Below are 56,061 nucleotides of genomic sequence, written 5' to 3' on the forward strand. Positions count from 1 at the left end.
CGTTGCCCGTCCGGCCCACCCGCCCGAGCAGCTGGCCCGCCTTGACCGGGACGCCCGGCCGGACGCCGTCGGCGATCGTGTCGAGGTGACCGCCGAGGTAACGCACGCCGTCCTCGCCGATGATCGTGACGAACCTGCCCTCGCGGGCGGCCCCCGCGTCGGTGGACGGGCTCCACTTGTCCTGGAGGTTCACCTCGTCCACGACGCCGCCGATCGGGGCCACGAACGCGCACCCCTGCGGCGCCCAGATCGTCGTCTTGGGCAGCACGAGGAGCTGGCGCTGGTAGGTCGTCTTGCAGCCCTTGACCGGGAAGGTGTACTCGTACTTCGACATCTTCGGCGGCGGCACCTTCACCGGGTCGTCGCCCTTGGGCGGCTGCTCGGCCGCCTGGTGCTCGGCCTCCGGCTCCGCCGATTCGCCGGGCTGCGCGGCGGCCGGCGGGCTCGTGGCCGGCGGGGTCGACGGCGAGGTCGCGTTGACCCCCGCCAGGCCGGTGGCCTGGGAGCAGGCGCCGGTCAGCAACAGGGCGGCCGTGACGGCCGCCCATCGTCCGAGATGCCCCGTACGCATGATCTCCACCCGTGTCACCGTTTCCACCGACAACCTTTACCTTTGTAGCCGACCGGGAGCTCCCGCAGAGCCGGTTTCCCTCTTTAGCAACCGACAGGTAATGCGCGCCTACCCGTACCGGGCCCGGAGGGGCGGAACCGTCGGTGGGGCGGAATAGACTCACCGGCGTGGCTGGCCGGATCCGTGATGTCGACATCGCGCTCGTACGTGAGCGTTCACCCATCGCCGACGTGATCGGCGAACACATCCAGTTGCGCAACGCAGGGGGCGGCAACCTCAAGGGCCTGTGCCCCTTCCACGACGAGAAGAGCCCGTCCTTCAACGTCACCCCCGAGCGCGGGATGTACTTCTGCTTCGGCTGCTCCGAGGGCGGCGACGTGATCACGTTCGTCGAGAAGATCGAGCACCTGTCGTTCGGCGAGGCGGTCGAGCGGCTGGCGCAGCGGGCCGGGATCACGCTGCAGTACGAGCAGGGTGGCTACGTCCCCAGGCGTGACCACGGCGAGCGGGCCCGGCTGATCGAGGCGCACAAGGCGGCGGCGGAGTTCTACGCGGACAAGCTGCTCGTGCCCGACGCGGCGCCCGGGCGGCGGTTCCTGTCGGAGCGGGGCTTCGAGCGGGCCGACGCCGAGCTGTTCGGGGTGGGCTACGCGCCGGCCGAATGGGAGGCGCTGACGCGGCATCTGCTGGGGCGCGGGTTCACCGCCGAGGAGATCGTCAAGGGCGGGCTGGCCAAGGAGGGCCGGCGGGGGCCCATCGACCGCTTCAGGGGGCGGCTGATCTGGCCTATCAGGGACGCCACGGGCGATGTGATCGGATTCGGCGCGCGGAAGTTGCTCGATTCCGATGATGGTCCGAAATATCTGAATACGCCTGACTCGCCGCTTTACAAGAAGAGCCAGGTGCTTTATGGGATTGATCTCGCCAAACGGGAGATCTCCAAGCGGGCCCAGGCGGTGATCGTCGAAGGCTATACCGATGTGATGGCCTGCCATCTGGCCGGAGTGCCGACGGCGGTGGCCACCTGCGGCACGTCGTTCGGCGAGGAGCACATCAAGATCCTGCGCAGATTCCTGCTCGACCAGGCCGAATTCCGGGGCGAGGTGATCTTCACCTTCGACGGCGACGCGGCCGGGCAGAAGGCGGCGCTGCGGGCGTTCGCCGACGAGCAGAAGTTCGTCACCCAGACCTACGTCGCGGTGCAGCCCGACGGGCTCGACCCGTGCGACCTGCGGGTCAAGCAGGGCGACGCGGCCGTGCGGGACCTCATCGCGAGCCGGGAGCCGCTCTTCCAGTTCGCGATCAGGAGCACGATCTCCCGCTACGACCTGCGCAGCAACGAAGGCAAGATCGCCGCGCTCGACGCCGCCGCGCCGATCGTGGCCGGGATCAAGGACGTCGGGCTGCGCAAGCGCTACGCCATCGACCTCGACCGGTGGCTGGGGTTCATGGACGAGCGGTTCGTGATGCAGCGCATCGCCGAGGTGGGCGGGGCGCAGCAGGGCCGCCCGAGGCGCGCGCCCCAGGCGGCGCCCGTCGACCCGAGCGTGCGGGTGGAGGGGGAGCTGCTCAAGCTCGCCGTGCAGCGCCCGGCGCTGCTCGGGCCCCGCTTCGACGCGCTCGACCCGCAGGCGTTCACGGCTCCCGACCACGTGACGCTGCACAAGGTCATCCTCGCCGCGGGCGGCGTGGCCGCCGGCTCCTACGGCGGGCGCGAGTGGGTCGACCGGCTGCTGGAGCACGCGCACGAGGAGGGGGCGCGGGGGCTGGTGACCCGCTTCGCGGTGGAGCCGTTTGACGCGGATGCTGAGATCGAGCAACGGTATGCTGCGGCGATGCTTGCACGGGTTGAGGGGATGGCGGTTGACAGGGCCATCGCTCAGGTCAAAGGTCGGATGCAGCGTATCAATCCGGTCGAGGAGCCTAATGAGCACCGAAAGCTGTTGGGTGAGCTGATCGGGCTTGAGCAACAGCGAAAGGTGCTCCTGGATCGTCTTGCGGGCAGCCAGTGACCCGCTGGCCCCGCTCCGTCCTGCGGTGCTGACCCTGGGCCGCTTCCTTGGTGGGCCCGGGGCATCTGCGCCATGCTGGACGGCGGCGGAGCTGTGCGGCTCGGTGCCGTTGGGCGGTGAGGGGGCGGGCCTTGCGCGGAGTCGTCTTCCAAGAGCGGCGCGAGGGCCAAGACCACATCGGCCCTCAGAGTTCTGGCGGCGGTGGCGCTGACAGCGGCCGGGGCAGGCCCAGCGGGTCACTGAGGGAGAAGACTGACACCGGTCGCGGTGAGCGCCGATGGGGCCCGAATGGCCTCAGAGCACTCGTCACCTACCGTTCCTAGGGGCTGGGCAGGAGTTGCTCAGCCGTGTGCCCCGAACGGTGGTGGGCACACTGGTCGCCCGCGTTCTCGCCTCGGTCCGGTGGCATGCATCGTGTGCATGATCCGGTGTCCGGGGGGCGGGTTTCCTCACGCCCGCGGGCGTCCGGTCGGGCCTGGGCGGTCCGATGCCCCTGCTCATCGCTCCGGTGAGCAGGGGGCGGTGCCGTCCGTCGCCGGATCGGATGCCCGAGGGCGCGTCGTCCGATCGCCACGGCGGCGGCGTCGTGACGGGTGGTCGCGCGCGTCTTGCCGGTCAGCGGGGCCTGCCAGTGCTGGGCGCCCCACTTGGAGGTGTAGGCCGGGTCCACCGCGACGATCGTGATGTCGGCCGCGTTGGCCATCGAGATCAGGCGGGCCCGCAAGCGGCCAGTGGGCAGGCCGGAGATGAGCTTCCGGAACTGCTTGCGGCGGCCGTGTTTCTCCCGGGTCTTCTCTGCCTGAAAGTCCAGGTCCTCGATGGCGATGGCTTTCACGCCGCAGGACTTTGCCCAGGTCAGGAGTCGTGTCAGCGCGTGGCGGACTTGGGCGTCGCGGTGCTCGGAGCTGCCGGACAACTCATAACTGAAGCGACGGGGGCTACCGATCGGGTTGCCGTGGGTGTCGAGCCGCCAGGCGGCCAGGTGGTCGGCGTTGGTGTCGACCCCGATCACGCCCTGGGTGAGCGCGGCCTGGAGCGGGACGATCGGTGCGGTTGGAGCTTGCCAGGAGGCAGTCAGGTACCAGCGGCCGCGCTCCTCGTCCAGATGGATGCGGTAGGCCACTGCCCGATCGGCATGCACGCGATCGGCCCACTCCGTGCCGCGATGCGCGAACCGTACCCGGGCCGACAGCACGTACCGGCCATGCGGGGCGTTGGCCAGGTGCGCCAGCGGGCCGGGCAGCCTGATCGACACCTCCCCGTCCGGACTGACGCGGATCGTCTCGTTGCCGTACCGCTTGCCGGACTCGCCGTCGGCTTGCAGGAACCAGCGCGCCGCCTGCCACCGCGCCCGCCATTGGGCCTCGTCCAGATGGGCGGCTTCGAGGTGGTGCCGCATCCCGGCCAGCCGTTTGCCGCCCCGCACGATCCGCACCCGCCCGCCCTGCCAATCGGCCCGCAGAGCGGCCAGCCGATTGGCCAGCACCCGCAGACGGCGGGACTTGACGAACCACTCCCGCTGGGACCCGTATCCGCCCGGCCCGCCCTTGGTGCCCTTGTGGCCCACGGGCAGCGATAGCCGGTGCGCGATCGTGGCGATCCCGGCCTCAAGAGTGTGGAGGTGGGCCAGTTGGCCGCGCCGGGCCAGCGCCCACTGATCGTGCGACGCTTTGGTGATCGCCCCTGCCCACCGCGCCGACGAGTCCGGGGTCAGCTCCCGCTTACGGGCCGCCCACCGATCAGCACCATGCGCCAGCCCGTCACGGCACCGCACTGCGAGATCTTTCGAAGCCAACGAGCCCAGATACGCCCCAGCCAGCCGCAGCACCGGCTCGTCCTGGCCGCTCAGCCCCTTGAGACGATCGCGAATTGCCACCCCGGATGCTGGGGCGGCGATGTACGGCGCCGCGATCGCTCGCGCCTCAGCCACGCGCACCACCCCGCAACATCAGGTGCACGTGGGCTGGCGCCGGACGGCAGGCGCCCGGCGAGGTCACCACACGCCGGACCTCGGCACACCGGTACGCCCGCATCACGCCCTGCCCACTTCCCGGACTTCACTGAACGTGACTACGAGACTACCCATATTTGACTATGTCGGGTAGAACATTCGAGCGATAGGCAAGCCCTCGCCCGTCCGTGCGGGCCGTGACATCACGCTGACCGGCTCCACCCCGGACGGCGGCGGCCGGACACGGCTGGTCCGGATCGACGTGGACAGCGGCGCGAGCCAGGTCGCGGACGACTACCGAACCCCTGTGAAGCGGGCATACCACGCGGGCGGTTGATAACAGTTCGGCCGCGATGACAAGCGGGATACCAGGGCGGTTGACCAGGGAACCTGGCGCGGTCCAATAAGTGGTGAAGAGGATGGGTGACGACTTCCGGGCAGCGAAAGAGTTGCGTCCGCCGGGGGGTGTCGCCGGGCGCCGGGAATCCAGACCGCGTAATTGACTTTACTTTCCTGATCAAACTCCGGCTAAACCTTTAAGTGATCTCAATTCGGTAAGGACGTTAGTCTTACCTTCGGTGACAAAAATGGGTCTGCCATTTGATGGAACCAATACTGCAGACTGTCTCCCGTGGGTGCATCGGTGCTGCCAAGCAGTCCGCCATCGGTAGATCAGGTGGCGGACCTCGTCGCGAAGGGAAGAGAGCGCGGGAGCGTAACCGTCGATGACGTCGCAGCCGCGCTTGACCGATCCGAGTTGCCGTCCGACGCGCTGGAACGCGTCGTGCGCATGCTCGCCGAGAACGGCGTGGAGGTCCTCGAGCCCCAGGGCGACGAGGAGGCCACCCGCGCCGATGAGGAAGACGTTGGCAAGCGGGCGCCGACCAGCGATCTGGTCCGTATTTATCTACGGGAGATCGGCCGTGTGCCTTTGCTGACCGCAGAGGAGGAGGTGGAGCTCGCCAAGTCGATCGAAGCCGGTCTGTTCGCCGAGGACAAGCTGGGCAGCGGGGTCTCGCGCCTGGCCTTCCCGGAGTTCAGGGAGCTCGTCTGGCAGGGCACCCGGGCCAAGCAGCGGCTCATCGAGGCCAACCTCAGGCTCGTGGTGTCGATCGCCAAGCGGTACGTGGGCCGCGGCATGCTGTTCCTGGACCTGATCCAGGAGGGCAACCTCGGGCTCATCCGGGCGGTCGAGAAGTTCGACTACACGAAGGGCTACAAGTTCTCCACCTACGCCACCTGGTGGATCAGGCAGGCGATCACGAGGGCCATCGCCGACCAGGCGCGGACGATCCGCATTCCCGTGCACATGGTGGAGACCATCAACAAGCTCGTGCGCGTGCAGCGCCAGCTCCACCAGGACCTCGGCCGCGAGCCGATTCCCGAGGAGATCGCCAAGGAGATGGACCTCCCTGTCGATCGCGTGGTGGAGATCCAGCGCATCGCCCAGGAGCCGGTGTCACTGCAGTCGCCGATCGGTGAGGAGGACTCCGACCTCGGAGACTTCATCGAGGACGCCGACGCCGTCGTGCCCATGGAGGCCGCGGCCTTCATCATGCTGCAGGACCAGCTCGACGACATCCTGGCCACGCTGTCCGACCGCGAGCAGCGCATCATCCAGCTCCGCTTCGGCCTCGCCGACGGTCATCCGCGCACGCTGGAGGAGGTGGGCAGGGAGTTCGGGGTCACGCGGGAGCGCATCCGGCAGATCGAGTCGAAGACCCTGGCCAAGCTCCGGCACCCGACGCGGGCGCAGATGCTGAGGGACTATCTGGACTGATCCGGAGGGATCCCAAGGGAACGGGCCCGGGCCTCGCCGCCCGGGCCCTTCCCCTGTCCGAAGCATGTCCGCGGCCGTCAGGAGCAGCCCTCGAACTGCGGCACCGCGACCGTCGACAGGTCCAGCCCCGACTTGCCGAACCACCGGTGCAGCAGCCGCGCGGTCGTCCCGTCCTGGTACATGTCGGTGATCGCCCGGTTGACCGCCTCGCACCCGGCCACGTCGCTCCTGCGCATGCCCACCCCGGTACGCTGCTCGTTGAACTGCGCGTTGGCCAGCTTCAGCCCCGTCCCGTCCTGGTTGGCCAGCCCCGCCAGGATGACGTCATTGGTGGTGACCGCGTCGACCTGCTTGCTCTTCAGCGCCGTCAGGCACGCCTTGTAGTCGTCGAACGGCACCAGCTGCGCCGGCACCTCGCGCTCCTCCACGACCCGCTGGGCCGCGTTCGAGCCCTTGACCGCGCAGATCCTGCGGCCCTTGAGCTCGCGCACGTTCTTGATCGTCTCGTCGGGCCGCTGCAGGATGTCCTGGTAGGAGACGTGGTACGGCCCCGCGAACAGCACGTCCTTCTTGCGCTCCTGGTCGATCGTGAACGTGGCCAGCACCAGGTCGGCCTTGCCGTCCGTCAGCACCTTCGCCCGGTCGGCGGCCAGCACGGGGATGTAGGAGGCCTGCTTGTGCAGCTTGCGCGCGATGTAGGCGGCCACGTCCACGTCGAAGCCCTCGAACCCGCCGTCCGGGCGGCGGAACCCGACCGACGGCAGGTCGGGCCGTACCGCGATGACGATCTGGTCCTTGTCCAGGACCGATTCCTGCCCGTCCGTCCCGCAGCCCGCGACGACCGTCGCGAACAGGGCCAGCACCGCTGCCAACGCCCGCTTCACCGGTACTCCTTGAGTCGTGGCCACACCCCTGCGATCACCAGCAGGCCGATCGCGCCGATGGCGAACGGCAGCAGCCGCCACAGGTTGTCCAGCGAGCCTTCGCCGGTCGCGATCGCCCGCGTGAACACGGCCTGGTGCCCGGCGGACAGCGACACCAGCGCGCGGTCATAGGCGTCGAACGCCTGGCTCACCGGCCCGAGCCGCTCGGCGACCGCCTCGTTGGTCCTGCCGCCCGCCACCAGCTCGCGGAACTTCCCGTCGGCGGCCTGGAAACTCCGGTACGCCTCCATCGCCTGTTCGCCCTGCTTGCCGACGAGCTCGGGCCCCAGCAGGCCGAGGACGTCGTCGTCACCCTTGGCGACCTGGTCGTGGTAGGTCCGCAGGTTGCCCGCCTTGAGGTAGACGACCGACATCGCCTTGTCCAGGAACGTGTGCTCGTAGGTGTCGGCCCACTCCTTGTCGAGCAGGTAGCGGCTCTGGTCGCCCTGCATGCTGTTGCTGATCGAGCGCGCCTTGGCCAGCGTCAGCACCGAGTCGAACCCGGCCGACTTCGCCGTGCGCAACGCGTTCTCGTCCTGCGCGAGCACGGTCAGCCCGGAGATCAGCGCGACCGCGGTCGTCACGGTGGCGACCAGCAGCGCCGGGCCGAACACCCGGCGGAAGCGTCGCGCGAGGAAGACCTGCAGCCAGATCAGGCAGCCCAGCGCGAGCAGCCCGGCCACCACCACGGCGGCCCGCAGCAGGGGCACCATGACGGCCTTCTCGTCATAGGTGGCGCGCACGATCGTGCCGCTCTCCAAGGTCAGGTTGTACGCCTGGGGCAGCAGCTCGACCCGCATCAGCTTGGTGGCCTCGCGGTAGGTGAGCACCACGTCCTGGGGAGGCGGCCCCGGCGCGTGCTTGGACCGCTCGTCCAGCAGCAGCGCCTGGCCGGTCAGCCGTTCGTAGCGGCCCAGCCGGTCGAGCACCGCGTGGACCGTCGCCTGCTCCGCCTTGGTGTCGGCCAGCGACAGCGCCTGCATCAGCGCCTCGTTGGCCCTGGACCGCGCCGCCTCGTAGCGGTCGAGCGCCTGCGCGCGCTGCGGCGCGTACTGGTCGCCCATGACCAGCACGTTGGCCACCTGCGCGTCCATGTCGCTCAGCGCCAGGTAGAGATCGGCGGTGGCGACCACCTGCGGGCCCGCGTCGCGCCCGATGACCTGCAGGCCATCGCGGGCGGTCATGCTGCCGACCGCGAGCGCCCCGAAGAGCAGCGCCAGCGAGGCGACGGTGATGCCGGTGATGACCCGGATCCTGCCGGGCACGCTCCGGCGCGCCGGCGGCGGGCCGCCCGCCGCCGGCACCGCGGGGGCCTGGGGCGCCTGGGGCTGTGCGAGGGTCACGGCGTGCCCTCCCTGATGGTGATGACGGTCCACGCGCCCAGGTGGATCCGGTCGCCCGCGCCGACCCTGACCGGCACGTTGACCTTGACGGGCTTGCCGTTCACCTGGGTGCCGTTGGAGGAGCCCGGGTCGACCAGCAGCCACGAGCCGTCCGGCTGCGCCAGCAGCACGGCGTGCAGGTGGGAGACGCCCGGGTCCTCGGGCGGCCCGGTCAGGTCGATCTCGGGGGCCACGTTCCTGGCCCTGCTGCGCCGCCCGATGCGTACCTGCTCGCCCATCAGCGCGAACGAGCGCTCGGGGCAGTACGGCGGGAACGCCATCGCCGCCGCGTCGGGCCCGCCCTCGGCGACGACCTTCTCGTAGTAGGTCCGGTCGGCCGCCGTGACGGCCTCGAACCGCACCCCGCTCACGGGGACCGCGACGGGCGCGCTGCCGCCGGTGAAGTCGTGCCCGCACACCTCGCAGAACTGCCCGGCGCGCGGCGTCTGGCAGACCGGGCACGCCTCCGCCGACGGGCCCGGAGCCTGGGGCTGGGGCGCGGCCGCGGGCGCGCCCCCCATCTGGGCGCCGCAGACGTCGCAGTAGTCGTCGGCGCCTGATGGGTGCCCCTGCGGACAGGTGGCCATCAGTTTCCTTCCTTGCGCAGCCGGCTGGTACGGACGGAGCCGGTGTCGAGCTCGAGCTCGTCGGCCTTGTCCACGTTCCTGCGCAGCCTGGCCGTGCCGGTGGCCGGATCGACCTCGACCACCTTCTCCAGCAGCCTGGCCGTGTCCTCGCGGCCCGACTGGGCGGCCAGCTGCTGGGCCTTGGCCAGGCGGGCGGTCGCGGTGTCGACGTCCCCCATGGCGCGGGCGCTGAGGCCGTCCTGGATGAGCTCGTGCAGCTCGGCCTGGCCGGTGTAGTGGGCGACCTTGCCGTTGATCCGGGTGGACTGCGCCAGGTCGTCGGTCCACTGGGCGAGCACGTTCCCGCTGGCCAGGACCTCCTGGGTGTCGGGGCGTACGAGCTTGACCCAGCCGGCCCTGATCTCGTGCCCGATCTGCCCCGGCGGCACCTCCACGCAGATGTGGTACTCGCGCTCCTCCGTGCCCCAGGAGCCGGTCGGGTAGTCGCCGGTCAGCGGGTTCACGTCGGTGCGCTTGCCGGTCAGGTCGAGCAGCGTGGGGGAGACCTGCTTGACGAACTTCAGCGTCGCGGTCTGCGGCACCCACACCCGCAGCGACAGCTCGGCCACGGTCTTGCTCATCGACGTCTGCGTCAGCCTGCGGAAGAACTCCGACAGATCCCCTTGGTTGCGTACGTAGTCGAACGAGCCGAGCATGGCCTCCGCGACCTTCCGCAGCTCGGCGGGCACCCAGTCCTCGCCGATCCCCAGGGAGTCGCACACGAACTTGCCGCTCCAGCCCGCCAGCACGGAGGCGAACACCTCGGGCCGCTCGTTGTTCTGGCCGTCGGTCATCAGCAGCGCGTGCCGGATCGCCGACGGGTGCGCCGAGAGGAGATGCCCGGCCAGCTTCAGCCACTCGCCCATGGCGGTGCCGCCGTGCGCGCTCAACCGGCTGATCGCCCGCTCTGCCTCGGCCCTGGTGGCCGGGCTCGACCTGACCAGGTTGGCGTTGCCGCCGGGGTAGACGACCTTGGCCCGCTCGGTGCCGGCGACCACCGCGAAATACACCCCGTCGCGCAGGGTGTGGACGGCGGTCGTGGCCGCCTGCCTGGCCTCGCGGATCTTGCTGCCGCTCATCGAGCCGGACGTGTCAATGATGATCACTTCGGCGGCCTCGGCGGCGACGGACTGCGTGGTGACGCCGCCGGTGGAGCTGACCGTGAGGATGGCGTGCACGTCGCGGCCGTCGGTGGAGAGGTACTTGTTCTGGTCGATCGTCAAGGTGAAGGTCGGCTGCTCACCCATGCGTCACTCCTAGGGGGATCAAGGCGATGGTCACGTTGTCCTGGCCGCCGGAGTCGAGCGCGTGGCGCAGCATCTCGCGGGCCATGTCGATGGGGGTTCCGGAGCTGGGGAAGGCGTAGCCGTCCAGATAGCGCCACAGGCCGTCGCTGCAGACGAGCAGCAGGCCGGGCTCCTCCGGGGTGAGGGTGCGTACGTGGAGCGGGACGTCGACGGCGTCGGCGCCCAGCCAGCCGGTGATCTCGCCGGTCTCGATCGCGTCGTCCACGGTCAGCATGACGCCGGGCCGGCCTGCCGGGCCCGGCAGCCAGTAGGCCCTGGTGTCGCCGGCCCAGCCGAGCGTGATCCGGCCCCGCTCGACCACGGCGGCGATGTACGTGCAGGCGGGGGCGTCGTCCACGGACGTGGCGAGCTTGGTCACCGCGCGCCCGGCCAGCTCGAACGCCTCCTCCTGCCCCAGCCCCCTGGCCAGCGCGGCCGAGGCGGTCTCGACGGCCACCGCGGACGCCTCGTCGGCCCTGGGCGAGCTGCCCACGCCGTCGCAGACCACGGTCACGATCGCGTCGCCGGACGTCAGCAGCGCTACCGCGTCCTCGTTGCGGCTGCGGCGCAGGCCCTTGTCGGTCACGGCCGCCGCGCCGCCGTCGATCACGGTCTCCGCGTGGTCCCTGTCGGTGGGCTGGCGCAGGCCGCACCGCTCGCAGTAGCCCTCGGCGTCCACGGCCGCCGCGCCGCACGACGCGCAGGTCGGCGCGCCCAGGGTGTGCCCGCACGCCTCGCAGTAGGTGTCACCCGCGAGCACGGGCGCCTCACACACAGGACAGCTCATGGCGTCCTTTTGCCGAGCTGCGCTCGGGGCGTTCTGATGGATGTCCTCGCTTCGCTGCGGATCCATCAGAACCAGCTCCTCGGGCGCACCGCGTTCGCCTGGTCGATGAGGGCGTGGCGCTCCTGGCGGGACTCGGCCGCGACGGCCAGCTTGCGGAAGATCGACTCCAGCCGCCTGCGCAGCCCCTGCTCGGTGAACGGCGCCTCGGCCAGTCGCGCGCCCTTCGGTGGCGAGCCGCTCTCGAGCCAGGTCAGCGCCGAGGTGAGCAGCTCGGCGGTGAGCACGTCGCGGCGGCGCGGGTCGAGGTCGGCCTGTTTGGCCAGCCGGTCGGCCGAGCCCACCAGGTCGTCCGTGGTGAGCCTGCTCAGGTCGGCCCCCCGTACAACGGAGACGGCCAGCGCCACCTGCGCCCGCGCCCGGTGCACCGAGTGGGTGGGCACCTCGTCGAGCACGCTCATCCGGCCCGACCTGGCCAGCCCGAACACCGCGCTCACGTACGAGTGGTCGGTCCGCCACACGGCCTCGTACCAGCCGGCGGCGGGCTTGCCCGCGCACTCCAGCGCGAACGCCAGCGCCAGCTTCGGCGCCAGCTCGCCGGGCAGCGCCGACAGGCACGCGTCGAACATGGCGACGGCCTCCTCCGGCCGTCCCGTGGTCAGGCACAGCACCCCGCGGTACCAGGTCACCCGCCAGTCGCGGGGCAGCTCGATGTCCAGCTCGTTCAGCGCGACGGGGGCCTCGGGCGCGGCCCCCTCGGCCAGCAGCCTGGCCCGCATCAGCTTCGTCTCGGGCGTCTTCGGCAGCGCGGCGAGCTGGTCCATCAGCTCCTTGCCGTCGCTGCCCAGCAGCCCGGCCAGCGCGCCCGCTGCCGCGTCGGCGGGGTCGACCAGCGGCACCGGCAGCGCCTGCGCGACGGCCACCGGGTCGAGCGGCCCGAACACCACGTCGCTCTCCTCCGCCAGCGCCGTGCCCACGGCGCCGCGCTCGGGCCCGAACATCGGCGAGGGCGCCGGGTACGGGACCTTGTCCTCGATGGCGCTGACCTCCCGCAGCACCCCGACGAGCTGCTCCTCCATCTCCTCCGCGCTCTGGAACCTGTCGGCGGGATTGACGGCGGTGGCCTTGCGCAGCAGCCGGGTGAACGACGGGTGCCCGCAGTCCTCGGGCAGCGGGGTGGCCACGCCGTTCGCGTACGGGGAGAAGCCCGGGATCGCCAGCACCGCCAGCGTCCTGGCCACGGTGTAGAGGTCGGCGGTGGCGGCGGCGGCGTGGGTCTCCACCTCGGGGCCGTGGTAGCCGGGCGTGGCCCAGCCCGAGCCCGGCGGCGCGCCGATGGGCAGCACCGCACCCAGGTCGATGAGCTTGAGCCGCTTGCCGACCCTGATCACGTTGGCCGGCTTGAGGTCGCAGTAGACCATGCCGTGCTCGTGCAGGTAGGCGAACGCCTGCAGGATCTCCCGGCCGTACATGAGGGCCTCGCGCAGCGGCACCGGGCCCTGGCGGCGCAGCTCGTGCAGCGACTGGCCGCCGACGTACTCCATGACGATGTAGCCGAAGCCGCCGGAGCGCTGGAAGTTGAGGATCTTGACGATGTTGGGGTGGTCGACCGTGGTGAGGAACTTCCGCTCGGCCTCCGCCGCCGCCAGCGCCTCGGCGTCGTTGGTGTTGAGCAGGCCCTTGAGCACGACCCACATGCCGTCGAGGTTCTCGTCGGAGGCCAGGTAGATCCAGCCGAGCCCGCCGTGCGCCAGGCAGCCCAGCACGCGGTACTGGTCCGCCACCAGGTCGGCCTTGTCCAGCTTGGGGGTGAACGAGAACTGCGTGCGGCAGTGCGGGCAGAACCCGTCCGTCAGCCCCGGCCGGCCCTCCCTGGAGCGCCCGACCTCCTGCCCGCACGCCGGGTTGGCGCAGAACCGCTTGTTCTCGGGCACCATGGGGTCGGCCATCACGGCGGTGGCCGGGTCGCGGTAGGGCACCGACGGCAGGTCGGCGATGGTGGCCAGCACGCCGGGCCGCGACCTGCCGCTGCTCACCGGAGAGGTGACCGACCGGCTCACCGGCTGTGTCTGCAGGGGGACCGAAACAGGTGCGGAAACGGGCACAGAGGCGGGCGGCGGCGCCGGCGTGCTCGCCGAGTGGCCGCACAGGTCGCAGTAGCCGTCCTCGATCGTGCCCGTGCAGCCCGGCTGCGCGCAGCGGGTCATGGCTTACCTCCGTGGATCGCGCGCTGGTACGTCTCGACGGCCGCCGCCGCCCTCGTCAGGTCGCAGGGCGCGGTCCACAGCAGCACGCGCGCCCGTTCGAACAGCTCGGAGGCCGCCGGGTCCTCCGCCAGGCCCTTGCGCACCGCCATCACCTGGCAGGCGCCGAGCCGCCCGCGCAGCTCGTCACGTCTGCTGACCAGGCCGTAGAGCGCCTTGGCCGTGGTCTGCGACTGCTCGGCGGCCTTGCGGGCCTCTTCCTCCAGCGCCGCCAGCCGCTTGGCCCGCAGCACCCAGGTGTCGGCCGAGGCGTCGAGCGCGTCCAGCTCGGCGGCCAGGGACTCGGCCCGGCCGCGCGGCTGGGCCTGCGGCGGCAGGGCGATCTTCACGACGACCGCGCCGTGGGCCAGCCTGGCCTCGCTCTCGGCCGCCCGTACCCGGTCGAGCGCGGCCACGAGGTCCTCCCGCCGCCTGGCGAACTCGTCCTTGACGGTGAGCGCCAGCTCCAGCTCCGCGCGGGAGCCGGCCAGCAGCCGGGTCAGCCGGTCGAGGTCCGGCTCCGCGGACGGGCCCAGCGGGTCTTCGAGCACCGAGCCGCGCAGCCGCTTCAGCTCGGCCTCCTGCGCGGTCAGGTCGGCGCCCTCGCCCAACTGGCGTTCGAGGTCGCGGATGTGGCGCAGGTCGCTGTCGGCGCCGTCGAGGCGGGGCAGCACGGCGTTCCACACCGCGTCGATGTCGTTGAGCGCGGAGGTGACCTCGCGGAAGGCGGCGTCCATCCGGGTCAGGGTCTGGTCGAGGGTCAGCCGCTCGTCCTTCTGGGGGAGCAGCGAGCGCTGCTCGACGGGCTTGGCGGTGGCCCGCAGCACCACGGACGGGCCCGCCAGCAGCTCCGTGAGCCGGCTCAGCTGTTCGGGGGTCAGCCTGGCGCGCGTGGCCCTGATCTGCTCCGCGTCACGCAGCACCGCCCGGTACGCGTCGTTCAGAGACCACAGCGTGGCCAGCGACTCCTGCGCCGCGGCCCATCTCCGCTGCGTCTCCCCGCGTAAGGAGGCTCCCTTGAGCAGCTGATAGGTGGTGTGGGATTCGAGATCGAGCAGGTCGCCGGAGACGCGGTCGCGTTCGTCGGCTCGAGCGCGCAGTGCGTGCTCGACGCCCTCCCTGCTCATAGGTGGTCCCAGGCTCATCACGCTCCCCGTGAAGCAGGCCTCCCCCGAACCCTTGCTCCTACCGGCACAACGGGGGGATCGGCCGGTTGGTTCCAAGAGTAGGGGTGACCCCTGACTTGTCCCTGATTCAACCCTGCATCGCCTGCAATTCGCTTAAAGGATCTTTTACCGTTGCAGGCATGGGACGAATTCTGCTGATCATCGCGGCTGTCGTGGCCGCACTCGTACTTCTCGGGCCCCTTGTGGGCTTCGCGCTCACGCTGCTCAAGTGGGGACTGATCATCGGTGCCGTGGCGTTCGGCGTCATGCTCCTGTCGAAGTGGGTCAAGAGGACATAGCGTCTTGGGGTTTCCCCAGGCATAGTTGTGTGATGGAGGCGCGGCCGGCGGTCGACGATGCCGCGCTCGGGCGCGAGGCACTGGCCGTGCTCGAGGCGAACTGGACAGGCACGGGCACCGTGCCCGCGCCAGGTCTCTATCCGCACCAATGGAGCTGGGACTCCGCGTTCGTCGTCATCGGTCTGGCCAGGCACCGGCCGGACCGGGCCCGCGACGAGCTGCTCAGCCTGCTGCGGGGGCAGTGGGCGACCGGGATGGTGCCGCACATCGTCTTCCACACGCGCGAGGCGTACTTCCCGGGCCCGTCCGTGTGGCGCTCGCAGGAGCACGAGGCCGCGCCACGCGTGCTCACCTCGGGGCTCACCTCGCCGCCGCTGCACGCGCTGGCGCTGTGGTGGTTCTACCGGCACACCGGCGACGTCGCGTTCGTCAGGAAGGCGTACCCGGCGCTGGTGGCCCAGCACGCCTACCTCGCCTCGGCCCGCGATCTCGGCGGCGCGGGCCTGGCGGCGATCGTGCACCCCTGGGAGTCGGGCATGGACGACAGCCCCTCCTGGGACGAGGCCCTGAACGCGCTGCCCGCGATCAGGTACGGCTACCGCCACGTGGAGCTCGAGCAGCGCCACCCCGACAGCGACCACGACCGCTACGTCTGGCTGGCCATGCGCTACCGGGACGCCGGATACCGGGCCGAATACCTGCGGGACGAGCATCCGTTCGCGATCGAGGACCCGATGTTCAACGGGATCTGGCTGGCCTCCTGCCAGGCCCTGGCCGAGCTGGCGCCGCTGGCGGGCGCCGACCCCGTACCGCACGCCGAGCAGGCCGACCGCATCAGGCAGGCCATGCTCGACCGCCTGTGGGACGGCTGCTTCTACGCCCGCGACCTGCGGACCGACCGGCTGATCCGGGTCTGCACGGTGGGCGGGTTCGGGCCGCTGCTGGATCCCGGGCTGCCCAGCGACCGCCTGCACGCGGCGGTGGAGGTGCTGGAGTCGGCCAGGTTCATGGGGGCCACCGGCTATCCGGTGCCGAGCTGCGAGATCCGGGCCCCTCAGTTCGACCGTACGCGCTACTGGCGCGGCCCCTCCTGGGTGAACACCAACTGGCTGCTGCGCAGGGCCGCGGCCGTGCACTCGCTCGACCAGCTCGGCCAGCAGCTCGCCAACGGCACCCTGCGCCTGGTCCGGCAGGCCGGGTTCCGGGAGTGTTTCGACCCCTTCGACGGCAGCGGGCGCGGGTGCAGGGACTTCTCGTGGAGCGCGGCGCTCACCCTCGATCTGCTCGCCGATAACGTGGAGGAATGAGCATTTTCCGCCGCCTGCCCGCCGACGTGCGCAAGTCCCTGGCCACCGAGTCCGGGGAGCGGGTGCTGACGTTCGCCGCCGGGGCGGTCTCCGGCTATGTGGTGGCCACGAACCTCGCCCTCTACCTGACGGACGGGACGCGGGTGCCGTACGAGATGGTCGACAAGGCGTCGTGGGACGACGACGGGGTGCGGATCCTCACCACGGACGGCACGCGACACGCCGAGCGGATCACCGACCCGCGGATGCTGCCCGAGACCGTGCGGGAGCGCGTCAACTCCACGATCGTGGTCAACAAGCACGTGAAGCTCCCGGGGAGGGGCGGGGTGCGGCTGGTGGCCAGGCGCCGGCCCGGCGGCGAGGTGCGCGGCTGGACCTTCGTCTTCGACGACGGCCTCGACCCCGAGGACCCGGGCCTGCGCGCGCAGGCCGAACAGGCCCTGGAAGGGCTGCGGCGGAGCATGGGCGTGTGACGCCCATGGACGGGCTGCGGCAGAGCATGGGCGTGTGCGCCCGCCCAGCTGTGGACGCCCGTACGGAGCCGTGTGGGGCGCCCACGCCCATGCCCTGCCCTGCTCTACCGGATCAGTAAGGGATGCCGCTCTCGCGGGCCTTCTTGTCCACGATGTCCTCTTCAGGCCAGCCCGTGCCCGTGTCGGGGTGGTGGTTGTCGGCACTGAGGAACGGGATGCGGTGCTGCAACGTCGCCCCCACCTTCGACTTGGCCACCCCGGCCAGCCTCGACGCCTGCGCGCCCACCACCCCGGCGACCTCCTGCACCCTGGGGCTGTCGGCGACGCGCTGGGCCGTCCGCTTGATCTGTTCGTACCGCTCGCGCCCGGCCCGGCTGCCCAGCACGTAGCCGATCGCCAGACCCACAGCGAATGTCACTCGATAACGCATTTTGCACCTCCGCTGTCTCCGGGCCTACCCCGCTTACGATGCGACACGCACTCCAGGAGTGCGCTAATCTATTCCTGCGCACGACGGAGGGGCCGACAGCCCCGAGGAAGTGCGCAGACGCACGATCCCGCGTAGCTCAACGGCAGAGCAGCCGGCTGTTAACCGGCAGGTTATAGGTTCGAGTCCTATCGCGGGAGCTTCGATTGCACAAAGCAGGCCCTCTTCCTTGATCAAGGATGAGGGCCTGAGTCGTTCCGGAAGCCACTTCTGGTCTGGCGTCGATAGACGGTCCACGAGGTCGGCGAGGGCTCCACCGAGCCCTCGCCGTCGCTCAAGATCGAGACGAAGGAGCGTCGATGTTCCCGATGCCGTCCGAGCTCATCGACTGTATTGAGGGCGACCCTGGATCAGGTCAGGTGTCCACTCATAGCTCATACCGGTACCAACGCCGCGGATCCCCGTTCTCGTACAGCCACAGCGTCCCATCTCTGCCGATCTTTCCCCGTGCCCAGCCGGTCGGGTGCCGGTCGTCCGGCAGCAGCAGGCGCTCACGGTCCGTCTTGGTGATGGCCCCGGCCTGTTGGCGGGCCCTGCGGATCTCCCAGCGGAAGCCGCCACCCGCTCGACGCTGATCGAGGAAGCCGAGCTCGGTGCCTGAGACGGCCAAGCCGTGGCCCCGTGTGATGGGGTTCGGTGTGATGTTCCGGACGCCGTCAGCGTCGATCTCGATCAGCGGGAAGTCGGTGTAGGGGCACGCATGGACCAGGTCACGGCCGACGTTCAGCGCATAGCAGTCGCACCAGACAACGTCTGGAGTGTGGGACGGCGCCATCCAGGGCGGTCCGCCGTCGCTGTCCCAGCGTGCCAAACCGATCATGAAACCGTAGGAGCGGGTGCCGTCCGGGTTGGGGAACCAGTAGTTCGACTCGTCGAAGTAGCTGATCCAGATGTTGCCCTGGGCATCCGTCATGAGCTGCTCGATGCCGTCACCGGCGTAGAAGGCCGAGCAGGTCTGCCCGTTTCCGTCGATCACCCGGACGTTGTCGGTGAGGTGAAGTCGGCCCTCGGGAACCGGCTCCCAGTAGTGCTCGCGGTCGATGCCCACAGGCTCACAGCGGGCGGCGGCCAGCGCGATGCCATCGGCGAGGGTGTCGATGTGGGTGAACCACAGGTCGAGATCCGTCAGCGGAATCTCACTGATCTCGGCTCCGTCGCAGATGACGGCCGTCGCGTCATAGCGCGGAGGCGGCCGTAGCCCGGAGAAGTGCGGGATGGGGGTGAAGCCTTGGGCGGGGTCGGCGACCAGGGCGGCCAGTCGGCCACGATGGTCAATGGTCGAGGTCAGGACCTCATAACGGGCGTAGCGATCGGGAAGGGTCGCATGCAGCCCAAGCCGGCGGTCAGCGACCATAAGCCTTTCTCGTTGTCATCCATCGATGATCGCATACAAAAGGCAGGACGGGATGCTGCTCCGTCTCCCGGACGATGAGTATGAGTCGCCGGCGCTCTGGGCGGCCCACATGTTCGTATTCGATCACGTCCCGGCCGCCGTGGCGGAGTATGGCCGGCTGAAAGCCGAGATCCTCGCCGAGGCGTAGGGACGAGCGATTTCCTGGCCGGGTCACGTCCAGCGGGATCCTGTCACCCGACCAGCTCAAAGGCCGTTTCCGAAGCGGACGTGGTCAGGAGGGGCGTTTGGCGAGGATGCCGGTCAGCGCCCAGCCGAGGCCGACGATGACGCCGCCGACGATGGCGACGACGCCGACCCCGCCGGTCTGGAGCAGCGCGAGCAGGGCGATCACCAGCCCGTAGATCACGGTCAGGGCGAGCATCAGGCGGGGATATGTCTTCTGGGTCATATGCACACGATCGCGTGGCGCAGGACAGAGGTCTGTCCCCCGATCGGTGGACATGCTCCCGGTAAAATGTCGATCATGGGCAGTCCCGTGGACGCGCGGGCGGAGAACGCCTGGTTGCGTTCCTATCCCTTCTGGGACGCGTACTTCGCGATCGTGCTGATCGCGACCATCATCACCATCGTGGTGGACGACGGGGCGCCGGTCGCCATCATCCTGCTGCTCCTGATCGCCGTCTCGTACGCGCTGTGGGGCCGCAAGGCCGTGCGGGCGCCGGTCGCGCCCACCAAGGAGGGGTGGTGGCACGCCGCCGCGATGCTCGTCCTGTTCACCGCGGCCAACCTGCTCGCGTCGCAGTCCGCCGTCGCGCTGTCGGCGTTGATCCCCATGACGTTCATGGCGCTGCGGCGGGCGCGGGCCGTGGCCGTGACGGTGGCCATGTTCACCGGGCCCGCGATCCAGCTCATGGCGGAGAACGGCTCGCACCCGCTGCTGATCGCGGTGGCGATCGTCCTCGGACTGTCGGCCAGTACGCTGCTGGGGGTGTTCATCGACCGGCTCGGGCGGCAGAACACCGAGCGGGCCCGGCTGATCGCGGAGCTCGACCGCACCCGGGAGGAGCTGGCCGAGGTGAGCAAGGAGGCCGGGATGCTGGCCGAACGCGAGCGGCTGGCCGGTGACATCCACGACACCCTGGCCCAGGGGTTCGCGAGCATCATGATGCTGCTGCAGGCCGCGGGGGACGGGCACGACCCGTACGTGCGGCGCGCCATGGAGACGGCCAAGGAGAACCTGTCCGAGACCCGCGCGCTCATCGCCGCCCTGGCGCCGCCCGCGCTGGAGGGCGCCTCGCTGGAGGAGGCGCTGGGGCGGCTGGCCAAGGGGTTCGAGCTGCCCGTGGAGGTGAGCGTCGCCGGGACCGCCGACGCGCCCGCCCTCGTGGCGGAGACGCTGGTGCGGGCCGCTCAGGAAGGGCTGGCCAACGTACGCAAGCACGCCCGCGCCCGCTCCGTACGGCTGGCCCTCGAACACGTGCCGGGCCCGGCCGTACGGATGTCGATCTCCGACGACGGGTGCGGCTTCGACACCTCGGCCGACGGCGACGGGTACGGCCTGCGCGCGATGCGCAACCGGGTGACCCGGCTCGGCGGCACCGTCCGGATCACCGGCTCGCCCGGCCAGGGGACCACGCTCGTGGTGGAGCTGCCATGCTCAGGGTGATGATCGTCGACGACCATCCGATCGTCCGCGAGGGGCTGCGCGGGATGCTGCAGGCCGAGCCGGATCTGGAGGTGGTCGGCGAGGCCGGGTCGGGGGACGAGGCCGTGGTCGTCGTGCCCCGGCTGCGGCCCGACGTGATCCTCATGGACCTGCGCATGCCGGGCGGTGACGGGGTCAGCGCCATCGAACGGCTGGGGCCCGGCCACCGGGTCATCGTGCTGACGACGTACGAGGACGACGGGGAGATCCTGCGGGCCGTCTCCGCGGGCGCGGCCGGATACCTGCTGAAGGACGTGTCACGGGCGGACCTGGCGTCGGCCGTGCGGGCGGCGGCGGGCGGCCGGACGGTGCTCTCGCCGTCGGTCGCCGCGCGGCTGGCCGGGCGGCGGCCTGCCATGCCCGTGCTGTCGGAACGGGAGCGAGAGGTCCTGGAGCTGGTGGCCCAGGGGCTCACGAACGGGGAGATCGGCCGGCGGCTGTTCATCGGGGAGGCGACGGTCAAGACGTACCTGCTGCGGGTGTTCGGCAAGCTGGGCGTCTCCGACCGCACCTCGGCCGTCCTGGCCGCCCTGGACCTCGGCCTCGTCCACCGCCACCCCTGAGCCCGTCCCCAGGCTGTTGGTTCCTTCCGGCCCCGACGGCCTCTCGCCTCCGGCCGGGAGGTGACTGCCTGCGCGTCCGTCGGGGACATGCCTGCGCGTCGGCCTCGGGTGGGGCGTGCCTCCTCGGCGTCCGACGCTGGCCAGGTCGGCCAGGGACACCTCGTCCTCGGCGTATCGGCGGCGGATGGAACGCCGGGCGGGTGTTCCGGTTGAGGATCGCCTCCCGTGCGAGATGCGTCCGTGGGCGCTACCGCAGTTGGTCGCGGCGGCGGGTCAGGGAGGCGGTCTCGGCGGTGTTGCCGGCCAGTTCGATGGCTTTGTCGTAGGCCGCGCGCGACTCCCGGCCGCGGCCCAGCCGGCGCAGCAGGTCGGCGCGGGTGGCGTGGTAGGCGTGATAGCCGGCCAACCTGGGCTCAAGACGGTCGACGGCCGCCAGTGCCACTTCCGGGCCGTCGAGCTCGGCGACCGCGATGGCCCGGTTGAGGGCGATGATCGGCGAGGGGTCGAGGCGGACGAGCTGGTCGTAGAGGGCGAGGACCTGCGACCAGTCGGTGTCTCGCATGTCGCGGGCGGAGGTGTGCACGGCGTTGATCGCCGCGAGGATCTGGTAGCGACCCGGAGCCACCCCGGCGGCGGCAGCGGCGAGGCGCTCGCGCACCAGCCGGTGACCCTCGGCGATCAGCGCCGTGTCCCAGGCCCCTCGGTCCTGCTCGTCGAGGGCCACCAGTTCCCCGCCGGACGACACCCGGGCGGGGCGGCGGGCCTCGGTGAGGAGCATCAGCGCCAGCAGTCCGGCCACTTCACCGTCGTCCGGCAGGAGCGCACGGATCAGGCGGGTGAGCCGGATCGCCTCGGCGGTCAGCTCGTGCCGTACGGGATCGGTGTCGGGACTGGTGGCCAGGTAGCCCTCGTTGAAGACAAGGTAGAGGACGGCGAGGACGCCGGAGACGCGCGCCGGGAGATCCTCCGCGGACGGCACCCGATAGGGGATGCGCGCCGCCTTGATCTTGGCCTTCGCGCGGGTGATCCGCTGCCCCATGGCGCTCTCGGCCACCAGGAAGGCGCGGGCGATCTCGGGCATGGTCAGGCCGGCGACCATGCGCAGCGTCAGCGCCACGCGGGTCTCCATCGCCAGCGCCGGGTGACAGCAGGTGAAGATCAGCCGGAGCCGGTCGTCGTCGATGACGCCGACAGGCTCGGGCCGGTCGTCGTCGTACACCATCTGAGCCTCCTTGTGCTTGTCGTCGCGCTTGTTCTCGCGCCGGATCCGGTCGATGGCCTTGCGGTTGGCGGTGGTGGTCAGCCAGGCGCCGGGGTTGGGGGGCACGCCGTCGGCCGGCCACCGCTGGACGGCGGTCGCGAACGCCTCGGCGGCCGCCTCCTCGGCGATGTCGAGGTCGCCGAAGCGCCTGGTCAGGGAGGCGACCACCCGGGCCCACTCCTCATGGTGGGCCTGGGTGATCGCCTCGCGGACGTCGATCCTGTTCACTGGAACGGCCGCACCTCGACCTTCCGGTTGCAGGCCTTCGACCCCTCGGCTGCCAGCTTGAGCGCCACGTCGAGGTCGGGGGCCTCGATGATCCAGAAGCCGGCGAGGTACTCCTTGGACTCCAGAAAGGGCCCGTCGGTGACCATCGCCTCCCCACCCCGGTTGTCGATGACGGTGGCCGTGTCGGGCGAGGCGAGGCCACCGGCGAAGACCCAGTGGCCGTCGGTCTGGAGCCGGTCGTTGAACACGTCGATCGCAGCGTCCTCGTCCGGGGTGGCGAGGCCGGCCTGGTCGTGGATCACGGAAATCAGGTACTGCATCTGAGGATCATCTCCTGTGGTGTCAAGACAGGGCCGGTCAGGGGCTTCAAGGCGTTGCATACTGCGGGCGCCCGGCCGGCCGGTAGACCAGGGTCGTCACGCCCTTGGAGTCGACCCGCGACTCGACCAAGCTTCATGATCGCGGTTCCTTCCGCCTCGGCGCCGCCCCCTTGCGGGCGGCCTCACCCCTGCTACGAACACCACCGCCCCGATCCGACACCGCCTCCCGGATTTCTTTGAAGAACTTTCAGCGATCCGACAGCGCGGCCGCGCTCCACTTCCTCGACCCCGGATGAGGCATACCTGAAGATCACTTCGGGTGCCTTAAGCCCTCCTTCAGGTGCGCCGCGCCACCCTCGGGCTGTCTCATCGAATCGGGGAAGGAGACCCCAATGTTCAAGCGACGCGCCGCCGTCGTCCTCACCGCCGTCACCCTCGGGCTCGCCGGCATGGCCGGGTCCGCGCTGGCCGACGACGGTCCGATCGAGGTGCGCGGCGAAGGGCTGGTCAGGGTCCACGGCGAGCCGGACTTCCCGGCCGGCCCGCTCACGTGCTGGCTGACCGACGGCAAGGTCGTCAAGTTCTCCAAGGCCAGGGTGGCCGAGCTTGTGGACGAGGAGTACATCGAGCCGGCCCGGCCCGTGACCGTGGACGGCGTGACGACCCTGCCTGCGGACCGGCTGTCGATCAGCGTCCCGGCCGGGGAGCTGCCGTACAAGGTCAAGGCCGGCAAGCGCTGGCACCGCAGCCGCGTCGTCCACCTCACGTGCGTGTGGAGGGACTACGCGGGCCGTTAGCCGCTGAACGCGCCCCGGAGTTTTCCGGGGCGCGTTCATTTCGTGGTTTGGCGGGACAAAGCTGAGAGCGGCTGGTAAGGATGGGTTACCGGTCCTCTGGGCCGGGAGCCGCGGGCAGGTCGACGGGGGCGAGGAGAGGGCGCCGCCACCAGGACGTGTCGCCGACCCGGAATCGGCGGGGCGATCCGATGACGGAGAAGTGCTGATTGCCGCGTGCGTACCTGGATTACGAGCCTGCGCCCCTTCGATGCTCTGACCGTGCAGGCAGTGCTTGAGCGAACCACCGACTTCCGCGAGGCGGAGCGTTTCATCAGGCTCTTCCACGCCGAGAACCCCCAGGCCGGAGGCCTGCACGCCCGGTTGCGCGACGTCTCCAGAGACGTGGCCCGCCACGGGACCTACACCCACACGTACGAGGAGCTGGAGTTCGGCGCCCGGGTGGCCTGGCGCAACAGCAACCGGTGCATCGGACGGCTCTACTGGCGTTCGCTGAAGGTGCGCGACCGCAGGCAGGTGACCACGGCCGAGGGGGTCGCCCTGGAGTGCGTCGAGCACCTGCGGGTGGCCACCGGGAACGGCAGGATCAGGCCGACGGTGACCGTCCTGCCGCCCGACACCCCGGCGCTGCCCGGCCCCCGGATCCTGAACGACCAGCTCATCCGGTACGCGGGCCACCGCACCGGGAAGGGCCGCATCGTGGGGGACCCGCACAACGCGGAGCTCACCGACCTGGCCAAGGCGCTGGGCTGGCAGGGCAGGTTCGGCCGGTTCGACGTGCTGCCGGTGATCATCCAGCCGAGCCTGGGCGATCCGCTGCTGTGCAACCTGCCGGGTGACGTCGTGCTGGAGGTGCCGCTGGTGCATCCGGAGTATCAGTGGTTCGAGGAGTTGGGCCTGCGTTGGCATGCCGTTCCGGCTATTTCCGACATGTGTCTGGAGATCGGCGGCATCTGCTACCCGTGCGCGCCCTTCAACGGCTGGTACATGGGCACCGAGATCGGCGCCCGCAACTTCGCGGACGCCGACAGGTACGACCAGCTCAAGGTCGTCGCGGAGCGGCTCGGGCTGGACACCTCGACCGAGCGAACCCTGTGGCGGGACCACGCGCTGGTGGAGCTGAACGTGGCGGTGCTGCACTCGTTCGAGCGGGAGGGGGTGACGATGACCGATCACCACACCGAGTCGCGCCGTTTCCTCACCCACCTGTCGCGCGAGGAGAAGGCCGGGCGCGTCTGCCCGGCGGACTGGTCGTGGATCGTGCCCCCGATGTCGGGCAGCGTCACCCCCGTCTTCCACCGCTACTACGACACCAGCGTCCTGAGCCCCGCCTTCGTCCATCACCGCCAGCCGCCGTCCTTGCCTTCCCGGCCTAGAACATGGTTCGGTTAGGGCATGGCAGAACTCGTGCTCTCATCCCTCGACCAGGGCGTACTCACACTGACCTTCAACCGTCCCGACACCCTCAACGCGTGGACGGACGCCCTGGGGCGGCGCTACTTCGACCTGCTGGCGGAGGCCGAGAAGGACCCCGAGGTGCGGGCCGTCGTGGTCACGGGCGCGGGCAAGGGGTTCTGCTCGGGGGCGGACTTCAAGGCGCTGGCGGCGATCCAGAGCGGCACCTACGACGTGGAGCCCGACCCGCGGCCCAACACGTTCCCGACCACGATCGGCAAGCCGATCATCGCCGCCGTCAACGGGGCCTGCGCGGGGCTGGGCATGGTGCACGCGCTCGTCTGCGACCTCGTCTTCACGGCCGCGGACGCCAAGTGGACCACGGCGTTCCCGCGCCGGGGGCTGATCGCGGAGTACGGGCTGTCGTGGGTGCTGCCCAGGCTCATGGGGCAGCAGCGGGCCATGGACGTCCTGCTGTCGGGGCGGGTGTTCACCGGGGCCGAGGCGTACGAGCTCGGGCTGGTCAACCGGGTCGTGCCGGGGGAGGGCCTGCTCTCCGAGGCACAGGCGTACGCCCGGGAGCTCGCGGCCTACAGCTCACCGGCGTCCATGGCGGTGATCAAGCGGCAGGTGTGGCACGACTGGGACGCCACCCTGGAGGACTCCGCCAAGGCGGCCGTACGGGAGATGATGGCCTCCTTCGACCGCCCCGACTTCGCGGAGGGCGTCGCCAGTTTCCTGGAGCGACGCCCGCCGAACTTCCCGCCCCTGTAGGCGGGCAGGGTAAGCGCGCAGGGTAGGCGGCTCAGGCCAGGCGGTGGGCGCCGCGGGCCGGGGTGGCGGGCAGGAAGCGCGGAGGCTGGAAGCCGTGCTCCGCGTACGCGCCGGTCACCGACTCCTCGACACTGGACAGGCGCTCCACCGGCACCAGGGCGATGGCGGAGCCGCCGAAGCCGCCGCCCGTCATCCGGGCGCCCCGCGCCCCGCCCTTGATGGCGGCCTCGACCGCGACGTCCAGCTCCGGCGAGGAGACCTCGTACTGGTCCCGGAGCGACAGGTGCGAGGCGTTGAGGAGGGCGCCGATCTCGGTGACGGCGCCCGCGCGCAGGAGGCCGATGAGGGCCTCGACGCGGTGGTTCTCGGTGACGATGTGCATCGTGCGCTTGCGCTCGTCACCCTGGAGCTGATCGAGGGCGGCCGCCAGGTCCGTGACGTCGCGCAGGGCCGGGACGCCGAGCTTGCGGGCCGCCGACTCGCACTCGGCGCGGCGCTTGGCGTACTCGCCGCCGGCGTGCTCGTGGTGGACCTGCGTGTCGATGATCAGCATGCTCAGCCCGTGGGCGGCCAGGTCGAGCGGGATGTTGCGGGAGCCGAGCGAGCGGCAGTCGAGGAACAGCGCGTGCCCCTCCTCGCACAGCGCCGAGGCGGCCTGGTCGAGGATGCCGCAGGGCATGCCGACGAAGTCGTTCTCGGCCTTCTGGCTGAGCAGGGCGATCTCCATGGGCGTCATGCCCAGGTCGTGCAGGTCGTTGAGCGCCGAGGCGACGGCCACCTCGAGGGCGGCGCTGGAGCTGAGGCCGGCGCCCGGCGGGACGTCGCCGTCGATCGCGATGTCCGCGCCCCGCACGCGGTCGCCCAGCATGGCGAAGACGCCGACGACGTAGCGCGTCCAGCCCGCCGACTGGTCGTGACTGGGAATCGTGACGGGCTCGCCGGGAGCCTGGAGGGAGAGGAGCCGGATGGTGCCGTCCGTACGCGGCGTGATCGCGGCCGTGACGCCCCACGGCACGGCGAAGGGGAGGACGAAGCCGTCGTTGTAGTCGGTGTGCTCGCCGATCAGGTTGACCCGGCCGGGCGCACGCCAGACGGTCTGGGGGGCCGCGCCATAGGCGGCACGGAAAGCTTCAACAACGCGCATAATCGAACACTCCTCAACAAAGGCTCGACCGTAGACTAGCGCCATGGAAGAGCTCCTGGATCCCGGGCTCGGCCGGGTCCGGTTGTTCCTGATGCACGACGACAACAAACCCCGCAAACTCCGGTACAACCTGGGCCATTCCCGCCTGCTGACCTTCGGCGGCGCGTACTCCAACCACATCAGGGCCGTGGCCGAGGCGGGGCGGCGGCACGGGATCGAGACCATCGGGGTCATCCGGGGCGAGGAGCACCTGCCGCTGAACCCCTCGCTCGCCCACGCGAGGGCGTGCGGGATGACCCTGACCTACCTCGACCGGGCCTCCTACCGGCTCAAGCACACCGAGGACGTGCTGGCGGGGCTGCGGGCGCGCTGGGGCGACGACGTGGCGATCCTGCCCGAGGGCGGGAGCAACGCGGCCGCCGTGCGCGGGTGCGCCGAGCTGCCGGGGGAGATCTCCGCGGAGTACGACGTCATCTGCTGCCCGGTCGGCACCGGCGGGACGCTGGCCGGGATCTCGGCGGGGCTGCCGGAGGGGAAGCGGGCGATCGGGTTCGCGGTGCTGAAGGGGGCGGGCTTCCTCGCGGGCGAGGTGGCCAGGCTGCAGCGGGAGGCGTACGGGCGCACCTGGGTGAACTGGGAGCTCAACCTGGACTACCACTTCGGCGGCTACGCCAAGTCGACCCCCGCCTTGGACGCATTTATCGGGAAATATCGTGTTGAGGGCATCTATGTGGCGAAGATGCTCTACGGGATCCTCGACCTCGCCCGGCAGGGCGCCTTCCCCGACGGCACCCGCATCGTCGCCGTGATCACCGGTCAGCCCTCCACACCCGTCTCGGCGTGAGCCGCCCCCACCGGCTTCGACTCGGGTGACCCCCGCTGCCGGAGGTAGATCGAGAGCACCACCATCGACAGCACCGCGAGCAGCTCCGACTGCCAGTTCTGCAGGGTCCGGTCCCAGAACTCGGGCGCGGTCACGTACGACCACCACGAGACCGGGTCGCGCAGGTCGCCGAGCCGATCCGAGTTGTACGCCGCCTGCCCCGTCACCGACTGCGCCAGCCACGACAGGACGAAGATGGTCCCCATCACCAGCCCCAGTGAGTTGCTGTAGACCCACAGCCTGAGCCCGTCGGCCCTGGCCCACCGGGGAGAGCGCGGGCCGGCATGCGCCCCGATCCGCTGCTCCTCCTCGGACTCCGTCCCCACCTCCTCCATCGTCTTGGACTCGGGCGACCCCTTCTGCACGAGCCAGACGGTCAGCATGATGTACAGCAGGAACTGCAGGTACTCCGACTGCCAGTTCTCCGAGACGTCCACCGCGAACGGGGACGACGTCACGTACTGCGCGAACGAGACCGGCTCCGCCCCTTCGACCCGCTGCAGGTCGTTGTACTGCAGCATCCCGGCCACGGCCTGTCCGCCCAGCGAGAGCAGGGACATGACGAGGAAGGCCAGCGCCAGCGAGTTCTCCTTGACCCACCTCATAGCCGCGAGAGCCCCACGACGAAGAAGAACGCCAGGCCGACCACGATGATCAGCATGGTGATCGTGAACATCACCCGCATCAGTCCTCCACCTCGCAGTCGTAGGGGAGGTCGCGCACCGGCTCGCACCCGGCGGCCGTGACCCGCCAGCCGTCGGTGAAGCGGTGCAGGAAGAGCGTGTCGCCGGCCAGTCGCACCTGGGCGGCTTCTCCCCACACGCTGACCGACGTGACGGACCCGCCCGGCCCCAGCTTCGCCTCGCGCAGCGCCTCGGCGCAGGTCTGGCCGGGATCGGGGAGCTTCTCGGCGGTCTTGCGGGTGAGCATCGCGCACGCGGCGTCCTCGTGGTGCGCGGAGAGCGCCGCGTGGAAGCGCTCGGCCGCCCGCGCCGGGGTGGCCATATCAGGGGCGCATCCTGCGGCGACCAGCACGAGCGCCGGCCAGATGAGCAGGTTCCTCATGGACCTCCGCTACCCGCGGATCATCCGCGCATGCTAACCGCCGAGCTGGTCGAGGACCGGTGCGACCAACGCGTTCAGCTCGCGGGTCAGCACCACCACCGCCCGGTGTGCGCGCTGCTCGACCTCGTCGTGCGGCCCCTCGGGCTCGGGCGGCAGGTCGTCCAGGGGCACGGGTACCTCCAGGAGCAGCGAGGTCCGCAGGAACGGGTGCCGGGCCAGGTCCTGCTGGGTCGGCTCGACGTACTGGCCGAAGGTCTCCTGCCAGCCCAGCCACCCCCGGTCGCGCCACCAGGCCCGCGAGCGGGTCAGCTCCTCGGGCAGCGGCGAGACGACCCTGACCCGCGCGTAGAGCGAGCCGTCCCAGGTGTTGCGGTGGCAGGTGGCGTCGAGCACACGCCGGTCCCACCGTACGTAGCCGGGGGTCAGCGCCGGCGGCGTGGCCAGCCGCCACGCGGCGCACGCGAACCTGACGGGGGCGATGTCACCCCATTCAAACTCTTCCAGATTCTTGCGAACGTGTACGGCATAGCGCCCGTCACGGTCTCTGTCGAACTCTTGATCGATCCAGAACGCCTTGCCCATGAGGACTACGCTACGGCCTCCCCCGCCCGGCGGGGGCTCCATAAGCACGCGCCATCTCCACAAATGGCCTGTGACGGACGTGACACATGTGTAGCTTTTTCACATTGTTGGATGACTTTGGAGTGAGCAATGGCGTCAGAACAGCTCGACGCGGCCATGGGCCACTGGAAAGCGGGAGACCTCGACCAGGCCGCCGCGCTGTTCAGGCAGATCGCGGCCACAGGGGACCCGGAAGCCTCCCACCTGCTGGCGGGCCTGCTGCAGGAGCAGGGGGACCTCGACGGTGCCGAGGCGGCGCACAGGTCGGTGATCCAGTCGGGCGACCCCGTGTTCGGGCAGCGCTCGGCCATCGCCATGGGCATGATGCTGGTCGCGGCCAAGGAGTGGCCGGCGGCGCACCGGGTGCTGACGATCGCGTCCGACGGGGCCGACTTCGAGGTGGCCGCGCTCGCCGACACGGCGATGGTGCTGGTGCTCACGCAGATGGGCGACGTGGAGGGCGCGCAGGAGGCGCTGGAGCGGGCCCGCAGGTGTGACAGCCCGGCGGTGGCCGAGCTGGCCGCGCGGCTGGAGCTGCCCGAGTTCCACTTCCAGGACCCGGCCTCGGCCCGCGAGCTGTATGAGGAGGCGGAGGACGAGGACGACTTCCGGGCGCTGCTGACCTGCGGCGACCCCGACGTGGTGTCGCTGTCGGCGTTCCGGCTGTACCAGATCTACGCCGAGGAGGAGGAGTTCGAGCAGGCCAGGCAGGTGTGCGAGCACGCCATCGCCGTCGGGCACCCCGACCACCTGGCCATGGCGCACAAGCTGCTCGGCGCGGTGCTGGTGGACCTGGGCGAGTACGCCGAGTCCGCCGCCGCCTACCGCGTGGCCGCCGAGGACCCGAGGCCCGACATCCGGCTGCCGTCGCTGATCGAGCTGGCCAAGGTGACCGCGTCGCTGGGCGACGTGGAGGAGACCAAGGCGATCTTCCGCCGGGTGATCGCCAGCGGGCAGCGCGAGTACGTCGTGCAGGCCCAGGCCTGCCTGGCCCAGATGCACGTCGAGGCGGGCGAGACGGCCGAGGCGCTGGCCGCGCTGCGCGCGGTGCTGGAGGCGGGCGAGGACGAGTGGGCGTCGATCTGCGTCACGCTGCTCGGCCTGCTGCTCGACCAGCATCCGGAGGTGTACGACGAGGCCATGGAGCTGGCGCGGTTCGCGTCCGGGCACGACGACCCCGACGCCGCGTTCAAGGCCACGCTGCTCCTCGAGCATGCCGCCAGGCAGCAGCCGCTGGCCGACCCCGTCGAGGAGCAGGCGCTCCAGGACACCGACGAGGGGCTGGCCCGCCTGCAGGCCGGTGACGTGGCCGGGGCCAGGCTGCTGCTGCGCGGGGCCGCCGACTCGGGCGCGGCCACGCAGTCGCTCAGGGCCATGGCGACGCTGGCCCAGCTGGAGATCGGCGAGGGCGACCGGGAGCAGGCCGACGAGCTGCTCGCGTACGTGGCCGAGGGCGACGACGTGCTCCAGGGCTTCAGCGCGGTCTTCCTGCTGCACCTGCTGCGCGAGTCGGGCGAGGAGGCGCACCCCGTGCTGGGCGCGATGCTCGACCACCAGCGACTGGGCAGGGAGGAGGGGCTGGTCCGCTACCGCGCGGCCATGGACCATCCCGATCCCGCCGTCGCGGCGATCGGCGCCGCCGTGTTCGCCCAGGTGCTGGCCTCGATCGGGTACGACCTGTCGGACGCGGCCAAGCTGTTCGAGTCGGCGGCCGAGAGCGGGGACCCGCTGGCGCTGTCGTACACGGCGGTGATCTGCAAGGAGGTGCTGTCCGACGAGGAGGCCTCGCTCGACCTGCTGCGCCGGGCCACGGCGGAGGGGCATCCGGTGCTGGCGCCGTGGGTGGGGTACGCGCTGGGCGGGCTCGTCACGGAGCACGACCTGGGCGAGGCGCGGGCCGCGTACACGACGGCCATGGACGGCGGCAACCGCGGGCTGCGGATCGAGGCGGCCGCCTCGCTGTTCACGGTGCTGGAGCGGCAGGGAGACCTGCTGGCCGTCTGCCGGCTGCACGAGAGGCAGATCGAGGAGGAGACCTCCGCGGACGACCGCTCGCGCAGCGCCTGGCTGCTCGGGCTGCACCGGGTGCGGGTCGACGACCTCGCCGCCGCGCGGGCGGCCTTCGACCTCGCGACGGGGGAGCCGAAGGAGATGGGGCGCTTCGCCCGGTTCCTACTCGACCGGGACCTCGACGCCGCCGCCGAGGCGCTGGCGGAGATCGACGACGAGGGCAACGCGTTCCTGGTGAGCATGCTGGCCATGGAGAGCGCGCACGCCTGGCAGCGGCGCGGCGAGATCGCCGCCGCCGACGCGGCGCTCTCGCTGGTGCTGGCTGCGGGGCACCCCAACTACCGGCAGGAGGCGGGCTGCTACCTCGGCGCGCTGCGGAACGAGGCGGGGGACAAGCGCGGGGCTCTGGAGGCGTGGGAGCAGGTCGCGGAGGGTGACAACGAGCGCCTGGCCGCCATCACGCTGCGCGACATCGGGCAGGTGCGGCAGGAGCTCGGGCTGCTGGTCGAGGCGGCCGCCGCCTACCGGGGAGCGCTCGGGGAGCTGAGCGAGGCGCGCAGGAAGGACGCGACCGTGCGGCTCGCCGAGGTGCTCGTGGCGAGCGGGGCGGCGCAGGAGGCCGGTGAGCTGATGACGGAGGAGTTCGGCGCGGCTGGGCGGCTCAAGTTCGCCGTCGTTCTCCGCGACCACGGCGACCTGAGCGCCGCCCTGTCCCTCCTGGCGCCCGGCTCGGGCGATACGCTCGAGGAACAGGTGCTCGGGGAGCTGCTGGCCAGGACGGGCGACGTGCTGGGGGCGCGGGAGGCGTTCGAGCGGGCCGTGGCCGCCGACCCCGAGTCCGCGTCCGGTGCGCTGATGTGGGCGGGCCGGACGCTGGCCGAAGCGGGCGACGACGAGTACGCCCGCTCCGCCTACGAACGGATCGTCGCCCTGGACGACGACGAATGGTTCACGGCCGTCGCGCGCGTCCGGCTCGGCACGGCCTCGGCCAAGGAACGCGGATGGGTGCTGGCCGACGACGGCGACCGGGAGGGGGCGGTCGCGGCGCTGACCGAGTTCGCCGGGTCGGAGCTGATGGCCGAGGTGCTGCTCGCGCTCGAAGAGGACGACGCGAAGGCCGTACGCCGGCTGGTGACCGCGGGGGACCCGCAGGACCGGCGGGAACCCCTCGCCGAGACCCTTGAGCGGGCCCGCGGGCTGGACGACGAGCACGCGGCCGCGGCGCTCTGCCGGGTGGTCGTCGAGCTGGGCGAGCCCGACCTCGCCGCGCAGGCCGCGGTGGACCTCGGCGTGGTCCTCGCCGAGCGCGGCCAGCACTGCCGGGCCGAGCTGAGCACCCTGCCCGCCACCGGACACCCGCGCACGGCCGAGATGGCCTGGCGCAACATCGCCATCCTCCGCCACCGCCGCGGCGACCTCGACGGGGCGATCGAGGCGGCCCGCGCCGCGATGCCCGCCACCGCCGTCGTGCTGGCCGACCTTCTCAACGCGCGGGGCGACGCCGAGGGCGTACGCGAGGCGCTGACCGCCGGTGCGGCGGCCGGGGACCTCGAGAGCGAGCGCCACCTGATCGCCCACCTGCTCCTCATGGAGGACCACGACGCGGTGGTGGAGGAGGCCGAGCGGGCCGTCGGCACCGGCGACCCCGAGACCGTGTCGATGGGCTACTGGGCATGGGGCGACGCGTACAAGGCGCGGGACGACCTGGAGAACGCGGCCCTCATGTACCGGCGGGGCGTGGAGACCGGCTTCCCCGGCACCTCGGCCGGCATCCGCGTGGACCTCGCCAAGGCCCTGCGCGGGCTGGGCGACACGGCCGGCGCCGTCCGGGAGGTGCGGCTGGCCATGGAGTCCGGCGCGCCCGACGCGGTGGACCGGGGCGGCGTGCAGCTCGGCATCTGGCTGTACGAGGAGGACGACCACATGGGCGCCGCACAGGCGTTCGCGGCCGCCGCGGGCGCCGGCTCCGAGGTGGCGGCGGGCAACCTGCGGGTGCTCGCCCACCAGGCGTCCGACCGCGGCGAGCACGACCTGGCCGTGCGGATCCTCCGGCTGATGGGCGACGAGGCCGCCGCCGTGGCGCGCGAGCTGGGCGAGCGGTGTGCGGACCCGGCCGCCGTACGGGCGTACTTCGAGCTGGCCGGGCGGGGGACGTTCACCGAGCTGGACGTCGCCGACCGGCTGGCCGAGCTGGGCGAGCACGCCGAGGCCCGGGCGATCTACGAACGGCTCAGCCGGGACGACGACGCGGACGTACGGTTCGTCGCCGGCGGCAGGCTGCTCGAACTGCTCGACGACGAGGGGGACACCGAGGCGTTCTTCGACGTCGCGCAGCGGGCGGCGGCCGACGCCGACAGCCCCATCCGCGGGGTGTTCGGGAGCCTGCTCGGCATGCTGCAGGGCAACCGCGGGGACACCGAGGCGTCCCTGGACACGTTGCGGGCGGCGGCCGCCGGGGGCGAGCCCATCGCGGTGGCCACGCTGGCGCAGACGCTGGTCGGGGCCGGGCTGGTGGACGAGGGGCGGGAGACGTACCTGCGGGTGCTCGACGCCGGCGACGCCGACCTCGCGGCCCGGGCCACGATCGCGCTGGGGCAGACGTACCACGAGGAGGACGAGGAACGGGCCCGGCAGTGGTACCTGCGGGGCGTCGAGGAGGCCGAGGGGCACTACAGCGCGCTCGCGGCGATGTACCTGGGCGCGCTGGCCAAGCGGAACCGGGACTTCCCCGAGGCGCTCACCTGGTACCAGCGGGTCATCGACGCGGGGGACACCGAGTCGGGGCTGGCCGCGGCGCACCTCGGCGAGCTGTGCTACTGGCTCGGCGACCACGACGGCGCCCTGCGCTACTACGAGCTCACGCTGGGGCTGACCGAGCAGGCCGACCTGGTGGCCGAGGCCGCCTGCCGGATGGGGGAGATCAGGTACGCGCGGGGTGACATGGAGCTGGCCCGGCGGTTGCTGCGGACGGCGGTGGAGACCGGCGACCCGTCCTTCGTCTCCCCGGCCTCGTCGCTGCTGGCCAAGATCGGGTAAGCCAGGTCAGGCGTGCCCGAGGCCCGCCGGCAGCAGGGCGCGGAGCGTGGTCTGGACGGACTCCAGGTCCACCGCCTCGGGAGCGACGCGCCACTGGGCGTGGACGCCGATGACGGCCCCCACCAGCAGGACCGCGAACGCCTCCGGGTCGGTGCCCGGGGGCAGCGCGTCCGCCGGTATCCGGGCCAGCACCCCCTGCCGGAGTGCCGCGTGGAGCCGGGCGTAGTGCTCGCGGATCGGTGAGCCGACCTCCACGGCCTCGGCGAGCAGGGTGATGAACAGCCGCGTGGCGGGCCGGCGGATGAAGCCCATGACCTGGTCGAGCGGATCACCGGCGGGCGGGGGGAAGCCGCTCGGCACGGCCTGGACCTGGTCGTCCACCACCGCTTCCAGCAGGCCGAGCTTGTTGCCGAAGTGCCAGGGGATGGAGCCGCGGCTGATGCCGGCCTTGTCGGCGATGTCGATGAAGCTCGTCTGCCGGTATCCCTTCTCGGCGAAGAGCTCGGCCGCGGCCGTCACCAGCAGCCGGCGGCTCTCCTGAGTGCTCTCGATGCGTCGCGTGGCCATGCGGCCATCTAACCAGGTATGCCGAATGACAGAGCATATGCCCGGCGATATAGCCTATGTTGGTCAACATAGAAGGGTGTCACGATGGACTCCAAGAAGCGGCTGCTCCGCTGGGCGAGCGGGATCATGCTGGTGCTGGGCGCGGGGCACCTGTCCCTGCTGGCGCTCTTCGCCTGGGGCGACGTCGCCGGCTGGGCGGACCGGGGGCTGTGGGCGGCCGTCCCGCTCGAATTCACGGGCGGCGCCCAGACGGTGGAGTCCCTGCAGAACAAGCTCGTCTTCTGGGCCGGTCCGGGGGGCTTCGCCGTCCCCTTGTTCCTCCTGGGGTGCCTGATCTGGCACCTGGCCGGACGAGGGGTGGCGGTGCCCGCCGGACTCGGCTGGGGTGTCGCGGCGTGGTGTGCGCTGGGCGGCGTCCTGCTCGTGCCGTCCCCGTTCTTCGCCGGGACGGTCTCCGGGGCGCTCATCGTCGTGGCGGCCCGGGACCGCCGCCCTGGTCCTAGTTCAGGCGGGTGACCCGGCCCAGGGCCGGGGCCTGCAGCGGGCTCTTCGCCCGGATGTAGGACTCGAACGCCTCGATGTCGCGTACCTTCTCCACCCGGTCGGTGCCCTCGGTCAGCACCGAGAAGCCGTCGCCGCCGTTCGCGATGAAGGAGTTGGCGGTCAGGCGGTACTTCGCGGCCGGGTCGACGACGGTCCCGTTGAGCTTGACGGTGGCCGGGTCGATCCGGTCGCAGGCGGGCTTGGCGTTGTCGTAGGTGTACGTGAGCCCCTGGGAGACGCCGAGCACGCGCGCGGTGCCCTGGCCGCACCACTGCTGCTCCAGCAGCCGCTCCAGCTGGGTGCCGGTGAGCGTCATGGTGACGAGCATGTTGCTGAACGGCTGCACGCGCAGCGCCTTGCCGTGCGTCACCAGGTTCGCCATCTCGTTGCCGGTGGGGTTGACGATCAGGTCGCCGCCGATGCCGCCGCCGTAGGGCGGCTGGATCCCGATCTGGGCGCCGCCGTTCTCCGGGGCCGAGGTGGCGAAGAGCCGGGCGTCGGCCAGGGCGTGGCCGACGGTGGACTCGCCGGCGGCGTTGCGCTGGGCGGTGAGGTCGCGGGCGAGCAGGCCGACCGGCCGGTCCAGCAGCTTCTGCCCCTGCTCGTCGGTCCTGCGGCGCAGGGCGGCGATCTGGCCGTCCGGCTTGACGTCGTGGGTGACGGTGAGGTTCTCGGCCTTGGAGGCGGTCGGGTTGCCGGTCGCCCGGTCCACGGTGAGGGAGATCCTGGTGAGCTCGCGCGTGTGGCCCGAGGTCTGGGTGACCGGGATGCCGTTGATCACGCAGTTGTACGCGTTGTGCGTGTGCCCCGAGATCACCGCGTCCACCTCGGGATCGAACCGCTGCACGATGTCCTTGATCGGCCCGGCCAGGTTGTTGCACTGGTTGGGCAGGCCGCCGCCGGTCTGGCCGCCGCCCTGGTGGATCAGCACCACGATGGTCCGCACACCCTTGGCCTTGAGCTCGGCCGCGTACGTGTTGACCGCCTCGGCCTCGTCGCGTCCCTCCAGCGGCGCGGTGGGGCCGGGGGCCTCGTTCAGCGTGTTCTTGTAGCTGACGCCGATGATGCCGACCTTGACGCCCTTGACCTCCTTCACGATGTAGGGGGTCATCGCGGGCTTGCCGGTGGTGGTGTCGACGATGTTGGCGCCCAGGTACGGGAAGTCGGCGCCCTTGAAGCCCGGGAGCGCGCACCCTTCGATCGGGTGGCAGCCGCCGTTCTCCATCCGGCGGAACTCGGTCAGGCCCTCGTCGAACTCGTGGTTGCCGACGCTGGAGGCGTCCAGGCGCATCAGGTTGAGCGCCTGAATGCCCGGCTCGTCGTGCAGGGCGGTGGCGTTCATGGTGCTGGAGGAGATGTTGTCGCCGGCCGCGAGCCGCAGCGTGCCGTGGGGGTTGTCGCGCTGGAGCCGGTCCATGTGGGCGGCCAGGTACTCGGCGCCGCCCGCCGGGACCGGGCCGGACGGCGTCATGGCGAAGCTGGTCGGGAAGCCGGAGTGGAAGTCGTTGAAGGCCAGTAACTGGATGTCCACCGCGTCGGCGCGGGTGGGCAGCAGGCCGGCGCTCCCGAGCACCAGCGCCAGGAGGAAGTTCCGCATGGCCTCGAAAGTGACATATTCCCAACAGGTCACACAAGGGGGAAATTTTCTAACATCGTCTGTTGAATGTGAACTATTGACATACATGGTGGAAAGCGGGAGGGTTCCTCCCATGTCACCGATCCTGGCCAGAATCCGGGGGGTCGAGCCCACCCTCACCGCGACCCACCGGCGCATCGCCGAGACGATCCTGGCGGACCCCGCCGCCGTGGCCGCCTCGACCATCGGCGAGCTGGCGGAGCGGTGCGGCACCTCACTCACCACCGTCACCCGCTTCTGCCGCGAGCTGGGCCTGGCCGGCTACCCCGAGCTCAGGCTGGCGCTGGCGGCCGAGCTCGGCCGCAACGACGCCACCCCGCGCGAGCAGAGCCTGATCGCCTTCTCGCCGGACGACCCCGCGAGCCTGGTGCTGCGCAGCCTGCTGGCCAGCGACATGCGCGCGATGGAGGAGACGGCGGCCCAGCTCGACCTCGAGGCGGTGGACCGGGCGGCCTCCGCCCTGGTGCGCGCCAGGTTCATCGACTTCTTCGCGGTCGCCGGCAGCGCCGGCGTGGCCATGGACCTGCACCTGCGGCTGCACGCCATCGGCCGGCCGGGCGCGCTGTGGACGGACGTGCACAACGCCGTCTGCAGCGCCAACGCGCGCGACGACCACGACGTGGCGCTCGGCATCTCCCACTCGGGCACCACGGCCGAGGTCGTCGAGCCGCTGACCATCGCCAAACAACGCGGCGCCACCACGATCGCGGTCACCAACTTCCCCCGCAGCCCGCTGGCCGAGGCCGCCGACATCGTCCTCACCACCGCCGCGCAGGACACCCCCTTCCGCGCCGGCGGGGTGGCCGCCCGCCACACCCAGATGCTCGTCCTGGACTGCCTCTACATCGGCGTCGTCCAACGCACCCATCAGACCAGCAACCAGCTGCTGACCGCCGCCACCGACGCGGTCGCCAAGCACCGCCTGCCCCCACGCTAGGAGCCCCCCCATGCGCCTCGCCGCCGCTGTCGCGCTGGCGACAGCCCTCACCGCCTGTGCCCCTTCGACCACCACCAGTGCCGGCGAGGGCAAGGTCACCCTCTCGGTCTGGGGGTGGGGTCCCGAGGCCAACTACGACAAGATGTTCGCCGCGTACGAGAAGCTCAACCCCGGGGTCGACGTCGACGCCCGCTCCTTCACCACCGCCACCGAGTACGACACGATCCTGTCCACCGGCCTGGCCGGCGACAGCGGCCCCGACCTGGCCTGGCTGCGCGCCGGCGCCCAGCTCCAGCCGCTGGTCGAGGCGGGCCGGCTGCTCCCGCTCGACGCCAAGGACGTGCCCGGCCTGGCGAGCTACGACGAGGGCGTCCTGCGCGCCGCCAAGGGCGACAAGGACGGCAAGGTGTACGGCGTCCCGTTCGCCGTGCAGACCCTGCAGGTGATCTACAACAAGAAGATCTTCGCCGACAACGGCGTCACCCCGCCCAAGACGTACGACGAGATGATCTCCGCCGCCGAGAAGCTCAAGGCCAAGGGCATCATCCCGTTCGCCTTCGGCGGCAAGGACGACTGGATGCTGCCCATCGTGGCGAGCATCTTCGGCACCGCCCAGTGGGGCGGCGACGAGTTCCTCGCCGACGTCAAGGCCAAGCGGAAGAAGTTCGCCGACCCGCGCTTCGTTGAGGGCATCGAGCAGCTCGGCAAGCTCAAGCCGTACTTCCCCGAGAACGCCGCCGGCGTCTCCTACACCGACGCGCAGATCCTGTTCTCCTCCGGCAAGGCGGCCATGTTCCCCGGCGGCCTGTGGGAGCTGAACTTCTTCAACGAGAACGCCAAGGGCGTCGATCTCGGCGTCTTCACGCCGCCCTCGCCGGAGGGCCAGGGCCTCATGCCCGGGTTCACCGACGGCTCCTACGGCATCAACGTCAAGACCAAGCACAAGGCCGAGGCGCTGAAGTTCGCCGCCTGGCTGGCCTCCAAGGACTACGGCCGGCTCTACACCGACACCCTGCGCATCTTCTCCGCCGTCCCCGGCGTCACGCCCAAGGACCCCCTGCTCGGCGAGGTCGCCACCACCTTCAAGCAGCACGGCGCGGCCTACTTCATGAACGAGTTCGCCTACGGCAACCCCTCCTCGGCCGCCGTGTTCTCCAAGGCGCTGCAGGAGATGCTGCTGGGCCGGATCACCGCCAAGGAAGCGGCGGAGCGGCTCGACAAGAGCGTGTCCACATGGCTCTAGGCACGCGGCGGGGGCGGGGATCGTCGTACCTGTTCCTGATCCCCGCCTTCCTCCTCTACTCGGCCTTCGTGGTCTACCCGCTGTTCACCGGCCTGACCTACAGCTTCTTCTCCTGGAAGGGCACGCTGCGCGGCGGCTTCGCCGGGGTGGACAACTACGCCGGCCTGCTGTCGGGCACCTTCCTCGACCAGCTGCTGCCGGCGCTGGGGCACAACTTCCTGCTCTTCGCTGGCACCATGCTGGTGCAGAACACGCTGGGCCTGGCCTTCGCGCTCGCGCTGTCCCGAGTACGGCGCGGCAAGCGGGCCCTGCAGACCATGTTCGCCCTGCCGTACCTGGTCAACCCCCTGGTCATCGGCTACCTGTGGACCCTGCTGCTCAGCCCCGCCTTCGGCCCGGTCAACGCGTTCCTCAAGCCGCTCGGCCTGGCGATGCCGTGGCTGGGCGACCCGGACACCGCGTTGCCGACCGTCATCATGATCACCACCTGGCAGTGGGTGGGCTTTCCGATGCTGCTGTTCAGCGCCGCCCTCGGCGGCATCCCCCAGGAGTACGGCGAGGCCGCCAGGACGGACGGCGCGGGCTCCTGGCAGGTGTTCTGGCGCATCACGCTGCCGCTGCTCAAGCCGGCCATGGCCACTGTCACGATCCTCAGCTTCATCGGCAGCATGGGCACCTTCGCCCTGGTCTACGCGCTCGGCGGCTCCAACGGCGCCCCGGCGGGCGCGACGGACGTGCTCGGACTGCTGTTCTACCGGACCGCCTTCGCCTCGGGCGACGTCAACGCGCTGGGCACCTCCTCGGCGCTGGCGGTCTTCATGTTCACCTTCATCTTCGGCTCGACGCTGCTGCTCGAGCGGGTCCTGAGGAGGAAGGCATGAGGGCACTGGCGATCAAGATCCTGCTCTGGGGCTACGCCGCCTTCTCCATGGCGCCCCTGCTCGTCATGGTGCTCAGCTCGTTCCGGCCCACCAGCGAGATCTTCGACCGGCCGCTCGGCCGGCCCACCGGGTTCGGCAACTACGTCAAGGCGTGGACGGAGGCGTCCTTCTCCACGTACGTGGTCAACTCGGCGGTCGTCGTGGTCTGCGCGGTGCTGCTGGGCGCCGGGGTCTCGCTGCTGGCCGCGTACCCGCTGGGCCGCAGGGAGTTCCGCGGCCGCGGCATGTTCGCCGCCTATTTCATCTCCGGCATGACGCTGCCCGCCCACCTGGGTGTGCTGCCGCTGTTCTACCTGCTGGAGAGCATGGGGCTGGTGGACTCGCTGGCCGGGCTGGTGCTGGTCTACGCGGCCGGGTCGGTCCCGTTCAACGTCTTCGTGCTGACCGCCTTCTTCCGCCAGCTGCCGTACGAGCTGGACGAGGCCGCGTCCCTGGACGGCGCCGGCCCGTTCGCGACCTTCTGGCACGTGATGCTGCCGCTGGTCCGGCCCGCGCTCGCGACGGTGGTGGTCTTCCAGTTCGTGCCGATCTGGAATGACTTCTTCTACCCCCTGGTCCTGATGCGGGACGAGAGCAAGCTGACCCTGCCGGTCGGCCTCACCCACTTCTTCGGCCAGTTCCAGAACGACTGGGGGACGCTCTTCGCCGGCCTGGTGATGACGACGGTCCCTCTGGTCGTGCTCTTCGTCCTGGCCACGCGCCAGATCGTCGCCGGGCTGACCGCCGGCATGAACCGTTGAGGAAACAATCTATGGATCTTGTGATGGCCTTCGCCGACGAGGCGCGCTCCCGCCTGGACCGGCTGCTGACCGGCCAGCTGCCCGCCATCCGGCGGTCGGGGGCGCTGATCGCCGAGGCCGTGCGCGCCGGCGGCGTCGTGCACGCGTACGGGACGGGGCACTCGGAGGCGGTGGCGCTGGAGGTGGCGGGCCGGGCGGGCGGTCTCATCCCGACCAACCGGCTCACCCTGCGCGACCCGGTGGTGCTGGGCTCGGCCGACCCCGGCGAGTTCGACCCGCTGGCCGAGCGCGATCCGCGCACCGCGCACCAGGTGCTGGCCCTGCACACGATCGAGAAGTCCGACGTCTTCGTCATCGCCTCCAACTCGGGCGGCAACGGCTCGACCGTGGAGATGGCCCGGCTGGTCAAGGAGCGCGGCCTGCCGCTGATCGCGATCACCTCCCTGGCCCACTCCGGCGCCATCACCTCGCGCCACCCGTCGGGGGAGCGGCTGTTCGAGCTGGCGGACATTGTGATCGACAACCTGGCGCCGTACGGGGACGCCGTCCTGCCGACCGAGCACGGCCCGGTCTGCGGCATCTCCTCGATCACCTCGGCGCTGGTCGTGCAGCTGATGATCGCCGAGGCGATCGGCCTGCTCCAGGCGGATGGAACGGTCCCGCCGGTCTACCTGTCGGCCAACATCCCCGGCGCCGACGCGCACAACGACGCCCTCGTGGCCCGCTACGCCGGGCGGATCAGGACGGGAGCGCTGTGAACCTGACGATCGCCGCCTTCTGGCCGCCGCCGCCCCACGAGACGACGGCCGCCCGCTACCGGGAGATCGCCGACGCCGGTATCGACCTGGTCATCACCGGCAACTACCTCAACGACCGCGTCATCCTGCGACACGCGCTGGCCTGCGCCGAGGAGGCGGGGCTCGGCGTGCTGGTCGCCTCGGACCCGCGCGTGGACGTGCTCATGCGCGACCTGGACGTGGACCCCGCGCCGCTGATCGGCCGGGTGGTCGAGGACTACCGCCCGTTCCGCTCCTTCCGCGGCGTCAGCCTCATGGACGAGCCGCACGCCGAGCAGTTCGCCAGGGTGGCGGCCGGGGTCGCCGCCGTGCGTGCGGCCGGCGCCTTCGCCTACGCCAACCTCCTCCCGAGCCACGCCACCGGCCCCTACGACGCGTACGTGGGGGAGTTCGCCAGGATCGTCCGCCCCGACGTGCTCTCCTTCGACCGCTACCCGTTCCTGGCCGACGGCTTCGACGAGGGCTACCTCGCCGACCTGGCGACCGTGCGCGAGCACGCGCGCCGGGCAGGGCTGCCCGCCTGGATGTACGTGCAGACGCTGGCCTACGACGGGCACCGCGAGCCGACGGCCGCCGAGCTGGCCTGGCAGGTCAACACCGCGCTCGCCCACGGCTACACCGGCATCCAGTACTTCACCTACTGGACGCCCGACCCGGCGCGCGGCGAGGGCTTCCGGCCGGCGCTCATCGACGGGGACGGCGTGCCGACCGAGCGCTACGGCATGGTGCGCGACCTCAACACCCGCTGGCTGCGCCCGGTGGCGGCGGAACTGTCCGGCTGGACGTCGGTCGACCACGACGGCGACGTCCTGGTGGGCCGCTACGGCGAGGGCCTGCGGTTCGTCTGCAACGCCCGTCACGACGAGCCGGCCGAGGTCACGCTCGACGGGATCACCGAGGCCTTCGACCCGGCGACCGGCTCCTACGAGGCGTGCGGCACGGCCTTCACCCTCGCGCCCGGCGCGGCGAGACTGGTCCGATGATGCTCTTCGCCGGCGTCGACGCCGGCGGCACCACCACCCGGGCCGCCCTCCACGCGGCGGACGGGACCAGGCTCGGATACGGCACCGCCGGCCCCGGCAACCCGGCCGCGCACGGCGGCCCGGCGGCCGGGGCGGCGATCGAGCAGGCCCTGCGCCGCGCGCTCGACGGCCTGGACCCATCGCTGGTGGCCGCCTCGGTGGCGGGGGTGGCGGGCGCGGACGACGGCTTCGCCGAGGTGCTGCGGCGCGTCTGGACCGCGTGCGGCATCGCCTCCCCGCCCAGGCCGGCGAGTGACGTGGACGTCGCCTACGCGGCCGGCACCCCGGAGCCGTCCGGCACGCTGCTGCTGGCCGGGACGGGGGCGGCGGCCGCCCGCTTCTGCGGCCGCGCGGTGGCGGCCGTCGCCGACGGGCTCGGGTGGTTGCTCGGCGACGAGGGCGGAGGCTTCTGGATCGGCCGGGCCGGGGTGCGCGCGGCCGTCCGCGCGCTCGATCGCGGCCTGCCGTACGGGCCGCTGGTGGAGCTGGTCGGCGCGCACTTCGGCGCGACGGGGGAGCCGCGCCGGCGCGCCGACCGCATCGTGCGGCTGGCGCAGGCCGACCGGATGCTGGTGGGGGCCGCGGCGCCGCTCGTGGCCGAGGCGGCGGCGGCCGGGGACGAGCGCGCGGCGGAGATCGTCGGCGAGGCCGCGCGGCGGCTGGCGGCGACGGCGGGCCGCGTGCACGGGGAGGGTCCGATCGTGCTGGCGGGCGGCGTGCTGGCCGCCGACGGCCCGGTACGCACGGCGGTCATGGCGCTGCTGGCCGGGCGGGAGGTGGTCACCGCGCGGGACGGCGCGGCGGGGGCGAGCTGGCTGGCCGCGCTCGACCGGCTGGGCGACCTCGGCGCGCACGCGAGCTTCACCACTCTCGACCACCCCTGAGTGAACTTGCCATTAATTTAATGACCGATTAGTCTCATCTGGTCAAACAAATGAGGTGAGACGGATGGTCAAGGTAGGGCGGCCACCGCAGGACCCGGCCCGGCAGATGGAGCGGGCTCACCGGATCCTCGACGCCGCCGCCGATCTGGTCCTGCGCTGGGGCTACGGCAAGACCACGATCGACGACGTGGCCAAGCGGGCAGGCGTCGCCAAGGGCACCATTTACCTGCACTGGAAGACGCGCGACGAGCTCTTCGCCGCGTTGCTGCGCCGCGAGCGGGTGCTCATGCTGGCCGAGGTCCGCCAGGGCACGCCGGCCACGCTGGGCGAGCTGTACGGCGGATACGCCCGCGTGCTGCTGCGCAGGCCGCTGCTCCAGGCGCTCATGCGGGGCGACTCGGACCTGCTGGGCAAGTTCACCCGCCAGAAGCAGCAGGCGGGCCAGTCGCCGACGATGGGCCTGCCCCTGGAGGCGTACGTGGCGGAGCTGGTCAAGCTGGGCGCGGTGCGCGAGGAGCCGGGCGACCACGCCATGGTGGCCAACGCCGTCCTGTACGGGTTCCTGTTCGTGCCGGACGGCCTGCGCATGGAGGCGGAGGAGTCCGCCGACCGGATCGCGTTCCTGGTGGCCGACACCATCGACCGGGCCATGAGCACGGGCCGCACCCTGTCCGGCGACGACGCGGACGCCGTCGCGCGGGCCACCCTCGACTTCCTCGCCGCCGCGCAGGAGATCGCCGAGCAGCGGCTGGCGGCCTCCATGGGCGGGTCGCAAAAGGCGCAAAGGAGCGTGTGACGTGAAGGCCGTACTCCCTCTCGACGACGCGGCGGCCGACCTCGCGACCGTCGGCGGCAAAGGCGCGTCGCTGGCCAGGCTGACCAGGGCGGGGCTGCCCGTTCCCGCCGGGTTCCACATCACGACCGAGGCCTACCGGGCGTTCGTGTCGGCCTTCCGCGACGAGATCCCGCACGCGGAGGACCCGCGGACGCTGTTCGCCGAGCACGACATGCCCGCCGGGCTCGCCGCGGAGATCCGCCGGGCGTACGAGGCGCTCGGCGACGACGTGCCGGTGGCCGTGCGCTCGTCCGCCACCGCCGAGGACCTGCCGGACATGTCGTTCGCCGGCCAGCAGGACACCTACCTCAACATCAGGGGCGACGCCCTGCTCGACGCGGTCAGACGCTGCTGGGCCTCGCTGTGGAACCCGCGCGCCGTCGCCTACCGCGACCAGAACGGCGTCCCCCACGACGACGTGGCGCTGGCCGTGGTGGTCCAGGAGCTGGTGGACGCGGACGCGGCCGGCATCATGTTCACCGCGAATCCGGTCAGCGGCGCCCGCGACGAGACCGTCGTCAACGCCTCCTGGGGGCTCGGCGAGGCGGTCGTCGGCGGCCAGGTCACCCCTGACACGGTCGTCGTGTCCGGCGGCGCCGTGACCCAGGAGCAGGTGAGTGACAAGACGGTCAGGACCGTCCGCACCCCCGACGGCACCCGCGAGGAGCCCGTCCCGGAGGACCTGCGGCGCGCGGCCGTGCTCGACGCCGCGCAGGCCGTGGAGCTGGCCGCGATCGGCGCGCGCATCCAGAGCCTGTACGGCACGCCGATGGACGTCGAGTGGGCCAGGCGCGACGGGAGGTTCGCCATCGTCCAGGCCCGCCCGATCACCGGCCTCAAGCCGCAGGTCGAGGAGTGGAACGACAGCCTCAAGGGCGAATACCTGTGGACCGGCGGCAACCTGGGCGAGGCCATCCCCGACGTGATGACGCCCATGACGTGGTCGTTCGTGCGGCTGTTCATTACGGAGGCCATGTCCGCCTCGGCCCTGCCGGGCTTCGACATGGTCGGCAACATCGGCGGCCGCTTCTACATGAACCTGAGCGTCGTCCACTCCATCGCCGGCGCCCTGGGCATGCGCGGCAGGCTGAGCACGGTCGACCAGATCTTCGGCAAGCTGCCGCCGGGGCTCGGCGTGCCGATGGTGCCGGTGTCGCGCTGGGAGATCATCAAGCGGGTCCTGCCCATGGCGGTCGGCGTCCAGCGCCGCGTGCGTACCAACCTCAAGGGCATGCGCGCGTTCCTGGACACCTCGCAGCGGCGCTGCGAGGAGCTGCGCGCCACGATCGCCGCCACCGGGTCGGGCCCCGAGCTGGCCGAGCTGTGGGAACGCGAGATCAAGCCGCATCTGGTCACCTCCTGCCGCATGCTGGAGGCCGCCGGCCGCCAGGGCGGCGCCACCCTGGTCTGGACCCGCGACCGGCTGCGCAAGATGATGGGCGAGGTCGACGCCGAGGCCATGCTGACCGGCGTCAACACCGATGGCGAGCTGGCCAGCCTGGGGCCGGTGATGGGCCTGTCCAGGCTGGCGCGCGGGGAGATCACCAGGGACGAGTTCGCCCGCGCGTACGGGCATCGCGGCCCTCACGAGTTCGAGGTGTCGATCCCGCGGCCCGGCGAGGACGACGCCTGGATCGACGCCCAGCTCGCGGGCCTGCGCGACCTGCGGGCCGACACCGAGGCGCTGCTCGCGCGGCAGCGGAAGGCCAGGGAGGAGGCGTGGGCGCGCTTCGCCGGGCGCTATCCGCGCCAGGAGGCCAGGATGCGCGCCAGGGTCCAGCGGTGGAACGCCGTCGTGCGGGACCGCGAGTCCGCGCGCTCGGAGAACATGCGGGCGTTCTGGGTGCTGCGGGCCTTCGCCGTACGGGCCGGGGAGCTGTCGGGCCGGGGCGACGACGTGTTCTTCCTCTACCTGGACGAGCTGCTGGCCCTGCTGCGGGGTGACCCGGCCGCGCTGGAGCGGGTGCCGGTGCGGCGGGCCACCTACGAGCAGTACGCGGCCCTGCCGCTCTACCCCGCGCTGATCGTCGGCCACTTCGACCCCGTGCGCTGGGCCGCCGACCCCGCCCGGCGGGTCGACGTCTACGACGCGCGCGGCACGGTCGTGCCGGTGAGCGACACCGTGAAGGGCTTCCCCGGCGCCCCCGGCATCGTCGAGGGCATCGCCCGGGTGATCTCGGGGCCCGAGGAGGGCGACCGGCTCAAGCCGGGCGAGATCCTCGTCACGACGCTCACGAACGTGGGCTGGACCCCGATGTTCCCCCGCGCGGCAGCCGTGGTGACCGACATGGGCGCGCCGCTGTCGCACGCCTCGATCGTCGCGCGCGAGCTGGGCATCCCCGCCGTGGTCGGCACCGGCAACGCCACCATGCGCGTGCGCGACGGCGACCGGATCAGGGTGGACGGCGAGCGGGGCACGGTCGAGTTGCTGACGTGAAAAGTCTCCGCCAAGTCGACCGCTTTAACGGGTGGCATGGGATGACCTTGGTGCCCATGATCGAATGGTGGACTCCGCAGGACGTGTACGAGCTCGAGGCGCGCTGCGCCCGATTCCGCATTGCCAAGCTGGCGCTCGATCGGGGCCCCATGGAAGTGGGCAGGGCGGAAATGGACAGGGCGGAAATGGACAGGGCGGAAATGGGCAGGGCGGATGAGGCCGATCCGGCGGCGTGACTTCGCCGAGCTGCCCCCGTCGCTCGTGGCCGAGGTGGAGCGCAGGCTGGGCGCCGTGCGCGGCTTCGAGGAGCGGCGGGGCGGCTTCTCGGACGGCGTGCTCGGCGTGGCCGCGCTCGCCGGCGGGGAACGCGTGTTCGTCAAGGCCGTCCCGGCGGACGGCGGGGACGCGGCCGGCTACCGGGAGGAGGCCGCCGTCAGCGCGGCGCTGCCTCCCGGGGTGCCCGCGCCGCGCCTGCTGTTCGCGGACGAAAGGGACGGCTGGCTGCTCATCTGCTCCGAACTGGCGCCCGGTAGGGTGCCGCACGAGCCGTGGCGCCCCGAGGAGCTGGCGGCGGCGCTGGACCTGCTCACGGTCTGCGCCAGGGAGCTGACCCCGGCGCCGGTGGACGGCCTCTCGACCGTCGCCGCGCGCATGAAGGGCCGCTGCGAGCTGTGGCAGGACCCGGGCACCGCCCGGCTCGGCGTGTGGGAACGCGACCACCTGGCCAGGCTGGCGGAGGTCGAGCGGGAATGGGAGTCGCTGGTCACCGGCGACACGATGCTCCACTTCGATCCGCGGTTCGACAACATCCTCATCGACGAGCGCGGCACGGCCCGGCTGGTGGACTGGGGGCGGGCCTGCATGGGCCCGGACTGGGTGGACCTCGTCTGCCTGCTGCTGGAGTCCGAGCTCGGGGATCCCGACCCGGAGGAGGTCTTCGCCGGGCACCCGCTCGGGCGGCGGGCGGCACCAGAGGGCGTGGACGCCCTGCTGGTGACGCTCCTGGGCTACTGGACGCGTACCGTGGTGCTTCCCGGACCGGCGCACGCGCCGCACCTGCGGGAGCGGCGCGAGCACTCCCGCCGCGCCACCCTCGCCTGGCTCGGCGCCCGCTGGGCGTGAAGGCGCCCGCTAGCCGCCGACGTGGATGCCGGGCCGGTTGGCGGGCTCGGGCTCGCTCTTGCGCAGGATCTCGCGTACGACCGGCGCCGTGTCGCCGCGGCCGAGGATGAGATAGCGGAACAGGTGGACCAGCGGAGAGCCCTCCGCCCACGCGAAGTAGCAGTGCGGCCGCACGCCCCCGGCGTCGCGGAGCGCGAGCAGGACGGCGGCGATGGCGTTGGGCGCGGCCGGGCTCTCCGCGCGCAGGATGCGGTACTTGTCCACCTCCACGCCGCGCACGTGGAGCACGTCGCTGAAGCCGGACGGGTCGATGACGTCGATCTCCAGGAACATGATGTCCGCCCGGCCCGGGACCGGGTTGACCCCGCGCTGCTCGGCCTCCTTCTCGGCGTACTCGGCCGCGTCACCCGCCTGGCGGCGGTTGGCGATGATGTTGAGCGCGCCGTCGTAGTCGAGCGAGTCGGCGATGAACCGCCGCGCCGCCTCGTCGAACTCGATCCGGTCGGCCCGCAGCTCGGTCGTCCGCGAGACGCGCGAGATCAGCGAGATGGCGATGATGCCCAGGATGAACAGCGCGGAGATGGCGATGCCGTCGGGCTTCTCCCGGATGTTCTCCACCAGCGCGTACACCAGCACCAGGGTGAGCACCGAGAAGCCGGCCGTGGCGGCCCGCTGGCGGCGGCGGATGGCCGAGATCGTCACCGCGACCGCGCCGGAGACCATCATGGCCAGGATGCCCGTGGCGTACGCGCCGGCCTGGGCGTCCACGTCGGCGTCGAACGCGATGGTGAGCACCACGCAGATGCCCGTGTAGACCAGCACCACGGGCCGCACGGCGCGGCCCCAGTCGGGCGCCATGCCGTACGAGGGCAGGTAGCGCGGCACGATGTTGATCAGGCCGGCCATCGCTGAGGCGCCGGCGAACCACAGGATGAGGATCGTGCTGATGTCGTAGACCGTGCCGAACATCTCGCCGAGCCGCTCGTGCGCCAGGTACGCCAGCGCCCTGCCGTTGGCCTCGCCGCCGGGCCGGAACTTCTCGGCCGGGATGAGCACCGTCGTCACGAAGCTGGTCGCGATCAGGTAGACGCTCATGATGAGCGCGGCGCAGGTGAGCAGCTTGCGCGTGTTGGCGACGCGGGACTCCAGCTGCTCCTCGGCGGTCTTGCCGGCGGCGGCCACCAGCGGCATCATGCTGACGCCCGTCTCGAACCCCGAAAGGCCCAGCACGAGCAGCGGGAAGGCCAGGACGGCCGGTCCGATGAGGCCGCCGAAGCCGCCCGTGCCGCTGGTCAGCGCGTCGGTCCAGCGGGAGAGCGCGTCCGGCGAGGTGAAGACGTCGCCCAGGCCGACGGCGACGACGACCGCGTTCAGCACCAGGAAGATCGCGACCAGCGGGATGGCCACGCCGACCGCCTCGCTGAACCCGAGCAGGAACACCCCGCCCAGCACCAGCAGCAGCACCGAGGTCAGCAGGACCTCGTGGCCGTGCAGGAAGCTCGGGAAGAACGGGTTCTCCACGACGTGCACGGACGCGTCGGCAGCGGACAGCGTGATCGTGATGATCCACGACGTGGCCACGAACCCCAGCAGCACCAGCACGAACAGCTTGCCCCGCCAGAACGGCAGCAGCCGCTCCAGCATCGCCACCGAGCCCTGCCCGTGCGGGCTCTCCCGGGCCACCCGCCGGTACATCGGCAGCATGCCGAGCAGCGTCAGCGCCACGATGAGCAGCGTGGCCAGCGGCGATAAGGCACCGGCCGCCAGCGCGGCGATGGCGGGCAGGTAGGCCAGCGTGGAGAAGTAGTCGACGCCGGTCAGGCACATGACCTTCCACCAGGCCTGCGGCTCGGCGTGCGCCTCGGTCGTCTCCGGGCCCGTTGGCTGCACGCGAAGCTGCAGCAACCAGCGCGCCAGACCGTTGGACGGGGGCGCTGGAGGGGTCGGGCTGTCGACGACCGCGGGGATCGTACGCCCACCGGTACCGCTCACCGGATCTTCCTCTCATCGAGAACGGAAACCACCCTAGGGGGTCCGGCACGTTATCACGCGGCTGGTCCGGCGAATCTCCCCGCACCCTCCCGATCGCCACCTACCTGGACGACCGGCCCGGCGGGTCTAGGCGCCGTCCTTGTCGGAGTCGGCGGAGAAGACGATGGCCCCGAGGTAGCCGTCGTCCTCCTGAGTGATCTTCATGAGCATGCTGCCGTCGTAGATGTTGTCGTTGTCGTTGAACGTGTCGCGCCCCGTGTGCTCCGAGTACGGCGACTTCGCCATGACCGCGCTGTTGAGCTTCTCGTCGAACATCATCTGCGTGGTCAGCACGCGCTGGTTGCTGAAGTGGACCATGGCGTGGATGTGGATCGTGCGCCCCCGGTACCAGCCCGGCCAGATCGTGGTGAACTCCACGATGCCGTCGGCGTTGGTGACCTGCGCGCCGCGGAGGTAGCGCTTGTCGTCGGTGGGCGTCAGATCCGCCATGTCGCCCCCACCGTTACCGGACCCGCCACCGGGACCGCCACTGGGACCGCCACTGGGCGGGGCGCCGGTGGGCGCGCCGCTCGGGGGATTGCCTCCGCCGGGCGGGTTGCCGCCGCCCCCGCCGGTCGAGGCCGCCTCGGCCCCCGAGTAGAGCCCGGCCGCGTCGCAGTGCCAGATCTCCACGACCGCGTTGCCCAGCGGCTTGCACGTCTCGCTGTCCTGCACCTTGACGGCCACCCGCAGCCGCACGCCGGGCTTGTCCTCGCGGATGTCGCTGCGGATCTTGTCGGCGTCGAAGTAGTAGGGGCCCTGCGTCGTCGTGCTGGTCAGCTTGCAGGTGCCGGCCCCGTCGAACAGCGAGGTGAGGTCCTTGGCCGTGGTGGCGGTCGGCGTCACGCTCGCGCCCGTGGACGTCGTGACGGTCGCCGTGCCCTCGGCGCTCGAACAGGCCGCCAGCAGGCTGCCGAGCCCGAGCGAGCTGATGCCGGCGAACAGCCGCCTCCGGCTGACGCGCTGACCTTCATGATCGTGTCCCACTATGGTGTCCTTGTCCGGGATGCTGTGGTGTTCCGGACCTCACCGTAGGACGGGACCTCTGGGGACCTCCTTTACCGCGGATGAAGTTCTCATGAGTTGGGGACGGGGTCAGCCACCGTCGGTATCGGAGTCGGCGGACAGGATGATCGTGCCCAGGTAGCCGTCGCCGTCCTCGATGACCTGCAGCATCATGCCGTCACGGAAGATGTTGTCGGCGCTGTTGAAGGTGTCGCGCCCGGTGTGCGCCGCATAGGGCGGCGTGGCCAGCACCTTGGCGTTGAGCGCGTCGTCGAACATGATCTGCGTGTTCAGCACGCGCCGGTCGCTGAAGTGGACCATGGTGTGGATGTGGACCGTCCGGCCCGGGTACCAGCCCGGCCAGATGGTCGTGAACTCCACGATGCCGTCGGCGTTGGTGACCTGCGCGCCCCGCAGGTAACGGTAGTCGTCCGAGGGCTTCATGTCGCTCATGAAGGCCACGTCGGTGAAGCCGCCCGGGGGAGGGCCGCTGGCGGCGTCGTCCTTCGACTCCTTCTCCGCCCCCGAATAGACCCCCGCGGCGTCGCAGTGCCAGATCTCCACGACGGCGTTGCCCATGGCCGAGCACGTCTCGCTGTCCTGCACCCTGATGCCCATCCGCAGCCGCACGCCGGGCTTGTTCTCCCGGATGTCGCTGCGGATCTTGTCGGCGTCGAAGTAGTAGGGGCCCTGCGTCGCCGTCGGGGTCAGCTTGCACACCCGCGAGCCGGCGAGCAGCGAGGCGAGATCCCCGGTAGCCGTCCTCGACGCCGCCCCGGCCCGGGCGCCGGGCGCCGACAGTACGGCGCCGAGCCCGAGCGAGCTGATGCCGGTGATCAGCCGCCGCCGGCTGACCCGCTGACCTTCGTGATCGTGTCCCACTGGAGTTCCTTCTGGCGTTCCTGCACTCAGACGAACCTCTCACGGGAGGGCGGCCTTTCAGCGGAGGCGCGGCCTGCGCTCGATGGCAGTCGAGTCGAAACCCTTTTCGGTGATATGAAACTGTAACCAGGCGGCTCGCGAGCTGATCAGCGACCGTCGGGCCAGATAGGCCCAGTTGAATGGCCATGCACACAGTTGCAGTGGCCGATTGACAGCCCCCGTCGGGTCGTTCTACTTTCCCGAAAACCTTTTAGGTTCACCGCTTCGATCCCTGTCCGTGATGTTAGCGCTAACAAAAGCAATCGCTAGATTGTAAGGGGCGAACACATGAGACGACGCTGGGCAGCGGCCCTCACCGCGGCACTCGTGCTCATCCTCGGCAACGCGACGCCCGCGTACGCGGGCGCGCCGATCACCACCTCGATCTACACGGCCGACCCGGCCGCGCTGGTCGTGGGCGACACCCTGTACCTCTACACCGGCCACGACGAGGCCCCCGCGGGCGGCACGAACTTCGTCATGCGCGACTGGCACGTCTTCACCTCGACCGACGCCGCCAACTTCACCGACCAGGGCGCCAAGCTCTCGATCTCGAACTTCTCCTGGGCGGGCGCCGACGCCTGGGCGGGCGAGGTCGAGCGCGGCGCCGACGGCAAGTACTACTGGTACGTCCCCGTCAACGGCAACGGCGCCGGCTGGATGGACATCGGCGTGGCCGTCGGCGACAGCCCGCTCGGCCCGTTCCGCGACGCCAAGGGCGGCCCGCTGATCAGCGACAGCACCCCCAACTCCTCGCCGCTCAACATCGACCCCACCGTCTTCACCGACGACGACGGCCAGGTCTACATGTACTGGGGCTCCTACTACGGCCTGCGCGCGGCCAAGCTCAACGCCAACATGACCTCGCTCAACGGCTCGGTCGTCACCCCGAGCGGCGTGTCGAACTTCTGGGAGGCCCCCTGGATGTTCAAGCGCAATGGCGTCTACTACCTCGCCTACGCGGCCAACGACTCGGCCTGCTCCGCGCCGGGTTACGCCTGCATCAGGTACGCCACCGCCGGCAACCCGCTCGGCCCCTGGACGCACCGCGGCGTCGTGCTCGACCAGGTCAGCTCGACCACCAACCACCCGGCGATCATCGAGTACAAGGGCCAGTGGTACATGGTCTACCACAACGCCGCCGCCCCGGGCGGAGGCAACTTCCGCCGCTCGGTGACCATCGACAAGCTCTACTTCAACGCCGACGGCACCATGCAGAAGGTCGTCCAGACCAGCGGCGGCCCCACCACCCCGGGCAACCTGGCGGCCAGCGCCACCCCGTACACCTCGTACGTCTCGTCCTGGGAGACGCTCGGGGCGATCAATGACGGCTACACCCCGGCGAACTCGGCCGACCACAGCCACGGCGCCTACGGCAACTGGGACCACCAGGGCACCGAGTGGATCGAGTACCGCTGGTCCAGCGCCCAGAACATCTCCAGGATCCAGACCTACTGGTTCGACGACGACCTGGGCATCGACCTGCCGGCCTCCTGCCAGGTGCAGTACTGGAACGGCAGCGCCTACGTCAACGTGCCCGGCCAGTCGTCCTGCGGCGTGGCGGGCAACACCTTCAACACCACGACGTTCACCTCGGTCAACACAACCCGGTTGCGGCTGAACATCACCTCCAAGTCCGGCTTCTCGACCGGTGTGCTCGAATGGAGGGCCTTCTCATGAGGCGCGCCCTATTAGCCCTGCTGCTGGTGGCGGGATTGGTCGTCGCCGGTGCGCCGGCGCACGCGGACCAGACCATCGGCTATCCGACCTTCAGCGGCCCGGCCGTCCCCGCTCCGCCGGGGTCGTACACGACCGGCAACACGATGCAGGCCATCTACGACGCCGAGAGCTCCGGCACCGACTTCTGGATGGACCGGCTGCTGGCCCGCTCGGGCAACGACCCGGCCGGCACGTGGCTCATGACGCGCGGCCGGGCGCTGTTCATGAAGACCCACACGCCCGGCACGCTCGGCTTCGCCGGGCAGGTGGCGTACTGGGAGAGCATCAACAACAACAACGCCTTCACCGTCGCCGTCACCCCCGGCACGTTCACCGAACAGGTGAACTCGCGCTGGCAGGCGCCCAGCTACTGGAAGAGCCGGCACACCAGCGGCTCGATCACGATCGACCAGACGAAGTTCATCACCGACAACAACGTGGCGGTGGCCAACCTGGCCATCACCAACGGCGGCTCCGCCTCGACGACGCTGCAGCTGCGGGCCACCTCGCCGTACGCCACCTCCGGCAGCGGCAGCGAGCTGACCGGCCAGGTGAACGCCTACAACAACCTCACCACCCTCTACCCGAGGCTGACCGGTGACGGGTTCACCGTCTCCAGCGGCGGGCTGAACAGGTCCGTCACGATCGCCGCCGGGGCGACGACGACCGTCAAGGTCGTCATGGGCTTCGTCACCAACGAGATCCCGGCCTCGCGCACCGACTACGACGCCTACGCCGGCTACACGCCCGCCACCGCGTTCGCCACGCACGTGCGCGCCTACAACAAGTGGTGGGCCGACAACATCCCCTACATCGACGTCCCCGAGCCCGGCATCAAGAAGAACATCTACTACCGCTGGTGGCTGATGCGCTTCAACAACCTGGACGCGGACATCCCCGGACAGACCTTCCAGTTCCCCACCTCCGTCGAGGGCGCGCTGGGCTACAACAACGCGATCGCGCTGACCCAGCCCATGCACATCGACGACCTCAAGTACCTGCGTAACCCGATCTACTCGTACGGCGACTGGCTGAGCGTCGGGCAGATCTCCAAGAACGGCCGCTTCCTGGACAACCCCGGCGACCCGGAGAACTGGTCCAACAGCTACACGCAGTACATCGGCGAGGCGGCCTGGAAGAGCTACCAGATCCACGGCGGCCAGCCCGCCATCGCCGCGAACCTGGCCCGCTACGCCGAGCAGGACGTCAAGGGCCAGCTCTCCTACTACGACCACGACAACAACAAGCTCATCGAGTACGACTGGGGCGCCCTGACCGGCAACGACGCCGACGCCGTGTCCTTCCACTGGAAGCCGGGCAACATGGACCGCGCCGAGTCCGCCTACCAGTACAGCGGGGCGCTGGCCGCCGCACAGGCGTACGACGCGATCGGCAACACGGCCAAGGCCAACGAGATGCGCACGCTGGCCACGCAGATCCAGAACGCCATCGTCAACGTGCTGTGGAACCCGAGCAGGCAGCTCTTCGAGCACCGGCTGAAGTCCACCAACGAATGGGTGCCGTGGAAGGAGATCAACAACTACTACCCGTTCGCCGTCGGCGCGATCCCCAACACCTCCACCTACAAGCAGGCCCTGCGCCTGTTCGACGACCCGGCGCAGTACCCGATCTTCCCCTTCTACACCGCCAATCAGGCTGACAAGGCGGCCTCGGGCACCGGCAGCAACAACTTCTCCACGATCAACTCCACGGTGCAGTTCCGCCTGCTCTCCTCGGTGCTGCGGAACTACCCCAACGAGTGGATCGACCCGACCTGGTACAAGAAGCTGCTCTACTGGAACGCCTGGGCGCAGTACATCAACGGCAACACCCAGTGGCCGGACGCCAACGAGTTCTGGGCCGACTGGAACGGCTCGTCCATCACGTACCGCTCGTGGATCCACCACAACATCCTGGGCAGCAGCAACTGGACCGTGGTCGAGGACGTCGCCGGCCTGCGGCCGCGCAACGACGCCAAGGTGGAGCTCTCGCCGATCAACATCGGCTGGACCCACTTCACTGTCAACAACCTGCGCTACCGCAACGCCGACCTGACCATCGTCTGGGACGACCCGTCCGACGGCGTCGTGCGCTACCCCGGCGTGCCCGAGGGCTACTCGATCTACATCAACGGCAACCGGGCGGCCACGGTGTCGTCGCTGGTGCCGTTCACGTGGGACCCGGCCACCGGTGATGTCACCACCAGCGGGTCCGTCACCTACCACGTAGCCGTGCCCG

General features: G+C 70.9%; 50 protein-coding genes and 1 tRNA gene (2 of these 51 cut by a window edge). 28 read left to right on the top strand and 23 right to left on the bottom strand.

Annotated elements, in window-relative coordinates:
* On the bottom strand, positions 1 to 598 hold the 5' portion of the coding sequence (locus tag ACIHFD_RS13870) for a M23 family metallopeptidase (RefSeq protein ID WP_397367137.1). The gene continues 311 nt to the left of window position 1, outside the view; 598 of the gene's 909 nt are visible here — the first part of the coding sequence; the start codon lies at positions 596 to 598; the stop codon falls past the left edge of the window.
* Between the two features lie 140 nt (positions 599 to 738).
* Here ACIHFD_RS13870 and dnaG point away from each other — a divergent pair, with 140 nt between their 5' ends.
* Entirely contained in the window at positions 739 to 2,583 is a 1,845-nt protein-coding gene (dnaG, locus tag ACIHFD_RS13875) for a DNA primase (RefSeq protein ID WP_397367138.1), read from the top strand.
* 319 nt (positions 2,584 to 2,902) lie between these two features.
* On the opposite strand, the gene ACIHFD_RS13880 is transcribed toward dnaG, so the two are convergent.
* A complete protein-coding gene (locus tag ACIHFD_RS13880) occupies positions 2,903 to 4,513 on the bottom strand; it encodes an IS200/IS605 family accessory protein TnpB-related protein (protein ID WP_397367139.1) in 1,611 nt (536 codons plus the stop codon).
* A 697-nt stretch (positions 4,514 to 5,210) separates the two neighbouring features.
* Between ACIHFD_RS13880 and rpoD the strand changes: the two genes are divergently transcribed.
* Positions 5,211 to 6,314, top strand: a complete 1,104-nt coding sequence (rpoD, locus tag ACIHFD_RS13885; RefSeq protein WP_397367140.1) for an RNA polymerase sigma factor RpoD — start codon at positions 5,211 to 5,213, stop codon at positions 6,312 to 6,314.
* Between the two features lie 77 nt (positions 6,315 to 6,391).
* Here the strand turns inward: rpoD and ACIHFD_RS13890 are convergent, their stop codons facing one another.
* The 7 genes from ACIHFD_RS13890 to ACIHFD_RS13920 form a co-directional block, all read right to left on the bottom strand.
* Positions 6,392 to 7,198: a transporter substrate-binding domain-containing protein gene (locus ACIHFD_RS13890; RefSeq protein ID WP_350725165.1), complete on the bottom strand. Its 807-nt coding sequence runs from the start codon at positions 7,196 to 7,198 to the stop codon at positions 6,392 to 6,394.
* Entirely contained in the window at positions 7,195 to 8,580 is a 1,386-nt protein-coding gene (locus ACIHFD_RS13895; protein WP_397367142.1) for a hypothetical protein, read from the bottom strand. The genes ACIHFD_RS13890 and ACIHFD_RS13895 overlap by 4 nt, the downstream gene beginning before the upstream one ends.
* Positions 8,577 to 9,206: an FHA domain-containing protein gene (locus tag ACIHFD_RS13900; RefSeq protein ID WP_397367143.1), complete on the bottom strand. Its 630-nt coding sequence runs from the start codon at positions 9,204 to 9,206 to the stop codon at positions 8,577 to 8,579. The genes ACIHFD_RS13895 and ACIHFD_RS13900 overlap by 4 nt, the downstream gene beginning before the upstream one ends.
* The gene (locus ACIHFD_RS13905; RefSeq protein ID WP_363967266.1) at positions 9,206 to 10,492 is read right to left on the bottom strand and encodes a VWA domain-containing protein; all 1,287 of its coding nucleotides are present in this window, start codon (positions 10,490 to 10,492) and stop codon (positions 9,206 to 9,208) included. Before ACIHFD_RS13905 ends, ACIHFD_RS13900 begins: the two co-directional genes overlap by 1 nt.
* On the bottom strand, positions 10,485 to 11,318 hold the full coding sequence (locus tag ACIHFD_RS13910) for a PP2C family serine/threonine-protein phosphatase (RefSeq protein WP_397367144.1): 834 nt from the start codon (positions 11,316 to 11,318) through the stop codon (positions 10,485 to 10,487). The genes ACIHFD_RS13905 and ACIHFD_RS13910 overlap by 8 nt, the downstream gene beginning before the upstream one ends.
* A 65-nt stretch (positions 11,319 to 11,383) precedes the next feature.
* Positions 11,384 to 13,522, bottom strand: a complete 2,139-nt coding sequence (locus ACIHFD_RS13915; RefSeq protein WP_397367145.1) for a tetratricopeptide repeat protein — start codon at positions 13,520 to 13,522, stop codon at positions 11,384 to 11,386.
* Positions 13,519 to 14,685, bottom strand: a complete 1,167-nt coding sequence (locus ACIHFD_RS13920) for a hypothetical protein (RefSeq protein ID WP_397367146.1) — start codon at positions 14,683 to 14,685, stop codon at positions 13,519 to 13,521. Before ACIHFD_RS13920 ends, ACIHFD_RS13915 begins: the two co-directional genes overlap by 4 nt.
* Positions 14,686 to 14,864: 179 nt before the next feature.
* Between ACIHFD_RS13920 and ACIHFD_RS13925 the strand changes: the two genes are divergently transcribed.
* From ACIHFD_RS13925 to ACIHFD_RS13935, 3 genes are read left to right on the top strand one after another with little or no spacing between them, the layout of a single operon-like run.
* The gene (locus tag ACIHFD_RS13925) at positions 14,865 to 15,023 is read left to right on the top strand and encodes a hypothetical protein (RefSeq protein ID WP_350725179.1); all 159 of its coding nucleotides are present in this window, start codon (positions 14,865 to 14,867) and stop codon (positions 15,021 to 15,023) included.
* Positions 15,024 to 15,055: 32 nt separating this feature from the next.
* Positions 15,056 to 16,330 carry an amylo-alpha-1,6-glucosidase gene (locus tag ACIHFD_RS13930; protein ID WP_397367147.1) on the top strand — a complete coding sequence of 425 codons (1,275 nt, stop codon included), beginning with the start codon at positions 15,056 to 15,058 and terminating at the stop codon, positions 16,328 to 16,330.
* A complete protein-coding gene (locus ACIHFD_RS13935; protein ID WP_397367148.1) occupies positions 16,327 to 16,803 on the top strand; it encodes a hypothetical protein in 477 nt (158 codons plus the stop codon). Before ACIHFD_RS13930 ends, ACIHFD_RS13935 begins: the two co-directional genes overlap by 4 nt.
* Before the next feature lie 112 nt (positions 16,804 to 16,915).
* Here the strand turns inward: ACIHFD_RS13935 and ACIHFD_RS13940 are convergent, their stop codons facing one another.
* Positions 16,916 to 17,233 carry a YtxH domain-containing protein gene (locus ACIHFD_RS13940; protein WP_350725184.1) on the bottom strand — a complete coding sequence of 106 codons (318 nt, stop codon included), beginning with the start codon at positions 17,231 to 17,233 and terminating at the stop codon, positions 16,916 to 16,918.
* A 125-nt stretch (positions 17,234 to 17,358) separates the two neighbouring features.
* Here ACIHFD_RS13940 and ACIHFD_RS13945 point away from each other — a divergent pair.
* Positions 17,359 to 17,430 (top strand) — tRNA-Asn (locus ACIHFD_RS13945).
* Between the two features lie 227 nt (positions 17,431 to 17,657).
* Here ACIHFD_RS13945 and ACIHFD_RS13950 read toward each other — a convergent pair.
* Positions 17,658 to 18,644, bottom strand: a complete 987-nt coding sequence (locus ACIHFD_RS13950; protein ID WP_397367149.1) for a hypothetical protein — start codon at positions 18,642 to 18,644, stop codon at positions 17,658 to 17,660.
* Positions 18,645 to 18,669: 25 nt separating this feature from the next.
* On the opposite strand from ACIHFD_RS13950, the gene ACIHFD_RS13955 reads away from it, so the two are divergent.
* On the top strand, positions 18,670 to 18,831 hold the full coding sequence (locus tag ACIHFD_RS13955) for a hypothetical protein (protein ID WP_397367150.1): 162 nt from the start codon (positions 18,670 to 18,672) through the stop codon (positions 18,829 to 18,831).
* 84 nt (positions 18,832 to 18,915) lie between these two features.
* Here the strand turns inward: ACIHFD_RS13955 and ACIHFD_RS13960 are convergent, their stop codons facing one another.
* Positions 18,916 to 19,092 carry a hypothetical protein gene (locus ACIHFD_RS13960; RefSeq protein ID WP_355207971.1) on the bottom strand — a complete coding sequence of 59 codons (177 nt, stop codon included), beginning with the start codon at positions 19,090 to 19,092 and terminating at the stop codon, positions 18,916 to 18,918.
* A gap of 75 nt (positions 19,093 to 19,167) precedes the next feature.
* Here ACIHFD_RS13960 and ACIHFD_RS13965 point away from each other — a divergent pair, with 75 nt between their 5' ends.
* Both ACIHFD_RS13965 and ACIHFD_RS13970 read left to right on the top strand, forming a co-directional pair.
* Positions 19,168 to 20,310 carry a sensor histidine kinase gene (locus ACIHFD_RS13965; RefSeq protein WP_397367152.1) on the top strand — a complete coding sequence of 381 codons (1,143 nt, stop codon included), beginning with the start codon at positions 19,168 to 19,170 and terminating at the stop codon, positions 20,308 to 20,310.
* Positions 20,298 to 20,912, top strand: a complete 615-nt coding sequence (locus ACIHFD_RS13970) for a response regulator (protein WP_397367153.1) — start codon at positions 20,298 to 20,300, stop codon at positions 20,910 to 20,912. The genes ACIHFD_RS13965 and ACIHFD_RS13970 overlap by 13 nt, the downstream gene beginning before the upstream one ends.
* Positions 20,913 to 21,159: 247 nt before the next feature.
* On the opposite strand, the gene ACIHFD_RS13975 is transcribed toward ACIHFD_RS13970, so the two are convergent.
* Positions 21,160 to 22,401 carry an RNA polymerase sigma factor gene (locus ACIHFD_RS13975; RefSeq protein WP_397367154.1) on the bottom strand — a complete coding sequence of 414 codons (1,242 nt, stop codon included), beginning with the start codon at positions 22,399 to 22,401 and terminating at the stop codon, positions 21,160 to 21,162.
* Complete coding sequence (locus ACIHFD_RS13980; RefSeq protein ID WP_363967251.1) at positions 22,398 to 22,721, bottom strand: YciI family protein; 324 nt, start codon at positions 22,719 to 22,721, stop codon at positions 22,398 to 22,400. The genes ACIHFD_RS13975 and ACIHFD_RS13980 overlap by 4 nt, the downstream gene beginning before the upstream one ends.
* Before the next feature lie 392 nt (positions 22,722 to 23,113).
* On the opposite strand from ACIHFD_RS13980, the gene ACIHFD_RS13985 reads away from it, so the two are divergent.
* From ACIHFD_RS13985 to ACIHFD_RS13995, 3 genes are all read left to right on the top strand, one after another.
* A complete protein-coding gene (locus tag ACIHFD_RS13985; protein ID WP_397367155.1) occupies positions 23,114 to 23,518 on the top strand; it encodes a hypothetical protein in 405 nt (134 codons plus the stop codon).
* Positions 23,519 to 23,785: 267 nt separating this feature from the next.
* Positions 23,786 to 24,907 (top strand): nitric oxide synthase oxygenase, encoded by a 1,122-nt coding sequence (locus ACIHFD_RS13990; protein WP_397367156.1) that lies wholly within the window; start codon positions 23,786 to 23,788, stop codon positions 24,905 to 24,907.
* Positions 24,908 to 24,910: 3 nt separating this feature from the next.
* Positions 24,911 to 25,684, top strand: a complete 774-nt coding sequence (locus ACIHFD_RS13995; protein WP_397367157.1) for an enoyl-CoA hydratase-related protein — start codon at positions 24,911 to 24,913, stop codon at positions 25,682 to 25,684.
* A gap of 31 nt (positions 25,685 to 25,715) precedes the next feature.
* On the opposite strand, the gene galK is transcribed toward ACIHFD_RS13995, so the two are convergent.
* Positions 25,716 to 26,828, bottom strand: coding sequence for a galactokinase (gene galK / locus ACIHFD_RS14000; RefSeq protein ID WP_397367158.1), 1,113 nt, complete (start codon positions 26,826 to 26,828; stop codon positions 25,716 to 25,718).
* Positions 26,829 to 26,871: 43 nt separating this feature from the next.
* Here galK and ACIHFD_RS14005 point away from each other — a divergent pair, with 43 nt between their 5' ends.
* On the top strand, positions 26,872 to 27,672 hold the full coding sequence (locus tag ACIHFD_RS14005) for a 1-aminocyclopropane-1-carboxylate deaminase/D-cysteine desulfhydrase (protein WP_397367160.1): 801 nt from the start codon (positions 26,872 to 26,874) through the stop codon (positions 27,670 to 27,672).
* On the opposite strand, the gene ACIHFD_RS14010 is transcribed toward ACIHFD_RS14005, so the two are convergent.
* The 3 genes from ACIHFD_RS14010 to ACIHFD_RS14020 form a co-directional block, all read right to left on the bottom strand.
* Positions 27,645 to 28,316 carry a DUF6766 family protein gene (locus ACIHFD_RS14010; protein ID WP_397367161.1) on the bottom strand — a complete coding sequence of 224 codons (672 nt, stop codon included), beginning with the start codon at positions 28,314 to 28,316 and terminating at the stop codon, positions 27,645 to 27,647. The genes ACIHFD_RS14005 and ACIHFD_RS14010 overlap by 28 nt on opposite strands.
* Before the next feature lie 79 nt (positions 28,317 to 28,395).
* Entirely contained in the window at positions 28,396 to 28,776 is a 381-nt protein-coding gene (locus tag ACIHFD_RS14015) for a hypothetical protein (protein ID WP_397367162.1), read from the bottom strand.
* 33 nt (positions 28,777 to 28,809) lie between these two features.
* Positions 28,810 to 29,358: a hypothetical protein gene (locus ACIHFD_RS14020; RefSeq protein WP_355207942.1), complete on the bottom strand. Its 549-nt coding sequence runs from the start codon at positions 29,356 to 29,358 to the stop codon at positions 28,810 to 28,812.
* Between the two features lie 129 nt (positions 29,359 to 29,487).
* Here ACIHFD_RS14020 and ACIHFD_RS14025 point away from each other — a divergent pair, with 129 nt between their 5' ends.
* Entirely contained in the window at positions 29,488 to 34,443 is a 4,956-nt protein-coding gene (locus tag ACIHFD_RS14025; RefSeq protein WP_397367164.1) for a tetratricopeptide repeat protein, read from the top strand.
* A 6-nt stretch (positions 34,444 to 34,449) separates the two neighbouring features.
* Here ACIHFD_RS14025 and ACIHFD_RS14030 read toward each other — a convergent pair whose 3' ends face one another.
* Complete coding sequence (locus ACIHFD_RS14030; protein WP_397367165.1) at positions 34,450 to 35,010, bottom strand: TetR family transcriptional regulator; 561 nt, start codon at positions 35,008 to 35,010, stop codon at positions 34,450 to 34,452.
* Between the two features lie 84 nt (positions 35,011 to 35,094).
* On the opposite strand from ACIHFD_RS14030, the gene ACIHFD_RS14035 reads away from it, so the two are divergent.
* The gene (locus ACIHFD_RS14035) at positions 35,095 to 35,526 is read left to right on the top strand and encodes a hypothetical protein (protein ID WP_397367166.1); all 432 of its coding nucleotides are present in this window, start codon (positions 35,095 to 35,097) and stop codon (positions 35,524 to 35,526) included.
* Here the strand turns inward: ACIHFD_RS14035 and ACIHFD_RS14040 are convergent.
* Complete coding sequence (locus ACIHFD_RS14040; RefSeq protein WP_397367167.1) at positions 35,510 to 37,150, bottom strand: bifunctional metallophosphatase/5'-nucleotidase; 1,641 nt, start codon at positions 37,148 to 37,150, stop codon at positions 35,510 to 35,512. The two genes, ACIHFD_RS14035 and ACIHFD_RS14040, sit on opposite strands and share 17 nt — an antisense overlap.
* 112 nt (positions 37,151 to 37,262) lie before the next feature.
* Between ACIHFD_RS14040 and ACIHFD_RS14045 the strand changes: the two genes are divergently transcribed.
* From ACIHFD_RS14045 to ACIHFD_RS14095, 11 genes are all read left to right on the top strand, one after another.
* Entirely contained in the window at positions 37,263 to 38,126 is an 864-nt protein-coding gene (locus ACIHFD_RS14045) for a MurR/RpiR family transcriptional regulator (RefSeq protein WP_397367168.1), read from the top strand.
* 10 nt (positions 38,127 to 38,136) lie between these two features.
* Entirely contained in the window at positions 38,137 to 39,369 is a 1,233-nt protein-coding gene (locus tag ACIHFD_RS14050; protein ID WP_397367169.1) for an ABC transporter substrate-binding protein, read from the top strand.
* Entirely contained in the window at positions 39,360 to 40,250 is an 891-nt protein-coding gene (locus tag ACIHFD_RS14055; RefSeq protein ID WP_350725222.1) for a sugar ABC transporter permease, read from the top strand. Before ACIHFD_RS14050 ends, ACIHFD_RS14055 begins: the two co-directional genes overlap by 10 nt.
* The gene (locus tag ACIHFD_RS14060; RefSeq protein WP_397367170.1) at positions 40,247 to 41,050 is read left to right on the top strand and encodes a carbohydrate ABC transporter permease; all 804 of its coding nucleotides are present in this window, start codon (positions 40,247 to 40,249) and stop codon (positions 41,048 to 41,050) included. Before ACIHFD_RS14055 ends, ACIHFD_RS14060 begins: the two co-directional genes overlap by 4 nt.
* Before the next feature lie 11 nt (positions 41,051 to 41,061).
* A complete protein-coding gene (locus ACIHFD_RS14065) occupies positions 41,062 to 41,808 on the top strand; it encodes an SIS domain-containing protein (protein WP_350725226.1) in 747 nt (248 codons plus the stop codon).
* On the top strand, positions 41,805 to 42,830 hold the full coding sequence (locus ACIHFD_RS14070) for a hypothetical protein (RefSeq protein ID WP_397367171.1): 1,026 nt from the start codon (positions 41,805 to 41,807) through the stop codon (positions 42,828 to 42,830). Before ACIHFD_RS14065 ends, ACIHFD_RS14070 begins: the two co-directional genes overlap by 4 nt.
* Positions 42,827 to 43,753, top strand: a complete 927-nt coding sequence (locus tag ACIHFD_RS14075) for a BadF/BadG/BcrA/BcrD ATPase family protein (RefSeq protein ID WP_397367172.1) — start codon at positions 42,827 to 42,829, stop codon at positions 43,751 to 43,753. The genes ACIHFD_RS14070 and ACIHFD_RS14075 overlap by 4 nt, the downstream gene beginning before the upstream one ends.
* Positions 43,754 to 43,817: 64 nt before the next feature.
* Positions 43,818 to 44,549, top strand: a complete 732-nt coding sequence (locus ACIHFD_RS14080; RefSeq protein WP_363967220.1) for a helix-turn-helix domain-containing protein — start codon at positions 43,818 to 43,820, stop codon at positions 44,547 to 44,549.
* A gap of 1 nt (position 44,550) precedes the next feature.
* Entirely contained in the window at positions 44,551 to 47,025 is a 2,475-nt protein-coding gene (locus ACIHFD_RS14085) for a PEP/pyruvate-binding domain-containing protein (RefSeq protein ID WP_397367173.1), read from the top strand.
* A gap of 56 nt (positions 47,026 to 47,081) precedes the next feature.
* Positions 47,082 to 47,261: a hypothetical protein gene (locus ACIHFD_RS14090; RefSeq protein WP_397367174.1), complete on the top strand. Its 180-nt coding sequence runs from the start codon at positions 47,082 to 47,084 to the stop codon at positions 47,259 to 47,261.
* Positions 47,239 to 48,147 carry a phosphotransferase gene (locus ACIHFD_RS14095; protein WP_397367175.1) on the top strand — a complete coding sequence of 303 codons (909 nt, stop codon included), beginning with the start codon at positions 47,239 to 47,241 and terminating at the stop codon, positions 48,145 to 48,147. The genes ACIHFD_RS14090 and ACIHFD_RS14095 overlap by 23 nt, the downstream gene beginning before the upstream one ends.
* 9 nt (positions 48,148 to 48,156) lie before the next feature.
* On the opposite strand, the gene ACIHFD_RS14100 is transcribed toward ACIHFD_RS14095, so the two are convergent.
* The 3 genes from ACIHFD_RS14100 to ACIHFD_RS14110 form a co-directional block, all read right to left on the bottom strand.
* Positions 48,157 to 50,139, bottom strand: coding sequence for an amino acid transporter (locus ACIHFD_RS14100; protein ID WP_397367176.1), 1,983 nt, complete (start codon positions 50,137 to 50,139; stop codon positions 48,157 to 48,159).
* A gap of 126 nt (positions 50,140 to 50,265) precedes the next feature.
* Positions 50,266 to 51,165 carry an intradiol ring-cleavage dioxygenase gene (locus tag ACIHFD_RS14105; protein ID WP_397367177.1) on the bottom strand — a complete coding sequence of 300 codons (900 nt, stop codon included), beginning with the start codon at positions 51,163 to 51,165 and terminating at the stop codon, positions 50,266 to 50,268.
* Positions 51,166 to 51,273: 108 nt separating this feature from the next.
* Positions 51,274 to 52,065: an intradiol ring-cleavage dioxygenase gene (locus ACIHFD_RS14110; protein WP_355207895.1), complete on the bottom strand. Its 792-nt coding sequence runs from the start codon at positions 52,063 to 52,065 to the stop codon at positions 51,274 to 51,276.
* A gap of 327 nt (positions 52,066 to 52,392) precedes the next feature.
* On the opposite strand from ACIHFD_RS14110, the gene ACIHFD_RS14115 reads away from it, so the two are divergent.
* Positions 52,393 to 53,784 carry a glycoside hydrolase family 43 protein gene (locus ACIHFD_RS14115; protein ID WP_397367178.1) on the top strand — a complete coding sequence of 464 codons (1,392 nt, stop codon included), beginning with the start codon at positions 52,393 to 52,395 and terminating at the stop codon, positions 53,782 to 53,784.
* A protein-coding gene (locus tag ACIHFD_RS14120; protein ID WP_350725248.1) for an MGH1-like glycoside hydrolase domain-containing protein crosses the window boundary here: on the top strand, positions 53,781 to 56,061 show its 5' portion. Its footprint extends 959 nt past the window's final position; 2,281 of the gene's 3,240 nt are visible here — the first part of the coding sequence; the start codon lies at positions 53,781 to 53,783; its stop codon lies off the right edge, out of view. The genes ACIHFD_RS14115 and ACIHFD_RS14120 overlap by 4 nt, the downstream gene beginning before the upstream one ends.

Source organism: Nonomuraea sp. NPDC051941 (genome assembly GCF_044593615.1).

What these genes read in the sequence shown, in the direction of transcription:
- ACIHFD_RS14010 (WP_397367161.1), bottom strand. Translation starts at nt 28,316, where the DNA reads ATGAGGTGGGTCAAGGAGAACTCGCTGGCGCTGGCCTTCCTCGTCATG.
- ACIHFD_RS14080 (WP_363967220.1), top strand. Translation starts at nt 43,818, where the DNA reads ATGGTCAAGGTAGGGCGGCCACCGCAGGACCCGGCCCGGCAGATGGAG.
- ACIHFD_RS14020 (WP_355207942.1), bottom strand. Translation starts at nt 29,358, where the DNA reads ATGGGCAAGGCGTTCTGGATCGATCAAGAGTTCGACAGAGACCGTGAC.
- ACIHFD_RS14025 (WP_397367164.1), top strand. Translation starts at nt 29,488, where the DNA reads ATGGCGTCAGAACAGCTCGACGCGGCCATGGGCCACTGGAAAGCGGGA.
- ACIHFD_RS14050 (WP_397367169.1), top strand. Translation starts at nt 38,137, where the DNA reads ATGCGCCTCGCCGCCGCTGTCGCGCTGGCGACAGCCCTCACCGCCTGT.
- ACIHFD_RS14055 (WP_350725222.1), top strand. Translation starts at nt 39,360, where the DNA reads ATGGCTCTAGGCACGCGGCGGGGGCGGGGATCGTCGTACCTGTTCCTG.
- ACIHFD_RS13995 (WP_397367157.1), top strand. Translation starts at nt 24,911, where the DNA reads ATGGCAGAACTCGTGCTCTCATCCCTCGACCAGGGCGTACTCACACTG.
- ACIHFD_RS13920 (WP_397367146.1), bottom strand. Translation starts at nt 14,685, where the DNA reads ATGAGCAGGGAGGGCGTCGAGCACGCACTGCGCGCTCGAGCCGACGAA.
- ACIHFD_RS13955 (WP_397367150.1), top strand. Translation starts at nt 18,670, where the DNA reads ATGATCGCATACAAAAGGCAGGACGGGATGCTGCTCCGTCTCCCGGAC.
- ACIHFD_RS13980 (WP_363967251.1), bottom strand. Translation starts at nt 22,721, where the DNA reads ATGCAGTACCTGATTTCCGTGATCCACGACCAGGCCGGCCTCGCCACC.
- ACIHFD_RS13970 (WP_397367153.1), top strand. Translation starts at nt 20,298, where the DNA reads ATGCTCAGGGTGATGATCGTCGACGACCATCCGATCGTCCGCGAGGGG.
- ACIHFD_RS13905 (WP_363967266.1), bottom strand. Translation starts at nt 10,492, where the DNA reads ATGGGTGAGCAGCCGACCTTCACCTTGACGATCGACCAGAACAAGTAC.
- ACIHFD_RS14015 (WP_397367162.1), bottom strand. Translation starts at nt 28,776, where the DNA reads ATGAGGAACCTGCTCATCTGGCCGGCGCTCGTGCTGGTCGCCGCAGGA.
- ACIHFD_RS14075 (WP_397367172.1), top strand. Translation starts at nt 42,827, where the DNA reads ATGATGCTCTTCGCCGGCGTCGACGCCGGCGGCACCACCACCCGGGCC.
- ACIHFD_RS14095 (WP_397367175.1), top strand. Translation starts at nt 47,239, where the DNA reads ATGAGGCCGATCCGGCGGCGTGACTTCGCCGAGCTGCCCCCGTCGCTC.
- ACIHFD_RS13915 (WP_397367145.1), bottom strand. Translation starts at nt 13,522, where the DNA reads ATGACCCGCTGCGCGCAGCCGGGCTGCACGGGCACGATCGAGGACGGC.
- ACIHFD_RS14060 (WP_397367170.1), top strand. Translation starts at nt 40,247, where the DNA reads ATGAGGGCACTGGCGATCAAGATCCTGCTCTGGGGCTACGCCGCCTTC.
- ACIHFD_RS14040 (WP_397367167.1), bottom strand. Translation starts at nt 37,150, where the DNA reads ATGCGGAACTTCCTCCTGGCGCTGGTGCTCGGGAGCGCCGGCCTGCTG.
- ACIHFD_RS14005 (WP_397367160.1), top strand. Translation starts at nt 26,872, where the DNA reads ATGGAAGAGCTCCTGGATCCCGGGCTCGGCCGGGTCCGGTTGTTCCTG.
- ACIHFD_RS13965 (WP_397367152.1), top strand. Translation starts at nt 19,168, where the DNA reads ATGGGCAGTCCCGTGGACGCGCGGGCGGAGAACGCCTGGTTGCGTTCC.
- ACIHFD_RS14065 (WP_350725226.1), top strand. Translation starts at nt 41,062, where the DNA reads ATGGATCTTGTGATGGCCTTCGCCGACGAGGCGCGCTCCCGCCTGGAC.
- ACIHFD_RS14045 (WP_397367168.1), top strand. Translation starts at nt 37,263, where the DNA reads ATGTCACCGATCCTGGCCAGAATCCGGGGGGTCGAGCCCACCCTCACC.
- ACIHFD_RS13925 (WP_350725179.1), top strand. Translation starts at nt 14,865, where the DNA reads ATGGGACGAATTCTGCTGATCATCGCGGCTGTCGTGGCCGCACTCGTA.
- ACIHFD_RS13950 (WP_397367149.1), bottom strand. Translation starts at nt 18,644, where the DNA reads ATGGTCGCTGACCGCCGGCTTGGGCTGCATGCGACCCTTCCCGATCGC.
- ACIHFD_RS13960 (WP_355207971.1), bottom strand. Translation starts at nt 19,092, where the DNA reads ATGACCCAGAAGACATATCCCCGCCTGATGCTCGCCCTGACCGTGATC.
- ACIHFD_RS13935 (WP_397367148.1), top strand. Translation starts at nt 16,327, where the DNA reads ATGAGCATTTTCCGCCGCCTGCCCGCCGACGTGCGCAAGTCCCTGGCC.
- ACIHFD_RS13930 (WP_397367147.1), top strand. Translation starts at nt 15,056, where the DNA reads ATGGAGGCGCGGCCGGCGGTCGACGATGCCGCGCTCGGGCGCGAGGCA.
- ACIHFD_RS14115 (WP_397367178.1), top strand. Translation starts at nt 52,393, where the DNA reads ATGAGACGACGCTGGGCAGCGGCCCTCACCGCGGCACTCGTGCTCATC.
- ACIHFD_RS14090 (WP_397367174.1), top strand. Translation starts at nt 47,082, where the DNA reads ATGATCGAATGGTGGACTCCGCAGGACGTGTACGAGCTCGAGGCGCGC.
- ACIHFD_RS14030 (WP_397367165.1), bottom strand. Translation starts at nt 35,010, where the DNA reads ATGGCCACGCGACGCATCGAGAGCACTCAGGAGAGCCGCCGGCTGCTG.
- galK (WP_397367158.1), bottom strand. Translation starts at nt 26,828, where the DNA reads ATGCGCGTTGTTGAAGCTTTCCGTGCCGCCTATGGCGCGGCCCCCCAG.
- ACIHFD_RS13910 (WP_397367144.1), bottom strand. Translation starts at nt 11,318, where the DNA reads ATGAGCTGTCCTGTGTGTGAGGCGCCCGTGCTCGCGGGTGACACCTAC.
- ACIHFD_RS14035 (WP_397367166.1), top strand. Translation starts at nt 35,095, where the DNA reads ATGGACTCCAAGAAGCGGCTGCTCCGCTGGGCGAGCGGGATCATGCTG.
- ACIHFD_RS13900 (WP_397367143.1), bottom strand. Translation starts at nt 9,206, where the DNA reads ATGGCCACCTGTCCGCAGGGGCACCCATCAGGCGCCGACGACTACTGC.
- ACIHFD_RS13940 (WP_350725184.1), bottom strand. Translation starts at nt 17,233, where the DNA reads ATGCGTTATCGAGTGACATTCGCTGTGGGTCTGGCGATCGGCTACGTG.
- ACIHFD_RS13985 (WP_397367155.1), top strand. Translation starts at nt 23,114, where the DNA reads ATGTTCAAGCGACGCGCCGCCGTCGTCCTCACCGCCGTCACCCTCGGG.